Raw genomic sequence first — 55,696 nt, 5'->3', positions numbered from 1 at the left:
TGGCGATCAGCCCTTAAGTCCTCGTCACGGAAGCATTTTGCGATTTGGAAATATTTATCAAAGCCAGAACACATCAAAAGCTGTTTAAATAGCTGTGGACTTTGTGGGAGCGCGTAAAACTGACCTGGATACACGCGGCTTGGCACCAGATAGTCTCTCGCACCTTCTGGAGTTGCGCGTGTTAAAACTGGAGTTTCAAACTCGATAAAGCCCATTTTGTCTAGGCTATTTCTAGCTGCGATCGCCGCGCGAGAACGCATTTTAAAGATATTTTGCAAGCGTTCACTTCTAAGGTCTAAAAAGCGGTATTTTAGCCTGATGTCCTCATTTACGCTCTCATCGCCTATCATAAATGGTAGTGGCTCGCTTGGATTTTCGATGATTAGCTCACTTACTATTACTTCTATCTCGCCAGTTTTTAGCTTTGGATTGGTTAGTCCTTCGCCTCTAGCTCTTACTTTTCCTTTTGCTTTTAAGACATATTCATCTCTTACTTTTGCAGCCACGTCATGTGCTTCTTTGCTATCAGCCGGATCGCAAACTAATTGTATAAGCCCGCTAACGTCTCTTAAATCGATGAAAACGACGCCACCGTGGTCTCTATATGTGTTTGCCCAGCCACAAAGTATTACTTCTTTGCCGATGTCAGCTTTGCTAAGATCGGTGCAATAATGACTTCGCATAAAATGCTCCTTTGCAATGTTTTTTAGGCAATTATAATCGCTTTTTTCTTTTGAAAAGCTTTGTTAAAATAAAATATGTTACAATCATTTACATGAAAAATGAACAAAAATTTAATACTTTTTGCACAAAAAAAGTAGGACTTATTGCTAAAGATTATCCATTATTTAGGCAAGATTTAGAAAAATTAGAAAAAATTTTAAAAAAGTATAACGCAGAAATTTTGCTTGAAAAAAATTGTGCTAAGCGTATAGAAAAAAATGGTTTTGAGCTGATAAAACTAGCCAAAGAGTGCGAATTTTTGATCACTCTTGGCGGAGATGGCACGATCATTTCAACTTGTAGAAAGCTAGCTCATATCTCGCCGCTTGTCCTTGGCATACACGCTGGTAGACTCGGATTTCTAACCGACATAATGATTAATGAGAGTGAGAAATTTTTTAAAGACTTTTTTGATGGTGAATTTGAGATAGAAACGCCTTTTATGCTTGATGTCGCGCTTCATAAAAATGATGGCAAAACTGAGCAAAAGATAGCATTTAACGATGCAGTCATCGTTAGTAAAAATGGCGGTTCGATGACACATATCGAGGCACTTTTAAATGAAAAATATTTTAATTCATATTTTGGAGACGGCGTTATAGTAGCGACACCTGCTGGAACAACGGCATATAACATGAGCGCAAATGGCCCTATTATCTATCCATTGAGCGAAGTTTTTACAGTAACTCCTATCTGCTCGCACTCACTTACACAGCGTCCGGTCGTGCTTACGAAAAATCACACGGTCAAATTTAGAACAAATAGCGACGCCATTTTGGTTATAGACGGACAAGACCGCTTTGATATGAGTAAAATTTCAGCCGTCAGCATGAGCCTAAGTGATAAAAAAGCGAGGCTGATACGTCATATTGGCAGGGATTATTTTCAAATTTTAAAAGAGAAACTTCACTGGGGTTATAATGATTGATCGAATTTTGATTAAGGATTATCTAAATTTTAAAAATGTCGAGCTAAATTTCAAAGAGGGTCTTAGCGTATTTACTGGCGTTAGTGGCGCTGGCAAGTCGGTGCTGATGAGTGCCATAATGGCTGTTTTTGGGCTAAAAGACAGCGAGGCAAGGCTAATTGAGGCTGACGTGGAGCATAAATTTGAGCTTGATGAGTTTGGCATAGAAAACGAAGAGGTCAATATTTTCAAGCTTTTAAAAGATAAGAGCACGAGGTATTTTATAAACCAACAAGCCATCTCAAAGAAAAATTTAGCCCAAGTGGCGCGCGAGCACATCAAATATCTCTCGGCAAAAGAGGCAAACGAGTTTGAAAATGAGAAATTCCTAAATTTGCTTGATAGGCTGGAAATTTCAAAAAATGAGAATTTTAAAGAGATAAAACAAGAATTTGAAGAGGCGTTTTTAGAATTTTCTAAAATTTCAAAAGAGCTAGCCACTATAAAAGAGGAAGAGAAAAAGGTCGAGGAGCTAAAGGAGCTTGCTAGCTTTGAGATCGAGAAGATAAGAAGCGTGGGACCTAAAAAAGGTGAGTTTGAAGAGCTTATGGAGACTAAAAAGAGGCTTAGTAAAAAGGATAAGATAAATGAGGCGTGGGCTAGGGCTGAGCGGATATTTGAGCTAGAGCACAGCGTAAATGAGGCGCTAAGCATCAGTGACCTTGACAATGGTTTTTTTGAAGATGCGATGAACGAGCTAAGGGTCGCAAGAGATAGCCTAAATATGGAAGAACTCGATGATATCGATGTGGAAAGCGTGCTTGATAGGATAGAGGCGCTAAATGCCATCATCAGAAGATATGGCAGCGAAGAGGAGGCGTTAGAAGCGCTTGATAAAAAGGAAAAAGAGCTTGCTAGATATGAAAATTTAAGCTTTGAAAAGAGTGAGCTAGAGAAGAAATTTGAAATTTTAAGCAAAAAGGCAAATGAGCTAGCTAGCATCTTAAGCAAGGCAAGGAGTGTAAATTTAAAAGAACTTGAGAGTATGATAAATTCATATTTAAAAGAGCTTTATATGCCAGATATTACGCTGAGTATTGAGGCTAAAAGGCTTGATATCTTGGGAGTTGATGAAATTTGTTTAAATTTAAATGAGACCTCGCTTAAAAATTTAAGCTCAGGCGAGCTAAACCGCTTAAGGCTAGCCTTCATAGCTGCCTCTAGCGAGATCACAAAAACTGGCGGTGATGTCATCATTTTAGATGAAATAGATGCAAATTTAAGCGGAAAAGAGGCGATGAGCATCGCAAATGTCTTGCTTAAGCTTGCAAATTTTTATCAAATTTTTGCCATTTCACATCAGCCACAGCTTAGCTCAAAGGCAAACTCTCACTTTTTGGTAGAGCGTCACAGAGAAGACTCGGTCGTAAGAGAGCTTGACAAAGAGGAGCGCGTAAATGAGCTTGCGCGTATGATAAGCGGCGAACATATAAGCGAAGAAGCAATAAATTTTGCTAAAGGGCTTTTAAAGTAGCTTAATTTAAATTATTAATTTAAGCTTTGTAAATAAATTTATTTGATAAAATCGTCACTAATTTGATAAAAATTTTTGTAGGAATAATATGGAAAGAATCCTTGTAGTTGATGATAATAAGGCGTTAGCAAAGCTGATTGTTATGCAAATGGAAAAGACTATCGATGACATGACAATTGATGTCGCATACAGTTTTGCTGAGGCTAAGACGTTAATTAGCGAGCATGACAAAGATTATTTTATGACTATTTTGGATTTAAATTTACCAGATGCTCCAAATGGCGAAATTGTTGATTATGCACTTTCCAAAGGACTTTCGGCCATCGTTTTAACAGGTAGCATTGATGATGAAACAAGGCAAAATTTTATAAATAAAGATATTGTGGATTATGTTTATAAAGGAAATATGGACGATATCAACTATATCTTTCAAATGATAAATAGACTGAGCAAAAATAGACAATACAAGGTTTTGGTTGTCGAAGACTCACTCCCTTTTAGAAATATGATAAAAAAGATATTAACTAGCCTTCAGTTTAAGGTTTTGGCCGCAGCTCATGGCGAAGAGGCAATGAATTATTTTGCGGATAATCCTGATATCAATCTTATAATAACTGATTATAGAATGCCGGTAAAAGACGGCCTTGAAGTTTTAAAAGAGGTTAGAAAAGAAAAAGATAAAAATAGTCTTGGCGTAATCGTTATGACATCTCCTAGCGAAAAGACTGACGCATCAATATTTTTAAAAAATGGTGCGAGCGATTTTATAGCAAAACCATTTTCAAAAGAAGAGCTAATATGCCGTGTTAATAACACGATCGAAGCGATGGAAAATATAAACAAGATAGCAAATTTTGCAAATCGCGACTTCTTAACCGGAGTTTATAATAGAAGATTTTTTTATTCTGATGTAGAAGAGTATGTTCAAGTAGCTGAAGAGACTAATGAGCCTTACGCTTTTGCAATGATTGATGTTGATTATTTCAAAAAGATAAATGATAAATATGGCCACGATGGTGGAGATAGGGTACTAAAATCAATTGCAAAAATTTTAAATGACAATACAAAAGGAAGTGATATTGTTGCTAGATTTGGCGGCGAAGAATTTTGCGTTGTCCTTAAAAAGATAAATAAAGAAGAAGCTGTTAAATTTTTTGTAAATTTACGAGCCAAAGTGGCTGAAAATGAAGTAACTATAAAAAAGGAAAAAGTAAAAGTTACTATATCAATAGGTGTATCTTTTGGCAATGGGCATTGCGAGATAGACGATATGCTTGAGGCTTGCGATTCAGCACTTGACACCGCAAAAGAAAATGGTAGAAACAGAGTAGAAATAGCTTTATGATTATAGATACACATTGTCATTTGGATAGTAAAGTTTATGATCCTGATCTTGATAAAATTTTAGATGAAGCTAGAAATTTAGGGCTAAAAGGCTTTATTATCCCGGGAGCTGATATTAATGATTTACCAAAAGCGGCTAAAATAGCGCGTGAAAATTCTGACATTTTCTTTGCCGCTGGAGTTCATCCATATGATAAAGAGAGTTTTAGTATTGAAATTTTAAGAAATTTTGCTAAAGATGAAAAGTGTGTGGCGATTGGTGAATGCGGTCTTGACTACTTTCGCTTACCAAAAGATGAAAATGAAAAGATAAAAGAAAAAGAGGATCAAAAACGTATTTTTTTAGCTCAACTTGATTTGACTGTTGAGTTAAAAAAACCCGTTATTCTTCACATTAGGGAGGCTAATGAGGACTCTTTTAATATCTTAAAAGAGTATGCGCCAAAGCTTGAAGCTGGAGCGATTTTGCACTGTTATAATGCTTCGCCACTTCTTTTAGAGCTTTGTAAATTTGGGAATTTTTACTTTGGCATAGGCGGTGTTTTAACATTTAAAAATGCTAAAAATTTAGTTGAAATTTTGCCAAAAATCCCATTTGATAGGATAGTTATTGAAACTGACGCTCCTTATCTCACGCCAGAGCCAAATCGTGGTAAGAGAAATGAGCCGGCGTTTACGACATTTGTTGCTAAAAAGATAGCTGAAATTTTAAACCTTGAGTTTGAAGTTGTTTGTGAAAAAACTTCAAATAATGCCAAAAGGTTGTTTAAGTGCTTTGCTTAAATTTTGGGCATTGCACTTGTTTAAGATGCTAGCATCTTAAGTTTTGACACGAAAAAGGATAGAAATGAAAGCAATGCTTAAAATATTTTTAATGTTTGCATGTAGTACCTTGCTACTGGCAAATACGCCTGAAAAGAGCTCATACGACACTCAGGTAAAAATTTTAAAAGAGCTGGATATTGACGCTAGCTTTATGAAGACTTCTCACTATGCAAAGATGAGGCAAGGTATCAAACAATCACAACTTGAAACATTTACAGAAGCTCTAAAAAATGGTTATATGTATATACCGATGGTAAAAGAGCAGATCAAAAAATCAGGCGTACCTGAGTCATTCTTTTATCTAGCTATGATAGAATCAGGCTTTTCAAATCATACAGTCTCAAACGCAAAAGCTACTGGCATGTGGCAGTTTATGGAGCAAACGGCTAGACTGCATGGTCTAAAGGTAGGACAGTATGTCGATGAGAGAAAAGATCCAGTAGAGTCTACTATTGCAGCAACAAATTATCTAAAGTCACTTAAAAATCAATTTGGCAAGTGGTATCTAGCAGCTATGGCCTATAACTGCGGTGATGGTGCCTTAAAAAGAGCCATACAAAAAGCTGGTACAGATGACCTTGTAACTCTTCTTGACGCGGAGAAAAAATACCTTCCAGCCGAAACTAGAAATTTTGTTATCAAAATTTTAAGAGCAGCATATACCGCAAAAGACGCGGACTTCTTGATGTCTAAAGATTCATCTTTATTGAACATAAACGGAGGACTAAAGCTTGTAAAAGTAAAAGTACCTGGTGGTACAAATTTAGCTCAAATAGGCGATAGTATCGGCCTTAGTACAAAAAAGATGAAAAACAACAACCCGCATTTAAAATTTGTATTTACTCCACCAACTCTAAAAGATTATTATGTTTATATTCCTGAAAATAAAAAACAGCTTTTTGCAGAAAATTTCAAGCCATTTAATGGTAAAAATAATTTTTATGCCTATGTTGTAAAAAAAGGCGAAACACTACTTTCTATCTCTAAAAAAACAGGTGTTAGTCATAGAGCGATCAAAGACTACAACGAGCTTAGCACAAATGCCGTAAGCTATAATCAAAAACTAATTATTCCATTTTCCGCACAAAATAAATCTCAAAACTATATAGTCCAAACTGGTGATACAATAGCTTCTTTATCTAAAAAATTTAATGTGAGTGAAAAAGATTTAAAAGATGCAAATTCTTTTGCTAGTTCAAATTTAAATGTTGGAGCAAATATTGTCATACCATAAGAGCCTAAAATTTTATATAGGACTAAGTTTTACTCTTCTAGTTACTGGTTGCTCTTGGAGTGGGGCACCATTTACACCAAGTGGCCCAACTAATGTAAAGGGCAACAATTCAGCTTCTATTCAAAAAGCAACAATGAGGCCTTACACGATAAATGGCAAAACATACTACCCAACCGTTGTAAGTGTGGGCGATAAGGCAAGTGGCACAGCAAGCTGGTATGGTCCAAATTTTCATGGTAAAACAACCTCAAACGGCGAAATTTATAATATGTACAACATGACCGCAGCACACAAAACTTTGCCGATGAATACGATCCTTAAGGTAACAAATTTAAGAAATCAAAAAAGCGTCATTGTTCGCGTAAATGATCGTGGACCTTTTGTGGCTGATAGAGTTTTAGACCTTTCAAAGGCGGCTGCAACTAAACTTGATATTATCGGTACAGGCACGGCTCCAGTCAGTATGGAAGTCATAGGCTTTAATGAAGATATTAATGCTGTTGCTAGCATTAACACTCAAGTAAAACCAACAAGCACTGGTATAAAAGTGCCAAATCCAGTCTCTCCGACAGCTCCAACTGGAGGCATTATTATTTCGTCAGAGCAACGGGTCGTAGGTGGAGATTTTATGGTGCAAATTGGCTCATTTAAAAACCTCGAGGGTGCAAACAGATATCAAAGAGAGCATCAAAGCATAGATGGCTATAAGTCGGTAGTTAGGACATTTACTATAGATGGCTCGACCATTTATAGGGTATTTTTACATGGTTTTAGAAGCGAGGACGAGGCTAGGGATTATGCAAGAAGCGGTAAATTCCAAGGTGCATTTATAGTAAGAGGTTAGGGCGTGAGAGAAGAAATTTTAGAACTAACTAGAAATACAAAAGAGACACAAATCTCAATGAAGCTTAAAATTTACGGATCTGGAGTTGCAAAAATAAACACTGGCATAGGCTTTTTTGATCATATGCTTGAAGCTTTTACAAAGCACTCATTGCTTGATCTCGAAATTTCATGCAAGGGCGACACGCATGTGGATTTTCACCACAGCGTTGAGGATGTTGGCATAGTTTTGGGTCAGCTTTTAAAAGAGGCTTTATATCCTTTAAGTGGCGTTGAGAGATTTGGTGAAGCGAGCGTTGTTATGGACGAGGCGGCTGTTTTTTGCGCGCTAGATCTTAGCAATAGAGCCTATCTTGTCTATGAAAATTTTAATGAAAATGCCAAAGTAGGGGAGTTTGACACTGAGCTTGTGGAAGAGTTTTTTAGGGCAGTTACTGTAAATTCTGGTATCACGCTTCATCTAAATCAAATTCGCGGTAAAAACACTCACCACATAATCGAAGCAACATTTAAATCATTTGCCGTAGCACTTCGTAGAGCACTTGCTAAAAACGCAAGGATAGGCACACCAAGCACAAAGGGTGTTTTATGATAGAGATTATATTTTTAGATGTTGATGGCTGCATGACTGATGGCAAGATCATCTATAATGCAAATGGTGAAGAGCTTAAATTTTTTGATGTAAAAGATGGTTACGCGATAGAGAGCTGGCTAAAACTTGGCAAAAAAGTAGCTATCATCACTGGCAGAAAGTCAGCCATCGTTGAGCGAAGGGCTGAAGATCTAAAGATAAATCACGTCTATCAAGGCGTTGGTGATAAATTTGAAGTGGCGAGTGAGATATTAAAATTTGAAGGGCTTGGCTTTAAAAACGCAGCAGCTATCGGCGATGACTACAATGACTATAAAATTTTAAATGCAGTTGCTTGGAGTTTTAAGCCAAAAGATGCGATAAAAGAGCTTGATGTAAAGACAAAACTAAAGCACAAAGGTGGCAATGGCGCGGTTAGAGAAATGATCGAGCTTATTATAAAATCAGAAAATTTATATGACGAGTGGTCTAAGCGTTGGTTGTAAAAATTTTTTACTTCGTCGTGGCAATTTTTAGTGCCGTGATGATATTTTTGGCGGCTCAAGATCCATACCTTGCAAATGTTTTAAAGATCGACACAAAGATATCAAATATGCAGATAAATGACGTGATAGATTATGAGATAAATTCCACGAAAATAAGCGGAGTCTACGAGGCTGATGAGCTAAATAGATACAATGATAAAGATGAATTTTTGAGTTTTAAAGCAAAAATTTTAAGAGGAAATTTAAAACATTTTCTAAGCTCAGACAAAGCAATCTCACAAAATGATGAAATCATCTTTCAAAAGAATGCGAACTATGAAAACAACGATAGTTTGAGATTTATAAGTGACGAAGTGATATATGGAACAAAAACAAAAATAGTAAGATCTGAAGCAAATTTCACGCTCATAAGAAATAATGATAAGGCACTGGGCGAGAGTGGAAGCTATGATCTTGCTAAAAAACAAACGCAGGTAAAAGGGTTAAGGGCATGGGTAGAAGAAAATCAGCGATTTTAGCGGTGATATTGGGTTTTACATTTTTAAATGCAGAGCAAGTCGAGATCACATCAAATGATTTTTTTGCAGATGAGAATAAGCAAACTAGTGAATTTATAGGTAATGTAAATATCAAAAAGGGCTCATTTGATGAGCTTAAGGCAGACAAAGTGGTCGTCTATTTTGACAAAAAACGTCAACCTATAAAATATGTGGCCACTGGCAATGCTAGAGCAAAAATTTTTATAAAAGATAAGCACTACGATGGCAAAGGCAATACTCTTACATACGAGCCAGCAAAACAGGTCTATACTGTTAGTGGAAATGGCTATTTGCATGAGGTAGAAACTGATAAAAATGTTTATGGTGAAAAGATAGTTGTTAACCAAAAAGATGGCACATATAGTGTAAATAGTGATGAGAAAAAGCCTGTTAAGTTTATCTTTCAGGTAGAGGAAAAAGATAAGTGATAAGGCCACTAAGTGCTAAATTTATCACATCAAGTCCAAGCATAAAAGAGGCTCCAAGCTTCGTAACAAGCGAAGTCGTCTTTTTAGGCAGATCAAATGTTGGTAAAAGTAGCCTCATAAATACACTTGTAAATCAAAAAAATTTAGCCAAAAGCTCATCAACTCCCGGCAAAACGCAGCTTATAAATTTCTTTGAGGCCGAGTTTTGTGAGCAAAAAGATGAGCAGGAAGAAAAAGATAAATTTAAGCTCATTTTGGTTGATTTGCCAGGCTTTGGCTATGCAAAAGTGGCAAAGTCAAAGCATGATGAATGGCGTAAAAATTTAGATGAGTTTTTGAAATTTAGAAGCGACATAAGACTTTTTATACATCTAATTGATGCTAGGCATTTTGATTTAGATATAGACGTAAATGTGGATGCTTATCTAAAAAGCTTTTTAAGAGCTGATCAGAAAATTTTAAATTTATATACAAAAAGCGATAAGCTAAATCAAAGCCAAAAGAGTGCGGTAATGAAATTTGATCCAAGCGGTATCTTGGTCTCAACTCTTAATAAAAGCGGTATCGAAAAGGCTAGAGAAGCTATCATAAATAACGCTCTTGGTAGATAAAATGCAAACCATAAGCAGCTTAGATGTTAAAATTTTTAAAGAATTTTGGTGGGCTGTTTTTTTATTCTCATACGAGATCGCAACTACGCAATTTGGCTTTTTGCCACCACTCATTGGTATTTTTTTTACTTATATGATTTTGGAGTATTCAAGAAAACAAAAGCAATACGACGAGTTTAAGCACAATTGGTACTTTGCGATAATTTTTATAATATTTGCTGAGCAAATCCATGGATTTCATCTTTTTTCAACGATTATTGCATTTTTGCTTTTTTATAATTTTATTTTAGACTGGCTCTATACCACGATGAAGTGGCGAAACTGCCTACTTATCATCTTTGTAACAGCTGGATATACTTTAACATTTCTTGTAAATAATCTATTTGCTTACGTTTTAAATGAGCAAAATTTAGCATTTTCGTCTGAATATCTATTTTTTATAGCATTTGAAAGTATCCTTGCTATCGTTCTTTTTAGGGATAAAGTGCTATGAGGATGCGCATCGTCTTTAGTGTGATCGCTCTTTTTTGGATTATACTTTTGGGACGAATTTATCACCTAAGCATCAACTCAAATACCTACTACAACGAGATTGCAGAGCAAAACGCTATAAAGACTATTTATATTCCGCCAGTTAGGGGTATCATTTTTGACGCACATGATAAGCCAATGGCTGTTAATCGTCTTGGTTTTTCGGTATCCATTAGACCTCATTTAAGTGCTAATAAAAAGGTAAAAATTTTAGATGATGAGCTAGCTTACATTGGCTCACTATTTAGTGATCTAAATGTTACAAAGCTTAAAAATGAATACATAAAAAATGACTCGGCTTATAACCAAGATTTTATAAATGTGGTCGAATTTATTGATTATGATAAATTTTTGCCATTTTTTGCATCACTTTCTTTGCGTGAAAATTTAGAGATAAGGCCCGCTTCAAAACGCCACTATCCGTATAACGATCTAGCTTCTCACATCATCGGCTATGTCGGTAGGGCAAATCAAAAAGATATGGATAATGATCCTTTGACAAAGCTTACAAATTATATTGGAAGAAGTGGCGTGGAAAGGTTTTATAATCCGATCTTACAAGGAATTCAAGGGTTTAAAAAGATAAAGGTAAATGCCTTAAATGAAGAGATCGAACAGATAAACTATCAAGCACCACAAAGTCAAAACATCAAGCTTGCAGTTGATCTTGAGCTTCAGCAGTTTGTGGCTGATGTCTTTGGCAAGGATGCAGGAAGTGTCATAGTTATGAGTCTAAAAGACGGTGCTATCATAGCTGCTGGTAGCTTTCCAGAGTATGATCTAAATCCATTTGTGCTTGGAATTTCTCAGCCTGAATGGGAAGAGCTTGTAAAAAACGTCGATCACCCTTTTACAAATAAGCTAATAAACGGCCTTTATCCGCCAGGTTCTGTCGTAAAAATGGGTATGGCGCTTGCGTTTTTGGATAATGGCATGAGTAAATATGATAGCTTTTTTTGCAGTGGCTCGTATGAGCTTGGAGGACGTAAATTCCGCTGCTGGAACTCTCACGGACATGGAAATGTTAATATGAATACGGCAATTAGAGAGAGCTGTGATGATTATTTTTATAAAGGTAGTCAAAAGATAGGGATCGACGCTATTGTGCCGATACTGGAGCGTATGGGATTTGGTAGAAAAACAGAGGTTGATTTGCCAAATGAGTTTGTGGGGACTTTGCCAAGTAGAGAGTGGAAGATGAGGAAGTATGGCAAAGCGTGGTTTCAAGGTGAGACCCTCATTACTTCTATCGGCCAGGGAAATTTCTTGGTCACGCCTATGCAAGTAGCAAAATATACAGCAGGCCTTGCAACTGGGCTAAATGTGACTCCACATTTTTTAAAGAGCATTGATGACAAGGATGTTGATTTTACGCCAACAGATGATGCTTTTACGCCGTTTGAAAAATCACAACTACCAGCTATTAGGCATGCAATGTATGAAGTGGCAAATCACCCAAGAGGTACGGCAAATAGGCATTTTATTGGAAGCCTAGTTAAAGTTGCTGCAAAGACCGGTACTGCCCAGGTCGTTGGAATTTCTCAAACTGAAAAGAAACGTATGAAAGAGGAGGATATGGCGTATTTGCAAAGATCTCATGCATGGATGACTACATATGCGCCTTATGAAGATCCGCAATACGTTATCACAATGGTTATCGAGCATGGTGGCCATGGCGGAAGTGCGGCTGGGCCAAAAATCGCTCAAATTTATAATAAACTCGTTGAAATGGGATATATAAATTTAGAAAAAATCCAAAGCGATCAAAATAAAAAACAAGACAATAAGAAAAAATAAGATCACTAAAAAGCTGTAGTAGCAACCACTTACTGAAAATTTTTACCTTGTGCTTAGTGCGTTTTGGCTAAAATTATCAACTAAGTTTTAATCCTCTTTATTAAATTTTGGCAAGCTTGATCGAGAATTTATGTTTTTGGTGGCTAGCAAGAGTCTAAGTGTTGATGTATCTTTAAATTCGTTAAATGCTCTTGCTTAATAATTTACCACTTTTAGAGGCTCATAAGGAAAATTTTTGATTTTTATATGAGATTTTATCAGTGGTATTTGCCTTTTTAAAGCCATTTAGCCTTAGCCTGCAGCTATCACAAAGTCCGCATGCCTCGTCCTCACTCTCGTAGCAGCTCCAAGTAAGCTCTAGTGGCGAGCCAAGCTCAAGCGACTTTGCTACGATGTCAGCTTTGCTTAAATTTACAAGTGGAGTAATTATCTCGCATGAAAAACTAGGTGATGTACCCAAATTTATAGCCTCGTTTATGCTTTTTATGAAGCTTTCTTTGCAGTCAGGATAGCCTGAACTATCTTCTTCTACGACTCCGATATAGATAGCTTGTGCATTTTCTTTTTCAGCAAGTGCAGCAGCGACCGAGATAAAAATACCATTTCGAAAAGGCACGTAAGTATTTGGCACATCTTTTTCCACTCCGTCTTTTCTTATTTGCAAGCTTTCATCGGTTAAAGAATTTCCGCCTATTTGGGCAATAAAGCTAACATCTAGACTCATCTTTTTTGCAATGCTTAGTCTTTCACAAATTTCGTTAAACGCACGTTTTTCGCGTTTCATCGTTCTTTGGCCATAGTCAAAATGAAGTGCTACAATATCATATCCATCCTTTTTTGCCATTACAGCACAAAGCGTGCTATCCATACCGCCGCTCATTATACAAACTGCTTTTTTCATATTTTGCCTTTTATTTTTGCTAGAATTATACAAAAAGTTACTAAGGAAGGAGCCTAAAATGATACTTTGCGAAGAGAGCTATCCAAAAATTTTAGATGAAATTTGTGAGTATTTGACACTAGGAGAAATCGAGCTAGTTTTTGTTGATAAAGAAGAGATGAGAGAACTAAATAAAACTGAGCGAGGCATTGATAAAACGACAGATGTTTTAAGCTTTCCGCTTGAGCTTGTCATTCACGCCCCACTTGGCTCAATCGTTATAAACAAAGATATGGTAAAAGAGAAAGCTGCAGAGCTAAATCATAGTGAAGAGGCCGAAACCGCACTACTTTTTACACATGGATTGCTTCATATCTTGGGATTTGATCATGAAAAAGATGATGGCGAAATGAGAGAAAAAGAGTGCGAGGTTATCAAGAAATTTGAGCTGCCTAAAAGTCTAATAGTAAGAAGCGAGGATGTTAGGCTGATTGATCTTATAAATAATAAAAACTAAAAGAGTAGATTTTCTTCAGATGTTTTGTGAAGCTCTTCTAAAAGCTCCTCTTTTTGGCATAAAATCAATATGTAGATAAAATTTTTAAGCTTTTTTATCTCGCTTAAATTTTTAAAGTAGATTGCGTTTTGTACTTTTAACAAAGAGCCTTCTGGCAAGCAAATTTTTATCTCATCAGGGCTAAATTTTTTATTTAAAAATATACTTTGGCTTATGAATAAATCTTCATCGCTTTCAGTAATTATGGCTCTAAAGCTATTTCCAAAACTAGTAGGAATAAAATTTTTATCTATAAAAATCGGGTCAAAATGCCCGTGAATCCTACCTTCGTAAGGCTTAAATGAAATTTTATTGCTATCAAGAAATTTTAAAAGCCCATAAAACATCCCAGCAAAAACTCGTGGTATGTTTAAGTTTTGATAGTATGTTTGCTTAAAGACTGTGTTTGTAAAAAAGATCGAGCTCGGATTTATCTCGTGCATAGTTGTATCTGTGTAAATGGTCTCAAAAAGAGGCGATATTCGCTGAAGTGTTCTTGTATCATCGCCAAAAAAGATATCAAAGACCTTTGCGTGAAAAATTTGATTAAAAAGCTCAGTAATATTTTTTGACATGACGTGTGCGTTAGAGCCAAGCTTTGATTTTTCTAAAAAGTCATTTATAAAAGGATTTACGGCGCAAAATTTTAAATCTTTATGAGTAGCCTCAAATCTCATGAGCTTTATCATGGCGGTCTGTAAGCTACTAACTTTTAAAAAGGCGATCTCTTTGTCGATAATTGGCACATTATCTTCGCTAATTATGGCGTATGCGCCTTGTTTAATCGCTGTTTCTATGTCGCTATCGTTCGCGTTTAAGCAAATATACGCAAAGCCACGTCTTACATGCTTTAGCTCGAAAACAAACTCGCTTACGCTAGTTATCGTCGGCGCGTTTAGAGCCTCGGCATTTATTAGGCGTGTTAAATTTTCTATTGTCATTTAGCCAACGATCGCACCATTTTTAACTTTGCCTTGCGTACCAAGAAGCGTTAGCGAGCCATCAGATGCGCTTAGGATCATGCCTTGTGAGACATATTTTTTCATCATCGTTCGCTCTTTTAAATTTGCTAAAACGCAAACTTGCTTGCCCACAAGCGAGCTAGGCTCGTAGTATTTGGCGATGCCAGATAAAATTTGACGTGGCTGCTCCTCGCCAAGATCTATCTTAAATTTAAGCAGCTTCTCACTGCCCTCAACCCTCTCGCACTCGAGCACTTCGCCTACTTTTATCACGATCTTGGCAAAGTCATCGATGTTAATGATACCTTCTTCTTTTTTCTCCTCTTTTGGCTCAGCTTTTGCCTCCACTTTTGCCTCCACTTTTGCCTCTCTTGCCTCGCCCATTAGCTCTTTTTCTATCCTTGGGAAAAGTGGCTCTGTAGCTTTTGCCACAAAATTTGAAATTTCATTTTTTAATACAAGAGTTTCATAAGATGCCGTATCTATGCTAAATCCAAGCGTATCAGCTATCTTGGCGCAAGTTTTTGGCATAGCTGGGCTAAGTAGTATCGCCACTTTTGCAAGTAAATTTGCGCAAAGTGCCACAAGTGCGTTTGCCTCGTCACTTTTGCCAGCTTTTACGAGCGACCATGGCTCATACTTCGCAACGGCTGCGTTTGCAAGCGTTACGACCTTCCAAAGATCCTCTAAGTAGCGGTTTGTCGCTAAATTTTCTAAATTTTTAATAGCCTCATCAAGATAGCCTTTTGCTTCATCAAGCTCGGCTTTGTGAAATTTGATCACGTCTTTTGAGTCGATTTTATAGTCGCTATACTTTGCACTCATGCCAACAATGCGGCTTAGCAAGTTACCAAGACCGTTGCCAAGTTCTGAGTTTATACGCTCGATCAAAGCCTTTTGGCTGTAATCGCCATCTTGTCCAAATGGTACTTCTCTAAGCAAAAAGTATCTGAAATTTTCAAGTCCGTAAGCATTTGCGACCTCTCTTGGGTTTATGACATTGCCCTTGCTTTTGCTCATTTTTTCGCCATTTATAGTCCACCAGCCGTGAGCTGCTACGTGTTTTGGCAGTGGTAAACCAAGGCTCATCAAAAATGCCGGCCAGTAAACTGCGTGAAAGCGTAAAATATCCTTGCCGACGATGTGTGTCGTATGCGGCCAAAAGTCCATTCTAGCGTTATCTCTTGAGTATCCTAGTGTTGTTAAGTAGTTTATGAGCGCGTCAAGCCAGACATACATAACGTGCTTGTCGTCGTTTGCACTCTTTGGTAGCTTTATACCCCAGTCAAAGCTCGTTCTAGTTACTGAAAGATCTTTTAGTCCACCTTTTACAAAGCTTACGACCTCGTTTTTCTTACCTTTTGGGATGACGCAAAGCTCGTCATTTTCGTACCATTTTAAAAGCGCGTCTTCATATTTTGAAAGCTTGAAAAAGTAGCTCTCTTCTTTAACTAAAGATGTAGCTCGGCCGCAGTCCGGACAGTGATTGTCTTCCAGTAGATCTCTTTGATTAAAAAATGTCTCGCAGCTAACGCAGTAAAAGCCTTCATATTCGCCTTTGTAAATATCGCCATTTGCTTGCATCTTTTCAAAGACATTTTGTACGGTTTGCTTGTGCTCTTCGTCGGTCGTTCTTATAAAATGATCATAGCTTATCTCAAACTCATCCCAAAGTGACCTAAATTTAGCGCTAATCTCGTCGGCGTACTCTTTTGGAGTCTTGCCTCTAGCACGAGCTGCTTGCTCGATCTTTTGTCCGTGCTCGTCTGTGCCCGTCATAAAGTAGGTCTCTTTGCCTTGCAAGCGGTTAAATCTAGCAAGTGTATCGGCGATGATGGTCGTATATGCGTGGCCAATGTGTGGCACGTCGTTTACATAGTATATTGGGGTAGTTATATAAGCTTTTTCTTTCATATTTTTCCTTTAATTTTAAAAATCAAATCCACCATCACTGCCAGTATTGCCTTTTGACATCGAGTTGTAGCAGCTATTTACGTACTCTTTTCTTGTCTCGCAGTCAAAAAATACTTCGCAGTTAAAGCAGCTTTTTTGCCCTTTTTGGCTTTGGCACTCTTGCAAAATTTTTGCTTTTTGCTTTAAGGCTAGTTCAAATGCGTCAAGTGACTCGCTTGCTTGTGTTTCTTGCATTATTTTTGCTCGTAAAATTTATGTAAAAGTGAAATTTCATCACGTGAGCCAAAAAAGCATGGCGTTGTTTGGTGAATTTTTTCTATTTTTATATCAAAAAGTGTTTGGTTTTTGCCGTTTGTCGTTGCGCCCTTTGCGTTTTCATATATGAAGGCAAATGGCAACACCTCAAAGACTACTCTTAGCTTGCCATTTGGATGATCGCTCGTTGCTGGGTAGCTAAAAAGACCGCCACCTTTTAGTAAAATTTGATGCAAATCGCTCACCATTGCACCTGAGTATCTTAGTCTGTAGCCCTCGTTAAATAGCTCGTTTATAAAATTTCTATGCGTTTGGCTCCAGCCCTTTTGCGTGGCTCCCGTGGCATTTAGCTTGCCTTTTTCTTTTAGCTCAAGCTCTTTTACAAATTTAAACTCGCCATCTTTGCCAAGTCTATAAAATTTAGGCAAAGCGCCCTTTTTCTCAGCAATTACCAGCTCAAGTCTTGGACCATAGATGCTGTAAGCTGCGGCTATTAAATTTTCTGGTTTTACTTCGTTTTCGTAGATGCCAAAGATCGAGCCAACGGCAAAATTTACATCAACTAGGCTTGAGCCATCAAGTGGATCGTAAGCGATTATAAATTTAGCATTTTTATTTATCTCAAGAGCGTCCTCTTTCTCTTCGCTAATTAGTGCTTTTACGCAGGCAAGCTCTTTAAATTTAGCCGTGATGATCTCGTCGCTTTTGACATCAAGCTTTAGCTGTGTGTCTCCGGTTGCATTTTCGTGAGTTGTGTAGCCAAGGTCGGCGTATTTTATGACCTCGCTTATCTCTTTTGCGATCTCTTTTATGGTGTTAAAAATTTGGTTTAATTCTTGCATTATACAGCCTTTGCATTTTTGATTATCCACGCACAAATAGCGTCTATATCGTCTAAATTTATATTTTTTATCTCGTAAGGAATTTGTTTTTTGTATGTTACGATCGCATCTGAAAAGCTAAGATATTTTTCATCTATTTCATCTTTAAAAACACTTAATCTTGGTAGTGGAAGCGTCTTCAAACCCTCGACTAAGAGCATGTCAAACTCACCTAGCATTTTAATGACATCGCTAATTTCTTGTGGATTTTGTGAAAAATAAGTTGTTCTAGTCGGACTCATCACCACCACATCTGCCCCAGTTTGTGAAAATTTAAAGCTATCCTTGCCTTCAACGTCAAATTTGGCCTTGTCGCCCGGATCATGTTTTACTATCGCAACCTTTAAACCATCGTCTATAAATTTCTTTGCAACTTTTAAAATAAGAGTTGTTTTTCCGCTATTTGAAGGGCCAGAAAAAGCGATAGCAAGTCTTTTCATAAGAACCTTTTTTGTTAAAATTTCTCACGATTATAACTTATGTTGGCTTTAAAATTTATGAGTGAAATTTAAAAATTAAAATGCTAAAATGGCAGAAATTTTAGAAATTTAAGAGTTCTTATGAGCAAATTTATATCGTTTTTTGTATTTATTTTGATGATATTTGGCTGTGCTGGTGAAAAAGTAATTGTACATGAGCCGTTAAAAAATGAGCTTCTAGCTTACACAAGCAAGAGCGAGATTATTGACGGTACCGATAGAACGCTAATTGTAGCAACTTATCTAAATCCTATATATAACTCAAATTTAGATGCAAGCAAAGAGCACTTTTTGGTGGCTATAAATCCAAAAGAGCACGCTAGCGAGCTAAATAATATTAAGGTAAACAACGACTCAAATGGCACAAATGCAAGACTACTTGATGAAAATGACGAGATGCTAAAATTTGCTGGATTTTCTATGCCTTGGGCGCTCTATTATGAAGTGACCGCACCAAGTAAGCAAAGTGATGATCTAGCACTTAGTTTCGAAATTTATCAGTCAAAGCAGGTTTTGTTAAATTTTCGAAAAGTTGCGAAATCTTTATATTGGAACCAGTAAGCGCCATATAGATCACGTAGTTGGCAAGCACCTTTTTGCCGTAGTTTCTAGTTTCTGCGACTGGGACAAGCTCGATCGACAAAAATGGCTCAAATTTTCCCTCTTTAAACATATCATCTCTTGTGATAAGCTTTTTGGTAAAGCCGATACCGCCGTTGTACGCGTATGCGGTAAATAGCGGATGATAGAGAAATTTATCAAGATAGTTTAGGTGGTGATTTGCAAATTTAAATGCAATATCTGTTTTAAAAAGATCGTCTTCATCAAAATTTGGGATCTTTAGCTCTTTTTTGCCGATCGCATTTGCGAGAAATGGCATAAACTGCATCATACCAAGGGCGTATGAAGTAGAAACTACGCTTGGGATAAAGAGACTCTCTTGTCTAGCCAGAGCGTAGATCATTGACTTTCTCTCGTTGCTGATGCCCTCAAGCTCAGGAGAGCTTGGCATTAAGAAGTATTGCTTCTCCCAGCCATGCGCCTTTTGCATGAAGTATGCATAGGCGCCGATGCTTTCGTTTGTATAAAATTTCTTCGCAAATTCGCTTGCTTGCGTGGCATTCATATCTTTTGCAAGGGCTACAGTTTTGTTCCATAAAAACGGATCGCTCACGTCAAAATTTTCGATATTTTGCTTATTAGGCCTTGGCACGATGACTTCAAGTGGTTCGCCACCGATCAAATCTCTTGCGTAAAGCGAGTAGATATTTGCATCCTTGCTGGCACCTAGCTCTTTTAAAAAGCTTTCGTTTTTACTTATCTGGTACTGCCAAAAGGTCGCATTATCTCTTTGCCAAGCTCTTTCAAATGTACTTTTAGCTCTTGCAAAAAGACTAAAAGCGATATCGTCTTGTCCTAGTAAAATGGCATTTAATCCAAGCGTAAAAGCATCATTTTTCTCAGTGATGGCTGGATCGATGCTTAGCAAATTTCTTCTAAAACCTTCATATTTTTTATTAAAAACAATATCGTTTAATAAATTTGTAAAGCCCTTTTGAGAGTATAGCTTGGTCATGAAATTTGCATCAAAGCTTTCGCTAAAAAGTATACTTTTATTTTGCGGGCTAGAGGCGTTAAATAGCTCTAGAAAGCTCTTTGTATCATTTAAATTTGCAAAAGCTTTAGCCGGATTTACTTCATTTAATGCGAGTAAAATTTTTGATTTTTCTGGATTTGTCTTTGCAAGATTAGCTGCCAAAATTTCACGAGTATGATTATCAAGCTTTAAGCTAAAAGTAATAGATGTTAGCAAATTTTGGCAAGATAGATTTGCTTGGGTGATATTTTTTGCATTTACGCCAGGACATTTGCTAGGAGCTGCTTTTGGAGGTAAAATTTTATCGATTGATTTTTGAACAAGGCCTGCTTTTCTAAATACATCACGTGAAAGCTCTGCGATCTGCTCTTTTGTATAACTGCCCTCGTTGATAAGGCGGTTGATGTAGTAGTCTTTTGCTAGGCTTTTTGGCTCTTTTTTTAGCTCTTCGTAGGTGTAAATTTTGCCCAAAAGAGCAACACAGGCAAGAGAGAGAATACTAAAGTGACGCAGCAAAACCAAATAAAAGCCTTATTAAAAATTGATCTAAAAATTGAAGTGCTAAAAGCACAATAAGCGGAGTAAAGTCGATACCACTAAAATTTGTTTTTATGTAGTGCCTAATAAAGCTATAAACTGGCTCAGTTAGCCTATAAAGTAGCTGCACGACCGGCGAGCTAGGATCAGGTCTGACCCAGCTAATCAGAGCTGCTGCGATAATGATCCAAGTATAGACCGTGATAATAAGGTGCAAAATGTTTGCAATCGCTGAAAATAGGGTGGAAAGTATCATTTTTACTCCTAGATTAAAATTTTCGCGAGATCATCTTTGATAAGAGGATAGAGCTCGCTTAGCTCAGGACCGTGAAGGTCGTTTGTAAGCAGCGCACGTAGTGGCATGAAAAAGTTTTTACCTTTTAAATTTGTAACGCTCATAAGCTCTTTTTTAAACTCATCAAATGTTTCGCAAGCTTTTAAATTACGAGCTGCTTTTTTGATGATCTCAAATTCGTTTTTATACTCATCTGGAGCTATTTTTGGTGAGTATATAGCCTCTACTTTTGCTTTTATCTCAGGTACTAGAGAGCTCTCTTGAGTGTAAAATTTAACTAACTCAGCCTTGCTCTCATCTACGCCAAAAATTTCTTTTATGCGCTCTTTTGAAGCAAGCTTGATGTGTTCTCTATTTATCTGCTCAAGTTTTTTCACGTCAAATCTAGCAGGTGAACGTGAAATTTTGGTTATATCAAACCACTTCACCGCCTCTTCGATCGTAAAAATTTCAGTTGGAGCTTTGTTTCCAAGAAGTATCAAATAGTTTGCAATCGCTTCAGGTAAAAATCCCTGCTCAAAGAGCCATTTTACGCTTGATTCGTTCTCGCGTTTGCTCATTTTTTTACCTTCAATATTTAAAAGTATAGGCAAATGCGCGTAGTTCATCTTACCGGTATAGCCAAGGCCCTCGCGTATGAGGTCTTGCTTTGGTGTATTGCTCACGTGGTCCTCGCCGCGTATGACAAAGGTTACGCCCTCAAGCATATCATCGACTGCGCAGGCGAAGTTATAAGTTGGAGTTTTGTCCGCTCTCATGATGACAAAGCTATCAACAGCGTCTGGCTCGAAGCTCAGCTCGCCTTTGATCGCATCTGTAAAGCTCATAGTGCGTGTTGGCTTTTTCATGCGGATGACAAATGGCTTCTCGCAGTTTAAAACTTCAGCATCGCTTAGTCTCTCGCAGGTACCGTCATATCTATATGCCACGCCTTGCTCTTTTGCTTTTTGTTTTTTTGCCTCGAGTTCTTCTTCGGTGCAAAAGCAAGCAAAGGCCTTTTTATCGATAAGAAGCTTTGAAGCTAGCTGCCTGTGGAATTTTAAATTTTCACTTTGGATGTAAATTTGCTCTGGCTTTATGCCAAATTTGCTTAAAATTTCTAAGATATCTTTCTCTTTTCCCTCAATATTTCGTTCTTTGTCAGTATCTTCTATGCGTAAAATAAAGCCACTTTTATCTTGCAAAGAACAAATATAATTAAAAATAGCGGCACGTAAATTTCCTATGTGCATATCTCCTGTTGGAGAGGGTGCAAAACGATACATAAGCTCATTCCTTACGTTAAATTTTGAGTTTGGATTATAACACCAGCTTGATAAATTTAAAGTTATGTAATTTGATTTTTTTAGCCGAAGCAAAGCATTTCTTGAATAAAATCCGAACAAAAATTTAACATTTTTAGGAGAAACAATGAGTTTTATAAGCGAATTTAAAGAATTTGCGATGCGCGGAAATGTCATAGATATGGCAGTTGGTGTTGTTATAGGTGGTGCGTTTGGAAAGATCGTTTCATCACTAGTTGGCGATGTTATCATGCCAGTTGTTGGCGTTTTAACTGGCGGTGTAAATTTCACTGATCTTAAACTTACATTAAAAGAAGCAGTAGATGGCGTACCTGCTGTTACGATAAACTATGGCTCATTTATACAAACAATGGTTGATTTTTTAATAATCGCATTTTGTATTTTCTGCGTTATCAAAGCTTTAAATACACTTAAAAATAAATTACCAAAAGAGGAGCCAGCTCCAGCAGAGCCTGAAACTCCAGCTGACATTGCACTTTTAACTGAGATTAGAGATCTACTTAAAAAATAATTTCATACAATTCAAAGGGAAAATTCCCTTTGAAAATCTATTAAAATTTATCTTATTTTTATATGCTAAAATATTTTTTATTTTAAAAAGGCGAGTGAAAATATGATAGAGAAAATCCCATTTTTTCAAGGCTTAAACGAAGAAGATTTAGCCAAACTTGAAGCCATAAGTGTCGTAAAAAAGTATAAAAAGGGTGAATTTTTATTTATAGAAGGCGAGGAGCCAAAATGGTTAATATTTTTAATAAGCGGCTCTGTTAAGCTTTATAAAACCACGGCAAACGGAAAAGAAATTTTTATTCATCAGTTAGCACCTATGAATTTTGTAGCTGAAGTCGTAAATTTTGAAAATATTGTCTACCCAGCTAGTGCTATTTTTACTATATCTGGCGAGGTATTAAAGATAAATTATGAAAAATTCGCGGCAGAATTTTTAATAAAACCAGAAATTTGTATGAAATTTTTAAAATCAATGTCTGAAAAGATAAGAATCACAACAAATCTACTTCATCAAGAGTTAATTTTAAGCTCAGAAGAAAAAGTGGCTAGGTTTATTTTAGATCATGAAGATTTATTTAACGAGCTAAAACATACGAAAATTTCATCAATACTTAACATGACTCCAGAAACTTTTTCAAGAATTTTAAATAAATTTAAAACCAATGGTTTGGTTAAACTTGACGAGAAGAACCAAATTTTGGAAAAAGATGTAGGTGGACTGCAAGAAATTTATTCTTATTGAAAGTTAATATCAAATAAATATTTTTATTTACTTAAAGAAAAAATTTATATATCTTTTGATAGTATTCACTTAAAATTTTCGTAAAAATTTACGATATATTGATAAATTCAGGAGGAAGTTTTGGCTGAAGTTAAGAAGAGATTTTTTGTTTGGTCATCTGTGATAATAGGCATCGTAATCGGCCTTATCGCTTCTATGGGTATAGCTGATGCACTTCATGCGACTGGTAGTGGCTACATCTGTACCATTTGTCACACGATGGATCCTATGAATGCTGCATATCATGAAGATGTACACGGCGGCAATAACAAGCTTGGCATAAAAGCTGAATGTTCAGCCTGTCACCTAAATCATACAAGTGCCTATACCTATGTACTTACAAAACTTAAAGTATCGATAAACGATGGTTATAAGACATTTTTTACAGATACTGACAAGATCGACTGGCGAAAAAAACGTGAGCATGCATCTCATTTCGTCTATGATAGTGGATGTTTGACTTGTCACTCAAATTTAAAAAATGTTATTCAAGCTGGTAAATCATTCTTGCCACATAGAGATTATTTCGTTCTTGGAAATCCTAATAAAAAATCATGTGTTGACTGCCACGAACACGTTGGTCACAAGAATTTAGGACTACAAATCGATAAATTTGAAGCAATTAAAAAACAAGAAAACAATAAAACCAAGTAAGGAGGAGAGATGTTTAAAAAGTCGCTAATGTTATTAGCCTGTCTAATGTCTTTTGGCTTTGCCGCAAACATGGATGCAAATAAATCTGACGCTTTAAACCTTAATGTTGTAAAAAATATTAAAGTTGCTCACAAAATGTCAGACTTATCAAAAAGCTGTGTTGAGTGCCACGCTAAAGAGACGCCCGGCATAGTTGCCGATTGGAAAAATAGTCGCCACGCTCACGTTGGCGTAAGTTGTATGGATTGCCACTCTGTAAATGCAGATAATCCTATGGCTTCAGTTAAGGTACATCCAAAAGATTCTAACAACCACGTTTCAATGCTAGTTAGCCCAAAAACTTGTGCTAAGTGCCACGAGAATGAGGTTGAAGAATTTACTAAGAGTGGTCACGCAAGAGGCGGTATGCAAATGTATGCTAACCCTGCGATGGTAAAACTAATGTATCACTACGAAGGTATGGACCATCCAGAATACAAAATGGCTCCAGATGCTACTGGTTGTTCTCAGTGCCACGGTACAGTTATTAAACTTGATGCTAATCACAAACCACTTCCAGAGTCATGGCCTAACTATGGTATAGCTAACATTTATCCTGATGGCGGTGTAGGCGGATGTAAATCATGTCACAGTGCACACACATTTAGCATAGCTGAGGCTAGAAAACCAGCTGCTTGTGCGTCTTGTCACCTTGGACCTGATCACCCAGATATTGAGATATTCAACAACTCAATGCACGGACATATCTACAACAGCGAAGCTCATAAATGGAACTTTGATGCTGCTCCTGACACATGGGATGTACCAGATTTTAGAGCTCCAACTTGTGCAGCTTGTCATATGAGCGGTGTTGGTGAAACAACAACAACTCACAACGTTTCAAGAAGACTAAAATGGAACCTATGGGGCATTAGCAGTAAGCTAAGAACAGCTGGTGATGAACAAGCTGTTACTATTTACGAAAAAACTGGTAAACTAAACATTGGTACACCTCTAGCAGGTCACCCAAGTGGCGATCCTGAAAAAGCACGTGCTGAGATGAAACTAGTTTGTAAAGCTTGCCATACACCAACTCACACAGATAACTTCTTTGCTATCGGTGATAAGCAAGTTGCGCTTTATAACGTTTATAACGCTGAAGCAACTAAGATGCTTGAAGAGTTAAAAGCTAAAAACTTACTACTTGAAGACGCTTGGGAGGATGAATTCCAAGATGTTTACTACCATATGTGGCACCATGAAGGTCGTCGTATGAGACAAGGTGCTTTAATGGGTGGTCCTGACTACTCACACTGGCATGGAGTATTCGAAGTTAAAAATGATATTAGAAAACTTCGTGAGATACACAAACAAAGAATGGAAACTGGTAAAGTTAAATAATTCTTTATAAGGTGGGTTTTCTCCCACCTTACTTTCTTAAATAACTATTAGATTTAATCAACTTAAATCATTTTTTATACGTTCAAAACTATACAATTTTTAAGACTAATAACATTAAAAATAAGATATTAATTTTATAGTACAAATTTAAAAATATAAAATATAATTTTTATTTTTTATAAGGAGAGTTCTTGGGACTTTTGAGAATTATTATCGGAGCATTTATATTTAGTTTTCTTATAAATTTTTATTCATATAATCGTTTCATAAAAAAGGTCTCGTTTTTTATACCATATCTTGCAAAAATCAGAATAATTTTATATGTTATTTGTATCTTTGAGTTTATATTTGTTCTTCAGATCAGGTTTTCATTTTTAAGCATTGAGATTTATTTGATCGCTGGTACGCTCATAGGTTTTTCACTATTTTTGTTTGCTGTTAGTCTATTTTACGATATTTTACGTAGCATTTTTTCTAAAAGTAGCTTTAGTCCAACAAGACGAAAATTTATAAAATTTTGCTTTGACATTACATTTGTCATTTTTGTAATTGCTTGTTTTTTAAAAGGTATTTTCAATGCTTTAACGCCACCAAAAATAAGGCAAGTAGATATAAAAATAAAAAATTTACAAAGCAGCTTAAAAATAGCCATGATAACGGACGTGCATATAGGAGAATTTCTGCAGAAAGACTTTATGAAAAAACTCGTCAATGACATAAATTTGGCAAATCCTGACATCGTAGTGATAGTAGGCGACTTAGTTGATGTAAATGCTGCTTTTATAGGAGATTTTTTGGAGCCATTAAAAAGTCTTAAAAGTACTTATGGGACTTTTTATGTCCCTGGCAATCATGAGTATTATCACGGGATAGATGGTATTTTAGAAAAGATCAGTTCTCTTGGCATAGAAATTTTAGGTAATAAAAACAAAAAAATTGCAAGTATAAATCTAGCTGGCGTTTACGATCTGGCTGGCTTTAGGTTTAAAAATTTAGAACCAAATTTAGATGAGGCTTTATCAGGACGTGATGAGGCACTGCCTACCATTTTACTCTCGCATCAGCCAAAATTTATAAAAACTATGCAAAAAGATGTCGATCTAGTTCTTTGCGGTCATACACACGCTGGTCAAATTTTCCCTTTTTCCCTTTTGGTTTTACTTGATCAGGGATTTTTACATGGGCTTTATAAGATTAATGATAAAATGCAAGCTTATGTTAGCAGTGGTGCTGGATTTTGGGGGCCTCCTGTTAGAATTTTTGCTCCAAGTGAGATTGCAATATTAAACTTAAGTAAGGAATAAAATGAATAAAGACAATCTGTTTTCTCAAATTTTTGGAAAGGTTGCAAGGATTAACTTTTACAAACCACTTCAAGAGGCCATAAATTCTTTTTACATAAAGCTGTTTAAGATAGATATGAGCGAGTTTAAGCCAGCGAATGAATATAAAAATTTAAATGAGCTTTTTACTAGAAGGCTCATAAAACCAAGAGATTTTGATGCAGCAGATGAGATGTTTATAAGCCCAGTTGATGGTACTTGTCTTAGTTTTGGCAGCACAAAGGAGCTAAAGGCCTTTAGCATAAAAGGCATGGAGTATAGTGTAAGTGAACTATTGGGGCAGAGTGAGCTTGAGGGCGAATATGACTTTGCAAATATCTATCTTAGCCCAAAAGATTATCATCATTATCATGCGCCTTGCGATATTGCCATTAAAAAAGCCATATACATTCCGGGTAAGCTTTACAGCGTGGCTGCAAAATGGCTTGCAAAAGTAGACAGCCTTTATACAAAGAACGAACGCGTAGCGCTATCTTGTGAGATAAAAAATGGTAAGAAACTTTGGCTTGTTTTTGTAGGTGCGCTAAATGTCGGAAAGATGAAATTTTGTTTTGATGAGCGTATACAGACAAATGCGATGGCAAATTTTACACAATTTTACGAGTATAAAAATTTACATATCAAAAAGGGCGAACGCCTCGGAAATTTCGAGCTTGGCTCAACTATCGTGATACTAAGCGAAAAAGATGTAATCGAATACAATCTCTTTGAAAATAAAGAGCTTAAATTTGCTGAGACCATTGGAATAATAAAATAAATATGCTAGGCATATAAGTAAAATTTTTATACCCTACTTGGCCGGTGTCCTATTTGCTCAGATTTTGGTGGTAAGTTTTATATAGTCTTTAAAAATTATTATAAATTTAAAAGTTTGTAAAAGATGATGAATGTATTATTTTATATATCCAAATTTCTCTCGATTTAGTACTTTATCTTAAGATTTAATTGGCTTACACATAAAACCCATATTTATATCACGGGGCTAATGGTATTTATACATTGTTTGTAGAAAAATTATGTATCAATAAAGATATTAATAAGACATAAGATAACTTAGTATATTTTTCAAAAGAATATAATAAGGAAGTTTTGAACAGCCCAAGGATTAAATATTTTTTGACTATTTAGCCCAAAAGAGGGCTAAAATTAAACATTAAACCTAAAGTGCATAACATCGCCATCTTGTACGACGTAGTCTTTGCCCTCAAGTCTCATCTTGCCAGCCTCTTTAGCTCCGTTTTCGCCGCCATGTGCGATGTAGTCATCATAGCTTATCACTTCAGCTCTGATAAAGCCTCTCTCAAAGTCGTTGTGGATGACGCTTGCTGCTTTTGGCGCTTTCCAGCCATTTGTGATCGTCCAAGCCCTTACTTCAACGACGCCAGCGGTGAAATAGCTTATCAAATTTAGCTTAGCAAAAGACGTTTTGATGATCTTCTCAAGTCCGCTCTCACTCGTGCCAAGAGATGCCAAAAACTCGTGAGCCTCTTCGTCGCTTAGACCTATTAGCTCCTCTTCGACTTTGGCGCAAAGCTTGATCACCTCGTGGTCTGAAGCTTTAGCATACTCTTTTAGCGCTTTTACAAATTTATTATCTTCGCTAAGCCCCTCTTCATCAACGTTTGCGCCATAAACTACCTCTTTTGCGCTTAGAAGCCTTAGCTCTTTGTTGAGTGCCAAAAATGCCTCGCTATCTCTTTGCTCAAAGCTGCTTGCGCTTTTGCCATCGTTTAAGTGAGCAAGAAGCAAATTTGCTACCTCAAGCGCCTCTTTAGCACCTTTTGCATTTGCTTTTGCCTCTCTTGTGAGCTTTTCTATCTTTTTGTTTAACTGCTCGATGTCAGCTAGTATCAGCTCGGTTTGGATGATCTCGATGTCTCTTACCGGATCGACGCTGCCCTCGACGTGAGTAATATTTTCATCTTCAAAGCAGCGAACGATGTGTAAAATAAGCTCGGTCTCCCTAATGTTTGATAAAAATTTATTGCCAAGTCCCTCACCAGAGCTCGCCCCTTTTACAAGGCCAGCGATATCTACGAATTCGATGGTTGAATATTGAATTTTATTAGGATTAACTATCTTTGCAAGCTCATTTAGGCGCTTATCAGGTACTGGTACGATAGCTTTGTTTGGCTCGATCGTACAAAATGGATAGTTTGCGCTCTCGGCATTTTGCGCCTTTGTAAGTGCGTTAAATGTCGTTGATTTACCCACATTTGGTAGGCCTACAATTCCAACTGAAAGTCCCATCAATTCTCCTTGCTAAGTGCTTGTAAAAAGTATAAATTCATCCTAACGCCAGCCCCGCTCGCACCTGCTTGGTTGTATCCCCAAGCCTTTTCGCGGTATGCTGGACCTGCGATATCAAGGTGTAGCCACTTATCTTTATACTCATCTTTGATAAATTTGGCTAGAAACATGCCAGCTGTGATCGCGCCGCCATATCTGCTTGAGGCGCAGTTGCTAACGTCTGCGATCTGGCTTTTGATGAGCTCACTAAGATAAGGGTTAAAATCAAGTATAGTCGCTAGCTCGCCGCTATCTTTTATCTTGTTTTTAAACTCATTTTTTAGGCTCTCGCTGTTGCCCATGATGCCTGTTGTGTATTCGCCAAGTCCCACGACGCAAGCGCCAGTTAGGGTTGCCATGTCGATTAGGATGTCTGGCTTAAAGTCTTGCGCGTAGCTTAGGCAGTCAGCCAGCACCAAACGTCCCTCTGCGTCGGTGTTTCTCACCTCTATGCTAACGCCGCTTCTTGAAATAAGCACGTCGTCTGGCTTATAAGCGTTGCCGCCGATCATATTTTCAGTTGCACCTAAAATGGCGTGAATTTCAAATGGTAAATTTAACTCTGCTGCACCTTTTATGATGCCAAGAGCTGCTGCTGCGCCGCTTTTGTCTGATTTCATAGTAAGCATATAATCAGCCGGCTTCAAGCTAAGTCCGCCGCTATCGTATGTTAGGCCTTTGCCGACAAAGATGATGCGTTTTTTAGACTTTTTAGGCTTGTATGTTAGATGGATGAGCCTTGGTTTATGCACGCTTGCGCGATTTACCGCCAAAAATGCGTTCATATTCTCTTTTGCTAGAAATTTCTCGTCATAGACCTCGCACTTTATGCTGGCGATATTTTTGGCTAAATTTAAAGCGTCTTGCGCCATCTTTTGCGGTGTGTAAATTTCTGGGATTTCATTTACGATATCTTTTGTGAAATTTGTAGCATTTGCTATTATCTCTGCCTCTTTAAAGCCCTCGTTTGCTGCCTTTAGATCGACCTTTTTGCTAGAAAATTCTTCAGTAGAAAAGATGATCTCTTTTAGGGTGTATTTCTCTTTTTTCTCTTTATATTTATTAAATTCATAGCTCCCAAGCAAAAAGCCCTCAGCAAGTGCTTCAAAGCTTAGTTTTTGGCACTCCACTACGTAAGAAGCTAGCTTTATACTCTTAATGTTTAGTGACTTTAGAGCGTTGTAAGCTTTAGCGGCTGCAACTCTAAACTCGTCAAGATCAAGCTTAGAAAGTGGCACGTAAGCCCTTTTTGCCTCACTTAGGATGAGGACGCTATCGCCTTTGTAATTATTAAATTTAATAGCCTCTTTATCGCCTATAAATTTATGTTTTAAGTCCTTATCTACTACGAAAATTAGTTCAATATCAGCTTTTATATCTTTTAATTTCTTATCAACTATTTGAAACTGCATGTCTTCTGTCTCTCCTTTCGTTTAAAATTTTATTTTCGATGCGCTTAAATGTATATATCAAAAGCCCCATAAATATGGCAACCACTGGGATAGCGACGTACCAGTGCTCTTTTGCTTTTTGAAGCAGCACTAATATATGCTCGCCAAGTATCCAAGCAGGTATGGTGGTGATCGCCGCCCAGCACCAAGCGCTGATCAAATTTATAAAGGCATATTTTTTAGCATCATAGCCAGTAAGTCCTATGCAAAGCGGTATGATGACACGAAAGCCATACATATAGCGTTGCAAAAAGATGATCGGCCAGCCGTATTTTTTCAGCATTATGTGCGCTACTGCAAATTTTCTCCGCTGCGTGTGAAGCCTTTTTGCGATGTATTTTTTATTGTAACGGCCAAGGTAGAAGTAGATTTGATCTCCCACAAAGCCTCCAAGTCCAGCCACAAAGATAGCAAGCGCGATGTGCATGTGCGTGGTGTGAGCGAGAATTCCAGCCATTATTAAGGCCATCTCGCCCTCCATGATACACCAGACAAAAAGTATGATGTAGCCGTACTCTTTAAGCAGTTCTATAAAAAACTCTTCCATTCTAAACCTCTAAAACGCTGTAAATTTTAGTAAGCGACTTTAGCTTTTCGCTACCTTTTAGATCGACTAGATCTATGAGAAAGCACGCCTCTACGCAGGTTGCGTTAGTTTGATTGATAAGCTCGACTGAAGCCTTTGCAGTGCCACCAGTCGCGATGAGATCGTCCATCAAAAGCACTCTAGCGCCCGCTTTTTCACCAAAAGCATCGATGTGAATTTGTACCTCATCGACGCCGTATTCTAGGCTATATTTTTGAGAAAGTGTGATAAAAGGCAGTTTTTTTGGCTTGCGAATAGGCACAAAAGGTAGCCTTAGCCTCGCTGCAAGCGCTGCGCCAAAGATGAAGCCACGAGACTCGATGCCAGCGATGTAGTCGATATTTGCACCCTCATATCTCGCCACCAAATGATCTATCAAAAAGTTAAATGCCTCTTTGTTATTTAGTAGCGTCGTGATGTCACGAAAGACTATGCCAGGCTTTGGGAAGTCGTTTATGCAGCGAATAGAGTTTAGTAAAAATTCTCTTCCATTTTGATCTAAAATTTTCATAAATTTCCTTAAATTTGATGTTAAAGTAGCGCTTCGATTTTGCCTTCAAGCTCACGTATGCGTTGTCTTAGCTTGTCGTTTTCTAAACGGTACTGGGAATTTCTTGTGCGAAGCGAGGTCACGTCGTTTTTAGTTTTGTTTAGCTCGTCTGTTAAGATGTCGATGTTACCGAGGCTTCGCTGAAGTTGGATCTGAAATTTTCTTATGACGACCTCGGTGTCTTGGAGGTTATTTTTCATAAAATCTTTTGTCGCACGCTCTTTTTTTAGAAGCGTTTTGAAGTAAAAAACCATAACAGTTAGGTAGATCGCAGCACAAACAAGAGCGGTAAAAACGATCCACTCGCCTATCATTTGGCTTCCTCAAGCTCTATTTTTTTAACTCTTCTTTCGTGCCTGCCGCCTGCAAACTCTGTTTTTAAAAATGTTTCAAGTGCTGCTGTAGCCACGCCAGCTCCGATAACTCTTGCGCCAAAAGCAATTACATTTGCGTCGTTGTGTTCTCTTGCAAGTCTTGCGGTAAATTCGTCGTGACAAAGGGCGCACCTTACGTTTTCATGCCTGTTTGCAGCGATTGAGATGCCGATACCTGTGCCACAAATGAGCACGCCGTAGCAGTCAGGCTCAAGCTTGCTCGCTAGCAAATGCGCATAATCAGGGTAATCAACGCTATTTTTGTCATTCGTGCCAAGGTCAATGACTTCATAACCAAGCTTTTTTATGGCTTCTTTTAGCTCTGCCTTTAGCTCTACTCCAGCGTGATCGCAAGCGATAAAAATTTTATCTATTTTCATGAAAAATCCAATAAATTTTTTGCAGATTATAGTGAAAGTTGCATTAAAATAAAATTTTGCTTGCATGAGAGAAAAGGCTATAATTTGTGAAATTCTTAAAAGGGAAAAATATGAAAAAGACGCTCTTTTTAATGGCTTCAGTGCTAGCCTTTGCAAATGAAAATTTGATAGAGATCTACACCGATCAAACCATCATCACTCAAAAATTTAGCGACGCAAATAGCTCTTTTAGCGCCTTTGTGCCAGAAGGTGTGCAGAGTGAGAGCATCACTATAAATGGCGATTGTGACGCAAATGCTAATCTAAAAAAGATCAGCGAAGAAAATAGTCCGGGTTACATAAAATGGAAGCAGGAAGTTGCAAATTTAAGTAGCAAGATTGAGGCGCTAAATGCAAGAGGCAGGTTTATAGAGCAAGCTTTGATAGGAGAAAACAAAAGTAACGATGTGACAAAAAGAGCTGATGAGTTTTATAAATTTAGCCTAGAAAATATCGAGAAAATTTCAGCTGCTAAAAGTGAGCTTGAAGCGCTTAAAGAAAATGAGCCAAAGAGCGAAATGGCTGGATTTTTGCAGCTTGATATGAAATTTGCTTGCGACCCAAAAGAGGCGACGCTTTCATATATGGATGATGAGGCCCCAAAGACGCTAAATGAAATTTATGCAGACACAAAAAACAAAAATATCTTGATAAAACAAGAAATTTTACTCACCAACCCATTTGCAAGCGAAGTTAAAAATTTAAAGCTCGCCATCTATCCAACCAGATATCAAAAGGCGCTTGCTCCAAGTAAATTTTACCCTTGGTATGAGGAGAGTGAGGCAGAGGCTGATGGTTACGGCGCTTCAAAAAATATGCTAAGAGCTGCGAAAGTCACTGCTGAGGTCGCTGATATGCGTGTGCAAAGAGATGAGAATGAGTTTGCCAAAATTTGGAAGATAGATGGGATAAATTTAGCAAAAGGTGAGAGCAAATATATAACTTATGATACGCAAAAAATGGATGCAAATTTTAGCGTTTTTGCTGATTTTTACGGTTCGCTAAAAGCATATAATGTGGCTAGCTTTAAGCTAAATGATGATCTAACGCCAGCTAAAACGCAGTTTTATGTTAATGGTGTGAGTATTGGCAGTCCAAGCGAGTTTGAGATGAAAGCTAAAGATGAGACTTCTCGGCTCTTTTTAGGACAAAACGAGCTAATCGAGCTTAAAAAAGAGCGCTTAAATAAATTTAAAAAGAGCTCGCTTCTTGGCAAAGACCGCATAAGCGAAGAGGGCTATGAGATAAGTGTCAAAAATAACTCGAGCAAGAGTGTCGATATCGCTTTGATCGATCGCGTGCCAGTCTCTGCTGACGAGTCGGTAAAGGTCGAGGTAAAGGGCTTTGATAAAAAAGATATCAGCAAAGATGGCAAGGTGGAGCTTAAATTTAGCCTTGCACCAAAAGAGGAATTTAAAAAAGAGTACTCTTATAAGATCACAAAGCCAAAGATTTAGAGCAAATTTGCTCTAAATTTAGCCATTTATAAATGCACTTACGATATCTAAAACGTATCTTGTCGGATAAAAGATAGTATCTTTTAACGGCGAAACAAGGATGATAATAAGGATGACAAAGCCATATCTTGAGATGCCCTCAAGCTTTTCAGCCAGTGCATGAAAGCCAAAATTTCTAAGTGCGTACTCGAGTGCGTGAAAGCCATCAAGTGGTGGGATCGGATAGAGGTTAAAGATGGCTAACATCAAATTTAAAAGCGCAAGCGTAAATAAAAACTGAAGTAAAATTTCAAAGGTTTCTATATTTAATAAAGCCTTTAGCACAAAAAGCGACAAGATGCCTAAGATGACGTTGTAGCAGATGCCAGCTAGACTTACGTAGATAGCTGCCTTGTAGCCGCCATTTCGCACGACTGTGTAGGTATTTACAGGCACTGGTTTTGCCCAGCCAAACATCATACCAGTGCTTAGGTAAAGTACCAGTGGCACGATGATAGTGCCAACAAGATCGATGTGTTTTATAGGATTTATGCTAAGTCTGCCAAGACTTTTTGCGGTGTTGTCGCCAAATTTATAAGCGACATAGCCATGAGCGATCTCGTGGCCGACGATGGCGATTATTAGAGAGATGACGATAGTGGCGATTTTAACTATGTCCATGTTATCAATGAAGCCCATCTACTTCGCCTTCTTTTAGAGCTTTGTTAGTGAAAAATTCGTCATTTTCTATCGTATCTACAAAACGCCCGATACGTTCCCAGCGCACATTGTAGTTCTTATCCCAGCTAAAATATATAAACCAAGGCTGACCGACTATGTCCTTATAAGCCACGCTTCCCCAAAAGCGGCTATCATTTGAGTGATCGCGGTTGTCACCTATCATGAAGTATTCATCTTTTGGTACTTTTACGTAAAATGCATTAAGGTTAAAATTTTGATTTTGCGGCAATGAGCTAATGGACACTGGCTTCATAAAAACACTATCTTTGTTTGTATTTAGCATGAAAATCATCTGCTCAAATAAATTTACATTTTCATCGTAGTGGATGCCGCTAAATCTATATGGCTCTTTTATGAAAAGCTTACCATCAAGCTCGGTTATATCGCTACATGAGTAGCCAAATTTGCTCTCTTTACCATTTAAATTTTCACGGCAGTTTGCCTTTATAAAATCATCTCCCTCTTTTGGACGCAAATATAAGGCTTTTTCGGTAAATACTATCTCATCTTCGCTTGTGGCAAAGCAGCGTTTTACAAAGTGGGTCTTTTCATCTTTTGGATAACGAAAGACGACTATATCGCCTCTTGCCGGACCATCGCCAGTTATGAGGTGACCATTGTCATTTAGCTCGGGTAAAATTTTTACCTCAAGCCATGGAATTCTTGGTGTTGGTATACCATAAACAAATTTTTTTGCAAATAAAAAATCACCAACTAAAAGCGTATTTTTCATCGAACCAGACGGGATAACAAAGGCTTGAGCTATGAAAAATATAACAAAAAGCACGATGATGACAGTGCCTGTCCAGCTTGAGCAAAAGTCATAAAATTTAGTAAAAAATTTTTTCATTATTACGCTCTTTTATGGCTAGCTATCTTAGCTTGGGCTGCAAGGATTGTGTTGTTTAAAAGCATCGCAATCGTCATCGGACCCACACCTCCTGGAACTGGCGTGATGTATGAGCATTTTGGTGCGACTTCATCAAAATCCACATCGCCCACAAGTCTACCATCATCAAGTCTGTTTATACCCACATCAACGACTACTGCGCCATCTTTTACCATGTCAGCCTTTAAGAAAAATGGCTTACCAATGGCTGCGACGATGAGGTCGGCATTTTTACAAATTTCTTTTAAATTTTTAGTCTTGCTGTGCGTTACGGTAACCGTTGCAGAGGCGTTTAGGAGTAAATTTGCCATAGGTTTGCCAACGATATTACTTCTGCCTATAACAACCGCGTTTAGTCCAGCCACATCAATGCCATACTCTTTTAAAATTTCCATCACGCCAAGCGGTGTGCAAGGCACGAAGCCTTCAAGGCCGCTAACAAGCTTGCCAACATTTACAGCGTGAAAGCCATCTACGTCTTTTGCTGGATCGATCGTTGCTAAAACGGTGTTTGTATCTATATGTTTTGGAAGTGGCAACTGCACTAAAATTCCATGGATACTATCGTCTAAATTTAGCACATTTATAAGTGCTAGAAGCTCTGCTTGGGTTGTATTTTCACTTAGGCGGTGAGCTACGCTTTTTATGCCGTATTCGTTGCAGGCTTTTTCTTTGGCTCTAACGTATGTTTGAGATGCTTTATCTTCGCCTACCAAGATAACAGCTAGGGTTGGCTCTACGCCAAATTTTTTTAGTTCTTCAGCTCTTACTTTTACGCTTTCTTTGACCTTTAAAGATACGGCTTTGCCGTCTAAAATTTTCATATTGGATCCTTATTTAAAAGCTTTTTTAATCACAAGGGTGGTATCATACCTAAAATTAAATTAAAATTTTTAAAGAGAGGTTTATGCGGTCTGTTTTTTTGTTTTTGCTTTTTTGTGTAGCGATTTTTAGTGCTGATTTTATCACAAAGACCGAATACGCCAAGATGCTCTACCTAAATCCACGCGGCATAGGATGCGACAAGTGTCACGGCACAAAAGGTGAGGGCAGTCTAATCTCCAAATACAAACACTTTGACAAAAAGGCAAACAAAACGGTTGATGATGAGCTTAGAGCGCCAAAGATAAATGATATAGAATTTGAAAGCTTTAAAGCAGCTCTAACTAAGCCAAAAGGCGTCATGCCAAGCTATTTTTTGACAGACGAGGAGACTACGATTCTTTATGAATATATTACGAATAAGATAAATACTCCTTCAAAAGCAGCAAAAGCGCAAAATTTAAGCAAGCCAGTTGCTGCTGATACGACGCAAAAACAGCCAGAGCAATCTGCCAAAGCCGCCCCTGCTACAAAACCAGCAGAACCAGCTAAAACTACCACAGCTAAGCCAGCTGAGTCAGCAAAAACCGCTACTACGCAAGCACCAAAGTCGCCAGTAAAACCAGTAACAAATCAAAAAGATAATCAAAAGACAAATTTAAAAACACAAAATCAAAAGGATAAAAAATGACAAATAAAGAGGCATTTAGCGAAGCCAAAAAATATATCCCAGGCGGCGTAAATTCGCCAGTACGTGCATTTGGTAGTGTTGGTGGTGAGCCTGTAATGATAGATCACGCCAAGGGAGCTTATCTATACGACGTCGAGGGTAAAAAATACCTTGACTTCATCCAAAGCTGGGGTCCGCTCATCTTTGGTCACTGCGACAAAGATATCGAAGAAGCGATCATCTCTGCTGTAAAACAAGGCGTATCTTACGGCGCGCCGTCACCAAAAGAGACAGCTCTAGCAAAGCTAATATGTGACGAGTTTAAGCAAATAGATAAAATTCGCTTCGTTAGCTCTGGCACAGAGGCAACTATGAGTGCTATCAGAGTGGCTAGAGGATATGCTAAAAAAGATGGACTAATAAAATTTGAAGGCTGCTATCACGGACACAGCGACGCACTTCTTATCAAAGCAGGAAGTGGCGCTACGACATACGGCAACGCTTCAAGTAGCGGAGTGCCACAAGACGTTGTGAAAAACACCTATCTGGCAGTTTATAACGATATCGAGAGTGTAAAAGCCATCTTTGAAAACAATAAAGACAAAATAGGCGTCGTCATAATCGAGCCAATTGCAGGAAATATGGGGCTTGTGCCAGCTGATAAGAAATTTTTAGAGGAGCTTAGAGCGCTTTGCGATAAATTTGGCGCTGTGCTTATCCTTGATGAGGTTATGAGCGGTTTTAGAGCTTCTCGCCTTGGCTCATATCCATTTCATGAGGTGGACGCTGATCTCATCACATTTGGCAAGGTTATAGGCGGAGGCATGAACGTCGCTGCATTTGGTGGCAAGGCCGAGATAATGGACTGCTTAAGTCCTGATGGCGCTGTCTATCAAGCAGGCACTTTAAGTGGCAACCCAGTAGCGATGAGTGCTGGCATAGCGGCGATTTCAAAGATAAATAGTGATCCAAATTTATACGCTAGGCTTGAAAAGCTTGCCCTAAAACTAATGGCTGGCTTTAAAGAGGCTGCAAAGAGTGCTGGTATCACCATCCAAACTGATGTTCGTGGCTCGATGTTTGGCTACTTTTTTACAGACCATGCCGTAAAAAACTACGACGATGCGTTAAAGAGCGATACAAAACTTTTTGCTAAATTTCACCAAGCTATGCTTAAGCGTGGAATTTATCTAGCACCTAGCCAGTTTGAAACTGGATTTGTCTGCGATGCGATGAGTGAAGCGGATATCGATCTAGCGGTAAATGCAGCCAAAGAGGCGTTTTTGGAGATAAAAGCCTAATGGCAAAATTTAAGATAAAAGATATCGTAGCGGGTGCTGAGCAACTAAGTCTTGGCGTTTCAATCGTAGTTGCGATCTTGCTTGGCACTGGACTAGGGTATTTTGTAAAAAGGGCTACAAATTTCACGCCAGCTCTTTGGATAGGCTTTGCTATTGGCATCGCAGCTGCTATTTTAAACGTCTATAAAGCTTACAAAGCGCAGATAAAAAGCCTAGATGAGCTAAAAGATGAAAGCAGATACAAAGGCTACACAAAAGACAATGATGAGGACGATTAGTAGGCTTTTTATTTGCTATTTTGCGCTTTGGCTGGCTCTTAGCGCGTTTGGCAAATTTATATCAAATCAATTTTTTATAAGCTCGCAAATTTCATTTTTTGCCTCGCTTGTCATCCTAACGGCTAGTTTTTTTGCATATAAAAACCGCATAAATTCAAGGCTAGAGAGTGCTAGAGATGAAATTTTAGCCAAGATAGAAGAAGATGATGAAGATGACGAAAATTTGGCACAAAATGAGGCAAAAGAATTTAGCCTAAAGGATGAGAAAGCAAGGCTAAAAAAGCAGAAATTTTCGTTTAAAGATAAAAGTTTCGCAGCAGCCTTTATGCCTTACCGCTTGGTGGCTTATGCGATACTTTTTTTTGGATTTATTTTTTTAAAAAATGAAAATTTACTAAATGTGTCTGGTTTTTTAGTTGGGCTTGCTCCGATGCCTATTGGTGCATTTGTTTTTGGGCTTATGGAGAATAAATTTAATACTGCAAAGGACACTGATGGCAAGTAGCTTTAGGATCATCCGCTCGATGGGACCGCTATTTTTGGGCATGAGTTTACTTTTTATCGGAAATGGCCTAGTCATCGCATCTTGCAGCGCACTTCTTAAGCAAAATGGAGTGGGCGAGCTAGAGATCGGATTAATCAATACAGGCTTTTTTGTGGGTGCGTTAATTAGTACCATTACAGCTCACAGAGTCATCTCAATTACTGGCCACATAAGAGCCTTTGCCATCTTTTCAGCCATTTTTGCAGTCTCAGCTATGCTTCATGCGGTAAATCAAAATTTAGCATTCTGGGCGATATTGCGTGCATTTTTGGGATATTGCTATTACGCACTTTTAATGGTTATAGAAAGCTGGCTAAATGCAAAAATTCCAAACAAAATAAGATCTCGTGTGATTGCCTTTTATGAAGGCGTTTTTTACACGAGTTTTGGACTTGGCATTTTGATATTAGCGCTTAACCTTAATACCTTTGAAATTTTCATCATAAGTGCAGCTTTTATCATGCTCTCAAGCATTCCATTAAATTTGATCCGTATAAATCAGCCTCAAATCCCAGAGCGTCAGCCCATAAATATCCCAAAAATTTTTGGCATAGTCCCACTCGCTCTTGTTGGCGCACTCATTGCAGGCTTAGCAATAAATGGCTTTTTTTCGATGGCAAGCCTTTTTGTTTTGCTTCAAGGATACGGCACAAAAGAGGCGTCATTTTTTATGACGGTTGCGATGATCGGAGGCTTTTTAGCTCAAGTTTTTATCGGAAGTTTTTCTGATAAATACGGAAGAAGACCAGCCTTAATTTTATGTAGTAGCGTGGCTTTGGTGAGTGCGGTTTTGTTTTTACTAAATGGCAAAAATTTGACGGTTGAATATCTGCTTTCATTCTTTTTTGGGGCTGGAATTTTTTGCACCTACGGACTTTCTTTAGCTAGGGCAAATGATGAGATCACAGATAAAACTAAAAGCGTGCAAGTCGCACGTGCCTTGCTATTTAGCTACTCTTTGGCTTCGCTTTTTTCGCCGCTTCTTATGAGCTATGCGATGAAAATTTTTGGAGCATTTGGCTTTATCTATGTTTATTTGGTGCTTTTTGCTGGACTTATTTTATTTGCGCTAACGCAAAAGACAATACCACAGCACATGAGAAAAGAGTACAACGACAGGCTCGTTGCAAGGACGGCTGGCATAGCTACTATTGAGCAAAATGGAAATTTTGCCGATAGAGAAGATAAAAAGTAAAAAATGAACGTAGGAAATTCTTTGAATATATCAAATACTTCGGTTCAAACCGGACAAAATACTACTCAAAATGTGCCAGTTCGTAAAAATGAAGGCTCGCTTTTTAAAAATCAGCCAAGCGTACAAACGCCTAGTGAGCAGAGCATTTCAGAGACACTTGATAATGTTGGAAAACTCGTTGCAAGAGTGCTTGATGATCTAAAAAGTGCTTCAAGTCTTAGCAAGGCTGAACAAATTTTATCTCAGGCAAAAGATACGAAAATCGCTCCAAATTTAGCCAGTGAGCTATCAGACCTTGCAAAAAGCTTAGAGGCTGAAGCAACGCAAAATGAAAGCCCTGAGATAAAGAGCCTTGCACTAAAACTAAAAGAATTTCTAAAACCAATAGCCGATCTAAAAGCTGGCTCACTAAATGATCAGATCAAAAACTCAGGCGTAATGCTTGAAGCAAATTTAAAAGATGCACTTAGTCCAGAAAAGCTTCCAAGCTCGGTTCAGAAGCTACTAAGCGATATAAAAAATCTCTCAAGCGGGAATTTGCTAAATCAAATTTTAACCCTAAATGATGAAAAATTAGACAATCAAAACTCTTTTTCAAAGCTTGCTTCTATACTTGAAAAAGCGAGTAGTGACGCAAAAAATATCCTTGATAACTCAAGCATAAAAACCCTTTTAAAAGATGTTGATAAGCTTGATAGTGTGGTTAAATTTTTAGATAAAAATTTTTCAAAAGATCAAAATGGCGAGCTAGTAAAAAATCAAATAGGCAAAATGCAAAATTTCATCTCAAATTTAAGCGAGAAAGTCGCAAGCCTAGCAAATGAAAAGCTAAATCAAAATTTTGGTTTTAGCCAAAATCACAAAGAGCTAAAAACTATCCTTGATAGCATAAAAAACGATCTAAAAACGCTAAATAATATAGGCGATGAAGTAGGGCTTGTAAAAGCGTTTAATGAGATGAGCGATGTTTCAAAGGATGGCAGCTTGCAAGATAAGCTTCAAAGTGCGGCGAGACGTCTTGCTCATAGCCTAAGTCTTGCTGATGCTAAGGCAAGTTTGGCTAAAAATGAGCTAAGTGAGAGTAAGGCACTTTTAAAACAACTAAATCTCGCCACAAACGATATAAATAACATTACGACTAAAAATAGTGGCGAAATTTCAAAGGTGCTAAGCCAAGATATAAAAAGTACGCTTTTAAATATCAGTGAAAAGAGTCAAAACCCGCAAAGCGTAAATGCTGCAAATAAGATGATTTCACAGATCGAGATGCATCAAATGATATCAAGCCTTCAAGGCGGGATCCAAACTTATATGCCTTATATTTGGGACGGTGTTGAGGGTGGAAATATCGCATTTAAGCAAGGCAAAAAGGATAAATTTTACGCTCAGATCGATCTAAATTTTAAGAAATTTGGACAGATAAATGTGATGGTTGGACTTATTGATAAAAGGTATATTGATCTTTCGGTAGCTACGCAAACAAATGAGTTTAAGGAGCTAATCCTTTCAAACTCTAGCGAATTAAAACAAGCAATATCAAAGCTTGGACTCATAGTTTCAAACTTTAATATCAAAACTTTGTCAAAAGTAAAGCTAAATGATAGATTTAAAAAATTTGGTGGCCTTGATGTGGGCTTTGATAAGAAAATTTAATGCAAGTAAATAAGAAAAAAGCAGTAGCTCTTGGCTACAACAGATCTAAAGACAATGCTCCAAGAGTGCTGGCTAGTGGCGCTGGAGAGATAGCAAATAGAATAATTGATCTTGCAAAAGAGCATGATATACCGATCAAAGAGGATCCTGATCTTATTGAAATTTTAAGCAAGGTTGAAGTTGATCAAGAAATTCCGCCAAATTTATATAAAGCTGTTGCTGAAATTTTTAGCTTTTTATATAAGATCACAAAGAAATGATCTATAAATTTGCTTAAAAATTAGTAATGCATATAAAGAGTGGCAAGGATATTGACGATATACAAAAAGTGGTGTAAGCTAAATATTAAATTAAAATTTTAAAGGCTATTTGTGGCACAAAAATTAATATTAATAGGGGCGTCTACTGGCGGGCCTGGGCATTTAAAAAAGTTACTAAAAAACGTAAAACTAAATGGAGCTATCATCGTGATAGCCCAGCACATGAATAAAATGTTTATAAACTCTTTTGCCATGCAAATCGGAAAAGAGTGTGGCTTGGATGTTGAAATTTTAAATGAGAGGAAAATTTTAAAAGAAAATACCGTATATGTCTGTGAACAAAATGTGGTGGTGTCACCAAATTTACCAATTAGTGCAAAGCCAAATACAGAAGAAAAGACTATATATACGCCAAATGTTGATGTGCTGTTTAAATCTGGAGTTGGAATTTGTAAAAGCGCAAATGTCCTAGCTATCTTGCTAACTGGCATCGGAGATGATGGTGCATCTGGGCTTGATAAGCTTTATAAGGCTGGAGCAAAATGTATAGCTGAAAATGAAGAGAGCGCGATAGTTTATGGTATGCCAAAACGTGCAAAAGAGCTAAATCAAAGCTTAAAATCATTAAATCTAACTATGATAAAAAAAGAGCTGGAGGATTTTTTAAATGCTACTAACTAATGACGCAAAAGATACAAAAACAATGCAAACAAATACTTCACAAGATATGGATAGTTTTAATGAATTTATGAACGTTATCAAAACCCTTTGCGGAGTTGATCTGGAGCCAAAAAGAGATATTACGTTGCAACGAATTACCATTTTTATTAGAGATCGCCAGATAAAAAGTATTAAAGATCTTGTTTCGATGATAAGATATAACTCAAGCTTGCGACAAGACATTTTAAATCTAGTAACTGTAAATGAGACTTATTTTTATAGAGAGTTGCCTCAACTTAAAGATGTGATATATTACGCAAAGGAGCTTGGAGGAGCTAGAATTTTGTGTGCTCCTTGCTCTACTGGAGATGAGTCATATTCGCTTGCAATGCTTGCTTATGAGATGGGATTTAAACAGCATGAAATTTCAATCGTAGGTATAGACATAAACTCAGAAGCCATAGCAAGCTGTCAAAATGGTATTTTTAGTGAGAGGAGCTTGCATAGGTTAAGCGATTTTCAAAAAGAGAGATTTTTTACAAAAGTCGATGATAAATTTAAGATAAAAAAAGAAATTTTACCAAGGTGTGAGTTTAAAATTTTAAATGTTTTTGATGACGCTATCTTTAATCTAGGAAAATTTGATATCGTGCTTTCAAGAAATATGATGATCTATTTTGATGATGATTTTAGATTAAAATGTGTTGAGAGACTTCATAAATTGCTTAAGCCAGATGGTAGGCTTTATGCTGGGCACGCTGATCTTGTGCCTTACACTCCAGCTTATGAAAAGCGCTTTTCAAATGGAACTACCTACTATCTAAAAAAATAAAAATTTGCCAAGTCGCCTTTTAGCTTAGGCGACTTAATTTAAAAAACAATCACCTTATTTTGTAGCTTTTTAATACGATGTGATAGTAAAAAGCCCCTACAAAAAAGAGGCTTCCCATAAAACTCGCAATCATCTCAACGCTAAGTCCAATATCATAAAGCAGACCAATGATAAATGAAATGAGAGCGCTAAAGCCAAGAAAAACCATATCGTTATATGCAATCACTCGGCCATAAAATTCTTTTTTGCAGTTTTGCTGAAGCATCGTATAGGTGTAGCTCCAAAGACTTGATGTGCAAAATCCAGCGAAGATAATGCCAATAAGCGATAGATAAAAATTCCAAAGCGATAAAGCCCAAATAATGATACCAAGGCCTTGACCGATATATACGAAAATAAGCGTATTTTTATTTATAAATTTACTAAGTATGGCTGGAGCAAACATAAGCGAAATGGATCTTGAGGTATTTAATAGTCCTATAATTAGCGATGTCGATAGTAAATTTGCATATTTGTAATCAGCCAAAAGTGCGATCAATGCGTCATAAGCGGTAATGCCAACAAAGGCGTGCAAGAATATAAGATGCACGATAAGCCTGTTTTCTTTTAAATACACAAGGCCATTTTTTAGCATTTTTAGTGGTTTTTCTATAAATTCTGGCTTTAGACCTTGTAAATTTAAAAAATATAAAAATCCAAAGCTAAAAATGTATAGTATGCCATCAAGCAAAAATGCGCTTTTAATACCAAAAAAGTGTATGTAAACTCCAGCAAGCCCCATGCCAGCAGTGTATGAGACCGCCCAGATGATAGAGTGGATCTCGTTTGCGAGCTTGAGATTTTCTTTGCTTAAAATTTTTGGCAGTACGCTCATCTCTACTTGAAAATACATTCCTCCAGTGCCATTTCTAACAAAAATGATGAGTAAAAGTAGCCATAAAAAATCAAGTGAGTCTATAAAAAGAAGCATGAAAACGCTTATCGTCTCAACTGCCATCATGATGACAAGCATCGGTTTTGGGCTAAATTTATCGACCAAAATTCCACTAAATGGAGCTATGACAACACCTGGGATAAATGCCATCGCTGCACTTAGTGTGATCGCCCAAACAGGAGCGTCAAGCTTGATAAGAAGGGTAAAAATACCTGTGTGTGAAAACCATACGCCAAAATAGCATATAAGCTGAATGATGCTTAAAAGGCGAAAATTTCTCTCTTCTTTTAAAAGTTTAAGATATTCTTTCAACTTATTGATTCCACATTAGCGTTATTTGCTCTATCTTTGTTTCATCTGGTATATCGTTTAGGCTTGTTATCTCTTTGGTAAGTGGATTTTTTAGTGTGATTAACATATCGTGGCTATCTATTTTTAGATAGATATTGTTTGCGTCGCTTTGAAATTTAGAAATAACAAGAGAATTTTTTATATCTTTGAAATTTGATTTAAGGCTGATATTTTCTGGAGTTTTAAACTCGTTTGAGTAAATTTCAATGCTTGTGATAATGCCATTTAGCAAGGTATATTCAAAAATTCTTTCATTTTTGTTTGTTACGATGTAGCTGTTTTCTTTTTTTGTGTCATCTCGTTTTATGTTTTTTGAGCCATAAATTTTTATCACATCTCTATTTGCTGATTCGTTTGTCAGCTCTGCAAAAAAGCCTTTACCAAAGAGATTTTTTTGATCTTTATCTTTTTTATATCGTCCGCTTATGTGAGCATTTTTACAAATTTTGTCATTTGCTACTAGAAAAATTGCATTATTTATCCTGTGTATGCTTAGAGCAATGCCTTTTTCATCTAAAAGGTAAAAAATTCCTTTGTCGTAAAGTAGCTCAGAGCTAAACTCGCAAAGTAGCGAGCCATTTTTTAATGATGAATAAAAACTTATTTTTGCGCCATTTTTACTTGGCACGATTACGATATCTAAAAAGTTATCTTTGTTTTTAAATTTATAAAATTTAGCAAAAAAACTATCTTTGTAAGCTTTATTTACCGGTTCAAAATTATAAATTTGAGCTAGCACGCCAACTCGCTTATTTTTCTTGTCATCAAGCTGAAGAAGTGAGTTTTTATTTGGCGCAAAGTAGCTAAGATTGCCATTTTCATCTTTTAAAATGATAGCACTATCATCAACATCAAATGTGCCATTTTTTTCAACTAAGCTTACTTCTTTATCCATAGTAAGCATTGTTTTTGTATAGGTTTTGTCTTTATTTAACGTAATGATAGTTTTTATGCCTTCGCAGTTTGGGCAAGGCAAAATAGTGTGAAAACTACTATAAATTGAGTTTGGAAGTATTAGCTTTTCTGGCTTTTTTGGTGTATTTACTTGAACTAGCGGCTTGTCTTCTTTTACTGTATTTTGTGTGTTTTGTTTTGGCTCTAAATTTTCATTTTTTGCGCAGCCAAGGATGAAAAATGAGATAAGTATGGCAAAAAGATATTTCATTTGCAACTCCTTAAAAATTGCAAAATTATATCATTTTGCCTTTAAAATTTATTTTACGCGTTTAAAGATGTATTTATCTTTTAGCTCGCCAGTGACCTCTTTTTGATCCATATCTAGCATTTTTAGGTTCTCGCCTTCTATTTTATAAAAGCTCTTTTCTTTATACTCATCAATCGTTGTTATCACACCATTTTCAATTGAGTATTTGCCTTTGCTAACGGCTTTGTAGTTGTCTTTTGACTTATAGTCCATAACGCTTTCAAATGTGCCATCTTTTTTTAATGTTAAGCGTGAATCAACACCCATGCAACTAGCGCAAGGTAAAAATGCTTTATAAGTGCCCTCGATACTACTAATTGGAGCTTCGCAGCTACTTTTTACTTCACATTTGCCTTGTGGGACGTTTGCATTTTGGCTAGATGAGGCACAACCTGCCAAAAGTAGAGCCGCACTTAGTGCAAATATAAAATTTTTCATGCTAATCCTTTTTGAAAATAAAATTTAAAATGTATTATAATACTTAAGAAAATAACAAATTATAAATTAAAGGAGTAAAAATGCAAATCGAAGCATTTGGCGTTTTAGTCGTAGTTCTGGTTATCTTTGCGTTCTTGTTTTTAAAGGCTGGTATCAAGATCGTCTCACAAGCTGATAATCTACTCATCGAGCGACTTGGTAAATTTCACAAAGTACTTGACGGTGGATTTCACATAATCATACCATTTGTCGATCAAATAAGAGCGATAATCACCGTAAAAGAGCAGCTTGTAGACATTACAAAACAGCAAGTCATCACAAAAGATAACGTAAACATAAGCGTCGATGGTATCGTCTTTTTAAAGGTTTTTGATGCAAAAATGGCGGTTTATAATGTCGATAACTACAAGCGTGCCATTGCAAATTTAGCCATGACTACACTTCGTGGCGAGATAGGCGCGATGAATCTTGATGATACGCTAAGCTCACGCGACCGCTTAAATGCCGCACTTCAAGTTGCTCTTGGCGACGCTGCTGGCAACTGGGGCGTAAAGATCATGCGCGTAGAAATTTCTGAAATTTCTGTCCCACTTGGCATCGAAGAGGCGATGAATATGCAGATGAAAGCCGAGCGTGAAAAACGTGCGATCGAGCTAAAAGCCTTGGCTGAAAAAGAGGCACTAATACGCAATGCCGAAGCACTAAAACAAGAAAAAGTGCTTCAAGCAGAGGCGATCGAGCGTATGGCTGATGCGAAAAAATACGAACAAATCGCTATCGCAACGGCTCAAAAAGAGGCTATGGATATGATAAATGATAGTATGAGCAAAAACGCAAATGCAGCAGAATTTTTGCTCGCGCGCGATAGAGTCGGGGCATTTAGCGAGCTAGCTAAAAATAACTCAAAAGATAAAATTTTAGTTCCTTACGAGGCGACTGAGCTTATTGGTTCACTTAGCGTTTTGAAAAATTTCCTAGCTAAGGATAAGGCGTGATCAGCCCTTTTATAATGATAGCAATCGGTGTGGTTTTGTGCATCACCGAGTTTATCTTTTTCTCGTTTTATTTGCTATTTTTTGGCATAGCTTTTATCGTAGTTGGAGCTATAAATTTTGGTTTTAGTTTTGCTTGGAGCTATCAAATTTTAATTACGGCAGCGATTGCGATCGTGCTTCTTGCGCTTTTAAAAGCACCGCTAAAGAGCAAATTTATGTCTAGAAAAGAGAGTTTTAACGAGGAATTTTTAGACGAAGCCGGAGTTGGCGAGATCAGAGAAAATATGGTCTATTTCAAAGGTACACTTTGGAAATATGACGGAAATTTAGCTAACGGAGAGAAGGTGACGGTTCTTGGCACCAAAGGTGACAAGGTGATATTAAAATAAAAGTGCCATTTGGCACTTTTACTATTTTGCGTGAGCTGGGCAGCCTTGCATATCGCCGTGCATTGAGCCTTGCATCATGCAACCTTGATGGTGGCAACCTTGTTTTTGCATATCACTTTTTATCTCTTTGTGATGAGGGCAACCGCAACCTTCATGGCTTGCTGGTTTTGGCTCATTTTTAGCACAACCAACTAAAAATAGCCCGCAAATAACGGCAAATACTATCTTTTTCATAACTTGCTCCTTTAAAGAATTTCTCATATTTTAGCCTTTAAAAATTAATTTTTCATAACGCCTGATTTATCATATTTAAAAGCATTTTTGGCTAAACTCTCGCCCAAAAATAAGCAAAATAAAAGGTTAAATTTGAAAAGACTTAGTGTAAATGAAGCCATCGATCTTATAGAAAATGCACCGCTTCACGAGCTTGGCAAGATGGCGCTAGCTAGAAAAAAAGAGCTTCATCCAGAGGGCATTACTACCTTCATCGTAGATCGCAACATCAACTATACAAACGTCTGCTGGGTGGATTGTAAATTTTGCGCATTTTATCGCCACGCAAAAGAAGAAGACGCTTATGTGCTAAGCTTTGAGGAGATCGGCAAGAAGATCGAGGAGCTTATCGCCATTGGTGGCACGCAAATTTTATTTCAAGGTGGTGTTCATCCAAAGCTAAAGATCGAGTGGTACGAGGAGCTTGTTGGCTACATCAGCAAGCACTATCCAAGCATCACGATACATGGTTTTTCAGCCGTTGAGATCGACTACATCTCAAGAATTTCAAAAATTTCTACTAAAGAGGTCTTAAGACGCCTAAACGAAAAGGGCTTATATTCGATGCCAGGGGCTGGAGCGGAGATTTTAAGCGACAGGGTGCGTGACATCATCGCCCCTAAAAAATGCGACACCGCAGACTGGCTTCGCATACACAAAGAGGCGCACGAGCTTGGCATAAAAACGACTGCTACGATGATGTTTGGTACGGTTGAGAGCACTCGTGAGATCGTAGAGCACTGGGAGCACATCAGAAATTTACAAGATGAAACGGCTGGATTTAGGGCATTTATACTTTGGAGTTTTCAAGGGTTAAATACAAAGCTCATGCAAGAATTCCCTGAGATCAAAAAGCAAAGCTCAAACGTCTATCTAAGGCTTCTTGCGGTCTCAAGGCTCTTTTTGGATAACTTTAAAAATATCCAAAGCAGCTGGGTCACGCAGGGCAGCTATGTAGGCCAGCTAGCGCTTCTTTTTGGCGCAAACGACCTTGGTAGCACAATGATGGAAGAAAACGTCGTAAAGGCAGCAGGGGCTAGCTTTAGGATGAATCAAGAGCAGATGATCGAGCTTATAAAAGATGTCGGAGAAATTCCAGCTAAGCGCAACACAAACTACGATATTTTGGAGAAATTTTAGATGAAAATTTTAGATATCAATGTAAAAAATGTAAAAATCCCAGTCGTTTTTGAAAGCTCAAAAGCGATGCCAGTAGTGAGCCTTAGACTTGTTTTCAAAGCAGCTGGTAGCTCGCAAAATGGCAAGCTAGCAGGCCTTGCAAGACTAAGTGCAAATTTACTAAACGAAGGCGATATGAAGCTAGGCTCGGCTAAATTTGCCAAAGAGCTTGAAGTGCGGGCGATTAGCCTAAACGCAAGTTGTGGCTTTGAGACATTTTGCATAGATCTAAACTGCCTAAAAGAGCACTTTGCCTTTGCGTGCGGCAAGCTAAAAGAGCTTATAAGCGCTCCAAATTTGACAGAAGAAATTCTAAATAGGTGCAAAACCGTCACACTTGGCGAGATAGCAGCAAATGAAAACGACTTTGATTACGTAGCAAGACAGGGGCTTTTTGAGCTTTTGTACCCAAAAAGCGTGCTTTCAGAGCCTAGTATCGGCACTAAAAAGAGCATAAAAGCGATCATGCTTGAAGATGTGAGAAAGTTTTTAAACGAGCATTTAGACCTTTCAAATTTGCTTTGCGTGCTAGGTGGCGACATCGACGAGAAGCAGACAAAAGAGCTTGCTAGCGTTTTAGAGATCCTAAAACCTGGCAAGGTGCGAAAGCTAGAGCGCTTTAGTCCAAGTGATAAGTGCGAAAACAGCGAGATCATCAGGCAAAGCGAGCAGGCCTACATCTACTTTGGTGCGCCATTTGACGTGAGACCTGAAGAAAAATACAAGGCCGCAGTGGCGACATTTATCCTAGGCGAGGGTGGCTTTGGCTCAAGGCTCATGGAGGAGATACGCGTGAAAAGAGGGCTTGCATACAGCGCCTACGCTAGAAATTTGCTAAATTTCTCTTACAGCCAGCTCTACGGCTACATGCAGACAAAAAATGAGAAAAAAGATGAGGCTATCGCCGTTATAAAAGAGGAAATTTTAAAATTTAGTAAAAAAGGTGTTAGCAAGGCCGAGCTTGAGCAGGCTAAGAAATTTTTACTTGGTTCGTTGCCGCTTAGACTTGAGACGCTATTTAAGCGCCTTGACATCGCGCAAGGCGAGTTTTACGAGCATGGCGAGCTTGGGGTATTTTTAAAAGATCTGGATAAAATTTCAGCCCTTTCGCTAAGCGAGCTAAATAGCTTTATAAAAGCCCACGCAGAGATCAATCAGCTAAGTTTTTGCGTCCTAAAAAATGAAATTTGAAGCAAGTGACAGAGCAAAACTTCTAAAAATAGGCGTGCTTAGCCTGCTTGACCTTGCTCTTGTGCTACCAAAGGGCTTTGAGGATACGACGATCGCTAAGAGCCCAAGAGAGGGGCAGGTCTGCATAAATATAAAGATCACCTCACTCGCCTCGCGCCCTGGCATGCTAACGGCACTTGCCTTTTGCGAGCAGTGGCAAAGTAGCGTAAAGATCGTCATTTTTAACGCAAAATCTTGGCACTACGGCGCTTTTAAGGTGGGCAAAGAGATGGCGATATATGGGCTTTGCTCCTACGCCTTTGGCTCGTGGCAGATCGTAAATCCAAAAATCACCACAAAAATAGGTCAGATCGTGCCTAAATTTAAGACCGAACTAAAAGATGAGGAGCTAAAAAAACTCATATTAAAATATCTAAATTTACAAAATTTAATGGCCGAAGGTTTAAACGAAAAAGAGGCTAAATTTCTAGCCGATCTGCAAAGGCTAGATGAGCAAAGCGTGCAAATTTTATACCGCCTAAAAAACGAAGGCGAGGGCTTAGAAATCTTAAAATTTGTAGAAATTTTTAACTACATAAAAAAGCTAAGTGCTAAAAAAACCTACTTTAAAAGCCCTAAAATCAAGCTTTTTGACATAAGCTCTTGGCTTAAGAGCTTGCCATTTACGCCGACAAACGACCAGATAAACGCCATAAATGACATCAGAGACGACCTTAGCGCCGTGCAGGCAAAAAGGCGCGTCATAATGGGTGACGTGGGAAGTGGCAAGACGCTTGTGATCCTAGCAGCTGCGCTTAGCGTCTATCCGCAAAGTGCCATTTTGATGGCGCCAACAAGCATCTTAAGCGAGCAAATTTATAATGAAGCAAAGAGGCTGCTGCCCGCTTTTATGAATGTGATGCTGGTGCGAAGCGGGGAGAAAAAGATAGACTTTAGCGGGGCAAATTTGATCGTTGGCACGCATGCGCTGCTCTTTCACGAGCTGCCAAACTCGCCACTTGTTATGGTCGATGAGCAGCACCGCTTTGGCTCAAACCAGCGCAAAAAGATAGAGGAGCTTGCCTCAAACGAGGATGAGCGAGCAAATTTCGTGCAGTTTTCAGCTACGCCAATACCAAGGACACTAAGCTTAATCCAGTCTGAGATCGTAAATTTTAGCTTTTTAAAGCAGATGCCGTTTAAGAAAAATATAATGAGCCAAATTTTAGGCGCTAGCGAGTTTGGCTTTTTGCTAGCTCACATCAAAAAGCAGGTAGAAAACGGCTTTCAAGTAGCCATCATCTATCCGCTAGTTGAGAGCAGCGAGAGCTCAAACTACCAAAGTCTAAGCGAGGCACAGGGCTTTTGGCTAAAGAATTTCAAAAATGTCTTCGTCACGCACGGCAAGGACAAAGAGAAAGAGGAAATTTTAAGGCGGTTTAGAGAAGAGGGCGAAATTTTGCTCTCAACCACCGTTGTAGAGGTTGGTATTTCGCTGCCAAGGCTAAATACTATCGTAATCGTGGGCGCTGAGCGGCTGGGGCTTGCCACGCTTCATCAGCTGCGAGGCAGAGTGGGGCGAAATGGCGGCGATGGGTACTGCTTTTTATTTACCAAACTAAAAGAGGCGCCAGCTAGACTAAAAGAATTTTGCGCGACAAATGACGGCTTTAAGGTGGCGGAGCTTGATCTGAAAAACCGCCAAAGCGGCGATATACTAAATGGCTTTTTTCAGCATGGAGCGACCTTTAACTTCTACGACTACGAGGATGATATCACACAGGCTGCAAAGGCTAGAGTGGCGACACTTGCTAAAAATAACGCCTAGTTGCTTTTAACTTAACTTAAAATTTTTGATTTTGTTGGCTTTAAAATTTAGCGGAGTAAATTTTAATAAAATTATTTTTCTACTCTGCGTTCTTTGCATACATTTTCACATGGTATGCCGTCATGATCGCGATCAAACCCACTGCGCCCGCATTTTCTTAGATAGTGATATGCTTCTTCGCAACTTTTCATCTCTTTGCAGTAGCGTTTAGAACAATCAAATTTATCAGCCGCGTTTGCCATCAATGCAAAAAATAAAATCAAAACTATTTTTTTCATTTTTACTCCAAAGGCAGTATTAAATAAGAAAAATAACACAAAAAAGCGCTCTCAAAAGAATTTCTCTTTTGAGAGTATAAATTTAAAGAGGATATGTTAAGCAACACTCTCTTTTTACTTCGTCGATGTAGCTTACGTTTAAGCTTAGTCCGTAAAGCTTGCTTAAATTTTCGCTTCTGATGATCTCATTAACCGTGCCAAACTCAACATTTCCATCACCTTTTACAAGTGCGACATATCCGCCAAGAAGCACGGCAAAGTCAGGGTTGTGAGTAGTTAGCACGACCGAGTAGCCAAGCTCTTTTAGCCATTTTACGGTGCGTAAAAATTTATACTGGTTGCCGTAATCAAGCGCGCTCGTTGGCTCGTCAAAAATGATCATCTTTGGCTGCGCAGCCATCGCACGAGCGATCATACACATCTGCTTTTGACCGCCACTCATTTGAGTGATAAATTTCTCTTCAAGGTGCTCAATCTCAAGCTTTTTGGTGTAAATTTTAGCGATCTCTTCATCCTCTTTGCTAGGCCTTGCAAAGATACCAAGGTGCGCCGCGCGTCCCATCGTGATGAACTCAAGCCCAGTGTATTCATACTCGGTAACCTCGCTTTGAGCCACGTACGCCATGATCTTAGCGCGCTCTTTGTTACTTAGACTATCTACGTTTTTGCCATCAAGAAAGATCTCTCCTGAAACTGGCTTTAGCGAGCCGCTTATTAGCCCAAGAGTGGTTGATTTGCCAGCTCCATTTCGACCAAGAATGGTTAAAATATCACCTGCGCCTATCTTTAAATTTACATTTTCTAGTTTGCCAGCCCCATTTGGGTAGCTAAAGTTTAAATTTCTGACTTCAAGCATCATGCAACCTTTTTATTTCGCCACAAGACCCAGACGAAAAATACCGTACCGATAAAGCCAGTAAGCACGCCAAGAGGCACTTCGCTCACGCTTATGCTACGAGCTAATGTATCTACAAATAGTAAAAACATCGCACCCATAAATATACTTGCAGGCATGCTTCTTATGTTATTTGCACCAACTAGCATGCGAGCTAAGTGAGGCATTAAAAGTCCCACCCAGGCTACTATACCGCTTATACAGACGCTACAAGCTGTAAGAAGTGTGGCGCAGATGATGATAATAGAGCGCTCGAATGAGACATTTACGCCAAGTCTAGCCGCACTCTCGTCGCCAAGAGAGAGCAAATTTATACGCCAGCTCATAGCGATTAGCAAAATAGCGCAGATGATCATCACTGGGGCGATGTATTTTAAATTTTCACTATCAAGCTTTGCTAGGCTTCCAAGCTGCCAATAAACAATATCAGGTAGCTTCGTCTCAGGGTCTGCGACATATTTTAAAAAGCCGATCACTGAGCCCATGAGGCCGCTCACGATGATGCCAGAAAGAACTAGCATAAGTGTGCTTGAGCGCCCCATCATCTTAGGTATGGCTAGCGTGATAGCAACGGCTGCTAGGCCAAATCCAAATGCAAAAATTTGTATCCAAAATAGCGATAGATCAAAGATGATAGCAGTTGCTGCTCCCACGCAAGCACCAGCTGAGACGCCAAGTAGATCAGGGCTTACTAGCTGGTTTTTAAAGACGCCTTGATAAGCTGCACCACTCACGCTAAGAGCAGCTCCGACAAGTATAGCTGCGATGATGCGCGGGATGCGTAAATTTTCTATCACGTTTGTGATGTTGCTAGCTGCGCCATCTCCTAGACCAATGCTATGAGCTAACACGCTAAATACATCGCCAAATGATATGTAAAATCTGCCAACGCAAAGTGCGACAAAGGCGCAAAGAAGCGTTAGCAGAGCTAAAAAAATGGTAACTAATGAAAAATTTGTGTTTTTCATATATTATTTTTTGCTACCGTCTGGATTTAGACCTTTTAAGATATAGTCGTACTCTGTATCGCTAAGATCGTGACTTAAGAACTCTTTGTAAAACTCTTTTGTCTTGGCTTTTACATCTACATCTTTAAACAGATCTGGTTGGATAGTCTTTGCTGCCCATAAAATTTGAAGAGCACTCTCTGCACCGTATCTATCCCAACCAAAAACACCTTTTGGGTTGCCATAAACTTTGCCGTTTTTAACAGCATTTGAGCCCGAATATGCAGGGTTTTCTTTTATACTTTTGATCTGTGCGTCTGTATCAGCGCCACCAACAATGATGATATCAGGGTTTGCGTTGATGAGCTCTTCAGCTGTTAGCTCGATCATAGAGCCCTCTTTTGAGACTGCGTTTTTGCCACCAGCTAAATTTATCCAAGTATTTATGATAGTTTTTGTGCCATCAACCTTTAATAAATTTGCTCCGCCAAGCAAGTGAAGCACTTTTGGACGTTTAGCATCAGGGATGTTTTTTGTTCTATCAGTTACAAATTTAGTGTTATCTTGGATATTTTTTGTAAGTTTATCAGCCATAGATCTAGCCTTGTCAGTGCCGATCACTTCAGCTGTTGCGTAGATACTTTTTTCCATATCTGGATAGTCTCTAAAGATCAAATTTACAGCGCTAAAGCCGTTTTTGCTAAGCTCGTCTTGATAGTTTTTGCTTGAGACTACGACAACATCAGGGGCAAGCTTAACAAGCTCTTCGATCTGAAGATCTTTGCCATCAAGCGCGGCTGGTAAATCCTTAAGTCTTGGATAGACGAGGGCGAACCACTTGTTTTTCTTGATCTGATCGGTTGTGGCTACAACTTTATCCATACCGCCAAGCGCTAGGATGATCTCGTTGTTTGCGTGCCAAAGAGCAGCGATCTTCTCAACCTTCTCAGGCACGCCTACTTTGACGCCTTGCATATCTGTTATGCTTCTAGCAGACTCAGCTGCGTTTAGGCTAAGAGCCATAAAAAGTGAAGCGACAAGGCTAAATTTAGCCATTTTTTGCAAAAAATTTCTTTGCATATTTTTTTCCTTTATTTTAAAAATATAAAGTTGTATATTAATAATTTTTAGGTTAATTCTATGT

63 protein-coding genes (1 of these 63 only partly in view) are annotated in these 55,696 nt (G+C 38.0%); 36 read left to right on the top strand and 27 right to left on the bottom strand.

The features are described 5' to 3' along the window. Positions 1-683 carry the 5' portion of an aspartate--tRNA ligase gene (gene aspS, locus F3G66_RS05995; protein WP_148798168.1) on the bottom strand. The gene continues 1,075 nt to the left of window position 1, outside the view, so the window shows 683 of its 1,758 coding nt (coding positions 1-683); the start codon lies at positions 681-683; its stop codon lies beyond the left edge, outside the window. A gap of 92 nt (positions 684-775) precedes the next feature. On the opposite strand from aspS, the gene F3G66_RS05990 reads away from it, so the two are divergent. From F3G66_RS05990 to mrdA, 13 genes are all read left to right on the top strand, one after another. Next, entirely contained in the window at positions 776-1,651 is an 876-nt protein-coding gene (locus F3G66_RS05990; protein ID WP_149707459.1) for an NAD(+) kinase, read from the top strand. Next, positions 1,644-3,164: an AAA family ATPase gene (locus F3G66_RS05985; protein WP_188115835.1), complete on the top strand. Its 1,521-nt coding sequence runs from the start codon at positions 1,644-1,646 to the stop codon at positions 3,162-3,164. Before F3G66_RS05990 ends, F3G66_RS05985 begins: the two co-directional genes overlap by 8 nt. Before the next feature lie 88 nt (positions 3,165-3,252). Further along, complete coding sequence (locus tag F3G66_RS05980) at positions 3,253-4,509, top strand: GGDEF domain-containing response regulator (RefSeq protein ID WP_149707458.1); 1,257 nt, start codon at positions 3,253-3,255, stop codon at positions 4,507-4,509. Further along, complete coding sequence (locus tag F3G66_RS05975; RefSeq protein WP_149707457.1) at positions 4,506-5,291, top strand: TatD family hydrolase; 786 nt, start codon at positions 4,506-4,508, stop codon at positions 5,289-5,291. Before F3G66_RS05980 ends, F3G66_RS05975 begins: the two co-directional genes overlap by 4 nt. A 64-nt stretch (positions 5,292-5,355) precedes the next feature. Then, positions 5,356-6,567 (top strand): lytic transglycosylase domain-containing protein, encoded by a 1,212-nt coding sequence (locus F3G66_RS05970; protein ID WP_084040887.1) that lies wholly within the window; start codon positions 5,356-5,358, stop codon positions 6,565-6,567. Continuing rightward, positions 6,554-7,411: a septal ring lytic transglycosylase RlpA family protein gene (locus F3G66_RS05965; protein WP_149707456.1), complete on the top strand. Its 858-nt coding sequence runs from the start codon at positions 6,554-6,556 to the stop codon at positions 7,409-7,411. Before F3G66_RS05970 ends, F3G66_RS05965 begins: the two co-directional genes overlap by 14 nt. 15 nt (positions 7,412-7,426) lie before the next feature. Then, positions 7,427-8,002 carry an imidazoleglycerol-phosphate dehydratase HisB gene (gene hisB / locus F3G66_RS05960; RefSeq protein WP_188115842.1) on the top strand — a complete coding sequence of 192 codons (576 nt, stop codon included), beginning with the start codon at positions 7,427-7,429 and terminating at the stop codon, positions 8,000-8,002. Next, on the top strand, positions 7,999-8,487 hold the full coding sequence (locus F3G66_RS05955) for a KdsC family phosphatase (RefSeq protein WP_149707454.1): 489 nt from the start codon (positions 7,999-8,001) through the stop codon (positions 8,485-8,487). The genes hisB and F3G66_RS05955 overlap by 4 nt, the downstream gene beginning before the upstream one ends. Further along, positions 8,478-9,005, top strand: a complete 528-nt coding sequence (locus F3G66_RS05950) for an LPS export ABC transporter periplasmic protein LptC (RefSeq protein WP_149707453.1) — start codon at positions 8,478-8,480, stop codon at positions 9,003-9,005. The genes F3G66_RS05955 and F3G66_RS05950 overlap by 10 nt, the downstream gene beginning before the upstream one ends. Then, positions 8,978-9,454 carry a lipopolysaccharide transport periplasmic protein LptA gene (gene lptA / locus F3G66_RS05945; RefSeq protein WP_021090473.1) on the top strand — a complete coding sequence of 159 codons (477 nt, stop codon included), beginning with the start codon at positions 8,978-8,980 and terminating at the stop codon, positions 9,452-9,454. The genes F3G66_RS05950 and lptA overlap by 28 nt, the downstream gene beginning before the upstream one ends. Then, positions 9,451-10,065: a ribosome biogenesis GTP-binding protein YihA/YsxC gene (gene yihA, locus F3G66_RS05940; protein ID WP_149707452.1), complete on the top strand. Its 615-nt coding sequence runs from the start codon at positions 9,451-9,453 to the stop codon at positions 10,063-10,065. The genes lptA and yihA overlap by 4 nt, the downstream gene beginning before the upstream one ends. A 1-nt stretch (position 10,066) precedes the next feature. Next, positions 10,067-10,558 carry a hypothetical protein gene (locus F3G66_RS05935; RefSeq protein ID WP_149707451.1) on the top strand — a complete coding sequence of 164 codons (492 nt, stop codon included), beginning with the start codon at positions 10,067-10,069 and terminating at the stop codon, positions 10,556-10,558. Next, complete coding sequence (gene mrdA, locus F3G66_RS05930; RefSeq protein ID WP_021090644.1) at positions 10,555-12,393, top strand: penicillin-binding protein 2; 1,839 nt, start codon at positions 10,555-10,557, stop codon at positions 12,391-12,393. The genes F3G66_RS05935 and mrdA overlap by 4 nt, the downstream gene beginning before the upstream one ends. 220 nt (positions 12,394-12,613) lie before the next feature. Here the strand turns inward: mrdA and queC are convergent, their stop codons facing one another. After that, positions 12,614-13,327 (bottom strand): 7-cyano-7-deazaguanine synthase QueC, encoded by a 714-nt coding sequence (queC, locus tag F3G66_RS05925; protein WP_262481514.1) that lies wholly within the window; start codon positions 13,325-13,327, stop codon positions 12,614-12,616. A 25-nt stretch (positions 13,328-13,352) separates the two neighbouring features. Here queC and ybeY point away from each other — a divergent pair, with 25 nt between their 5' ends. Further along, the gene (gene ybeY, locus F3G66_RS05920) at positions 13,353-13,790 is read left to right on the top strand and encodes an rRNA maturation RNase YbeY (protein WP_103577114.1); all 438 of its coding nucleotides are present in this window, start codon (positions 13,353-13,355) and stop codon (positions 13,788-13,790) included. Here the strand turns inward: ybeY and F3G66_RS05915 are convergent. The 5 genes from F3G66_RS05915 to mobB are packed head-to-tail and all read right to left on the bottom strand — an operon-like array spanning position 13,787 to position 18,281. After that, positions 13,787-14,770 (bottom strand): ferrochelatase, encoded by a 984-nt coding sequence (locus F3G66_RS05915; protein WP_103579555.1) that lies wholly within the window; start codon positions 14,768-14,770, stop codon positions 13,787-13,789. The two genes, ybeY and F3G66_RS05915, sit on opposite strands and share 4 nt — an antisense overlap. Continuing rightward, complete coding sequence (gene metG, locus F3G66_RS05910) at positions 14,771-16,705, bottom strand: methionine--tRNA ligase (RefSeq protein ID WP_149707449.1); 1,935 nt, start codon at positions 16,703-16,705, stop codon at positions 14,771-14,773. Positions 16,706-16,720: 15 nt separating this feature from the next. After that, positions 16,721-16,939 carry a hypothetical protein gene (locus tag F3G66_RS05905; protein ID WP_021090564.1) on the bottom strand — a complete coding sequence of 73 codons (219 nt, stop codon included), beginning with the start codon at positions 16,937-16,939 and terminating at the stop codon, positions 16,721-16,723. Next, a complete protein-coding gene (locus F3G66_RS05900; RefSeq protein WP_262481510.1) occupies positions 16,939-17,802 on the bottom strand; it encodes a class 1 fructose-bisphosphatase in 864 nt (287 codons plus the stop codon). The genes F3G66_RS05905 and F3G66_RS05900 overlap by 1 nt, the downstream gene beginning before the upstream one ends. Next, a complete protein-coding gene (mobB, locus tag F3G66_RS05895) occupies positions 17,802-18,281 on the bottom strand; it encodes a molybdopterin-guanine dinucleotide biosynthesis protein B (protein WP_149707447.1) in 480 nt (159 codons plus the stop codon). Before mobB ends, F3G66_RS05900 begins: the two co-directional genes overlap by 1 nt. Before the next feature lie 120 nt (positions 18,282-18,401). Between mobB and F3G66_RS05890 the strand changes: the two genes are divergently transcribed. Further along, positions 18,402-18,881 (top strand): hypothetical protein, encoded by a 480-nt coding sequence (locus F3G66_RS05890; RefSeq protein WP_149707446.1) that lies wholly within the window; start codon positions 18,402-18,404, stop codon positions 18,879-18,881. Here F3G66_RS05890 and F3G66_RS05885 read toward each other — a convergent pair. Genes F3G66_RS05885 through gltX form a run of 3 tightly spaced genes read right to left on the bottom strand, consistent with a single transcriptional unit; the run spans position 18,802 to position 22,014 of the window. Beyond that, positions 18,802-20,439 (bottom strand): lytic transglycosylase domain-containing protein, encoded by a 1,638-nt coding sequence (locus tag F3G66_RS05885; RefSeq protein WP_149707445.1) that lies wholly within the window; start codon positions 20,437-20,439, stop codon positions 18,802-18,804. The genes F3G66_RS05890 and F3G66_RS05885 overlap by 80 nt on opposite strands. After that, entirely contained in the window at positions 20,417-20,710 is a 294-nt protein-coding gene (locus tag F3G66_RS05880) for a YggT family protein (RefSeq protein ID WP_087578531.1), read from the bottom strand. The genes F3G66_RS05885 and F3G66_RS05880 overlap by 23 nt, the downstream gene beginning before the upstream one ends. 8 nt (positions 20,711-20,718) lie before the next feature. Continuing rightward, complete coding sequence (gltX, locus tag F3G66_RS05875; protein WP_149707444.1) at positions 20,719-22,014, bottom strand: glutamate--tRNA ligase; 1,296 nt, start codon at positions 22,012-22,014, stop codon at positions 20,719-20,721. A gap of 145 nt (positions 22,015-22,159) precedes the next feature. On the opposite strand from gltX, the gene mscL reads away from it, so the two are divergent. The 6 genes from mscL (at position 22,160) to F3G66_RS05845 (ending at position 27,478) form a co-directional block, all read left to right on the top strand. Continuing rightward, positions 22,160-22,564 carry a large-conductance mechanosensitive channel protein MscL gene (gene mscL / locus F3G66_RS05870; RefSeq protein WP_084040854.1) on the top strand — a complete coding sequence of 135 codons (405 nt, stop codon included), beginning with the start codon at positions 22,160-22,162 and terminating at the stop codon, positions 22,562-22,564. Positions 22,565-22,666: 102 nt separating this feature from the next. Further along, on the top strand, positions 22,667-23,305 hold the full coding sequence (locus F3G66_RS05865) for a Crp/Fnr family transcriptional regulator (RefSeq protein ID WP_084108542.1): 639 nt from the start codon (positions 22,667-22,669) through the stop codon (positions 23,303-23,305). 120 nt (positions 23,306-23,425) lie between these two features. Further along, on the top strand, positions 23,426-23,998 hold the full coding sequence (locus F3G66_RS05860) for a cytochrome c3 family protein (RefSeq protein ID WP_107690896.1): 573 nt from the start codon (positions 23,426-23,428) through the stop codon (positions 23,996-23,998). A gap of 9 nt (positions 23,999-24,007) precedes the next feature. Next, the gene (locus F3G66_RS05855) at positions 24,008-25,378 is read left to right on the top strand and encodes a multiheme c-type cytochrome (RefSeq protein WP_149707443.1); all 1,371 of its coding nucleotides are present in this window, start codon (positions 24,008-24,010) and stop codon (positions 25,376-25,378) included. A gap of 191 nt (positions 25,379-25,569) precedes the next feature. Further along, positions 25,570-26,682 carry a metallophosphoesterase gene (locus tag F3G66_RS05850; protein ID WP_149707442.1) on the top strand — a complete coding sequence of 371 codons (1,113 nt, stop codon included), beginning with the start codon at positions 25,570-25,572 and terminating at the stop codon, positions 26,680-26,682. A 1-nt stretch (position 26,683) separates the two neighbouring features. Further along, complete coding sequence (locus tag F3G66_RS05845) at positions 26,684-27,478, top strand: phosphatidylserine decarboxylase (RefSeq protein ID WP_149707441.1); 795 nt, start codon at positions 26,684-26,686, stop codon at positions 27,476-27,478. Between the two features lie 389 nt (positions 27,479-27,867). Here F3G66_RS05845 and ychF read toward each other — a convergent pair whose 3' ends face one another. From ychF to rpiB, 6 genes are read right to left on the bottom strand one after another with little or no spacing between them, the layout of a single operon-like run. Further along, complete coding sequence (gene ychF, locus F3G66_RS05840; protein ID WP_149707440.1) at positions 27,868-28,971, bottom strand: redox-regulated ATPase YchF; 1,104 nt, start codon at positions 28,969-28,971, stop codon at positions 27,868-27,870. Continuing rightward, entirely contained in the window at positions 28,971-30,422 is a 1,452-nt protein-coding gene (locus F3G66_RS05835) for a leucyl aminopeptidase (RefSeq protein ID WP_149707439.1), read from the bottom strand. Before F3G66_RS05835 ends, ychF begins: the two co-directional genes overlap by 1 nt. After that, positions 30,403-31,008, bottom strand: a complete 606-nt coding sequence (locus F3G66_RS05830) for a DedA family protein (RefSeq protein WP_021083652.1) — start codon at positions 31,006-31,008, stop codon at positions 30,403-30,405. Before F3G66_RS05830 ends, F3G66_RS05835 begins: the two co-directional genes overlap by 20 nt. 1 nt (position 31,009) lies before the next feature. Then, complete coding sequence (gene apt / locus F3G66_RS05825; protein WP_107708931.1) at positions 31,010-31,558, bottom strand: adenine phosphoribosyltransferase; 549 nt, start codon at positions 31,556-31,558, stop codon at positions 31,010-31,012. Positions 31,559-31,578: 20 nt separating this feature from the next. Next, on the bottom strand, positions 31,579-31,911 hold the full coding sequence (locus F3G66_RS05820; protein WP_002939538.1) for a hypothetical protein: 333 nt from the start codon (positions 31,909-31,911) through the stop codon (positions 31,579-31,581). After that, the gene (rpiB, locus tag F3G66_RS05815) at positions 31,908-32,351 is read right to left on the bottom strand and encodes a ribose 5-phosphate isomerase B (RefSeq protein ID WP_149707438.1); all 444 of its coding nucleotides are present in this window, start codon (positions 32,349-32,351) and stop codon (positions 31,908-31,910) included. Before rpiB ends, F3G66_RS05820 begins: the two co-directional genes overlap by 4 nt. A gap of 110 nt (positions 32,352-32,461) precedes the next feature. Between rpiB and F3G66_RS05810 the strand changes: the two genes are divergently transcribed. Further along, positions 32,462-33,847 carry a DUF4139 domain-containing protein gene (locus tag F3G66_RS05810; RefSeq protein WP_149707437.1) on the top strand — a complete coding sequence of 462 codons (1,386 nt, stop codon included), beginning with the start codon at positions 32,462-32,464 and terminating at the stop codon, positions 33,845-33,847. Between the two features lie 18 nt (positions 33,848-33,865). Here F3G66_RS05810 and F3G66_RS05805 read toward each other — a convergent pair whose 3' ends face one another. The 3 genes from F3G66_RS05805 to folD are packed head-to-tail and all read right to left on the bottom strand — an operon-like array spanning position 33,866 to position 36,280. Then, positions 33,866-34,525: a site-2 protease family protein gene (locus F3G66_RS05805; protein WP_223154221.1), complete on the bottom strand. Its 660-nt coding sequence runs from the start codon at positions 34,523-34,525 to the stop codon at positions 33,866-33,868. After that, positions 34,512-35,417 carry a signal peptidase I gene (gene lepB, locus F3G66_RS05800; RefSeq protein ID WP_149707436.1) on the bottom strand — a complete coding sequence of 302 codons (906 nt, stop codon included), beginning with the start codon at positions 35,415-35,417 and terminating at the stop codon, positions 34,512-34,514. Before lepB ends, F3G66_RS05805 begins: the two co-directional genes overlap by 14 nt. 2 nt (positions 35,418-35,419) lie before the next feature. Beyond that, on the bottom strand, positions 35,420-36,280 hold the full coding sequence (gene folD, locus F3G66_RS05795; RefSeq protein ID WP_149707435.1) for a bifunctional methylenetetrahydrofolate dehydrogenase/methenyltetrahydrofolate cyclohydrolase FolD: 861 nt from the start codon (positions 36,278-36,280) through the stop codon (positions 35,420-35,422). Positions 36,281-36,363: 83 nt separating this feature from the next. Here folD and F3G66_RS09820 point away from each other — a divergent pair, with 83 nt between their 5' ends. The 9 genes from F3G66_RS09820 (at position 36,364) to F3G66_RS05750 (ending at position 43,671) form a co-directional block, all read left to right on the top strand. Beyond that, a complete protein-coding gene (locus F3G66_RS09820) occupies positions 36,364-36,969 on the top strand; it encodes a c-type cytochrome (protein WP_149707434.1) in 606 nt (201 codons plus the stop codon). Then, positions 36,966-38,249 carry a glutamate-1-semialdehyde 2,1-aminomutase gene (gene hemL, locus F3G66_RS05785; RefSeq protein WP_149707433.1) on the top strand — a complete coding sequence of 428 codons (1,284 nt, stop codon included), beginning with the start codon at positions 36,966-36,968 and terminating at the stop codon, positions 38,247-38,249. The genes F3G66_RS09820 and hemL overlap by 4 nt, the downstream gene beginning before the upstream one ends. Further along, on the top strand, positions 38,249-38,527 hold the full coding sequence (locus tag F3G66_RS05780) for an AtpZ/AtpI family protein (protein ID WP_149707432.1): 279 nt from the start codon (positions 38,249-38,251) through the stop codon (positions 38,525-38,527). The genes hemL and F3G66_RS05780 overlap by 1 nt, the downstream gene beginning before the upstream one ends. Then, on the top strand, positions 38,478-39,032 hold the full coding sequence (locus F3G66_RS05775; RefSeq protein ID WP_223154220.1) for a hypothetical protein: 555 nt from the start codon (positions 38,478-38,480) through the stop codon (positions 39,030-39,032). Before F3G66_RS05780 ends, F3G66_RS05775 begins: the two co-directional genes overlap by 50 nt. Next, on the top strand, positions 39,022-40,266 hold the full coding sequence (locus F3G66_RS05770; protein ID WP_149707430.1) for an MFS transporter: 1,245 nt from the start codon (positions 39,022-39,024) through the stop codon (positions 40,264-40,266). The genes F3G66_RS05775 and F3G66_RS05770 overlap by 11 nt, the downstream gene beginning before the upstream one ends. A gap of 21 nt (positions 40,267-40,287) precedes the next feature. Beyond that, the gene (fliK, locus tag F3G66_RS05765) at positions 40,288-41,919 is read left to right on the top strand and encodes a flagellar hook-length control protein FliK (protein ID WP_188115834.1); all 1,632 of its coding nucleotides are present in this window, start codon (positions 40,288-40,290) and stop codon (positions 41,917-41,919) included. Further along, positions 41,919-42,179, top strand: coding sequence for a FlhB-like flagellar biosynthesis protein (locus tag F3G66_RS05760; RefSeq protein ID WP_021090972.1), 261 nt, complete (start codon positions 41,919-41,921; stop codon positions 42,177-42,179). The genes fliK and F3G66_RS05760 overlap by 1 nt, the downstream gene beginning before the upstream one ends. Positions 42,180-42,290: 111 nt before the next feature. Beyond that, positions 42,291-42,860, top strand: a complete 570-nt coding sequence (locus F3G66_RS05755; RefSeq protein ID WP_103576374.1) for a CheB methylesterase domain-containing protein — start codon at positions 42,291-42,293, stop codon at positions 42,858-42,860. Then, positions 42,847-43,671, top strand: a complete 825-nt coding sequence (locus tag F3G66_RS05750) for a CheR family methyltransferase (RefSeq protein ID WP_149707428.1) — start codon at positions 42,847-42,849, stop codon at positions 43,669-43,671. Before F3G66_RS05755 ends, F3G66_RS05750 begins: the two co-directional genes overlap by 14 nt. Positions 43,672-43,720: 49 nt before the next feature. Here the strand turns inward: F3G66_RS05750 and F3G66_RS05745 are convergent, their stop codons facing one another. From F3G66_RS05745 to F3G66_RS05735, 3 genes are read right to left on the bottom strand one after another with little or no spacing between them, the layout of a single operon-like run. Beyond that, positions 43,721-44,917, bottom strand: a complete 1,197-nt coding sequence (locus F3G66_RS05745; protein ID WP_149707427.1) for an MFS transporter — start codon at positions 44,915-44,917, stop codon at positions 43,721-43,723. A 1-nt stretch (position 44,918) separates the two neighbouring features. After that, the gene (locus F3G66_RS05740; protein WP_149707426.1) at positions 44,919-46,121 is read right to left on the bottom strand and encodes a copper resistance protein NlpE; all 1,203 of its coding nucleotides are present in this window, start codon (positions 46,119-46,121) and stop codon (positions 44,919-44,921) included. 48 nt (positions 46,122-46,169) lie between these two features. Beyond that, positions 46,170-46,598, bottom strand: a complete 429-nt coding sequence (locus F3G66_RS05735; RefSeq protein WP_087584760.1) for a copper resistance protein NlpE — start codon at positions 46,596-46,598, stop codon at positions 46,170-46,172. Positions 46,599-46,678: 80 nt separating this feature from the next. Here F3G66_RS05735 and F3G66_RS05730 point away from each other — a divergent pair, with 80 nt between their 5' ends. Together F3G66_RS05730 and F3G66_RS05725 are read left to right on the top strand one after the other, a co-directional pair. Continuing rightward, positions 46,679-47,593, top strand: coding sequence for an SPFH domain-containing protein (locus F3G66_RS05730; RefSeq protein WP_103641565.1), 915 nt, complete (start codon positions 46,679-46,681; stop codon positions 47,591-47,593). Further along, complete coding sequence (locus F3G66_RS05725) at positions 47,590-47,982, top strand: NfeD family protein (protein ID WP_107708900.1); 393 nt, start codon at positions 47,590-47,592, stop codon at positions 47,980-47,982. Before F3G66_RS05730 ends, F3G66_RS05725 begins: the two co-directional genes overlap by 4 nt. 21 nt (positions 47,983-48,003) lie before the next feature. Here the strand turns inward: F3G66_RS05725 and F3G66_RS05720 are convergent, their stop codons facing one another. Then, the gene (locus F3G66_RS05720; protein WP_107952988.1) at positions 48,004-48,216 is read right to left on the bottom strand and encodes a hypothetical protein; all 213 of its coding nucleotides are present in this window, start codon (positions 48,214-48,216) and stop codon (positions 48,004-48,006) included. Positions 48,217-48,348: 132 nt separating this feature from the next. Here F3G66_RS05720 and F3G66_RS05715 point away from each other — a divergent pair, with 132 nt between their 5' ends. The 3 genes from F3G66_RS05715 to recG are packed head-to-tail and all read left to right on the top strand — an operon-like array spanning position 48,349 to position 52,432. After that, the gene (locus F3G66_RS05715; RefSeq protein ID WP_149707425.1) at positions 48,349-49,395 is read left to right on the top strand and encodes a dehypoxanthine futalosine cyclase; all 1,047 of its coding nucleotides are present in this window, start codon (positions 48,349-48,351) and stop codon (positions 49,393-49,395) included. After that, complete coding sequence (locus tag F3G66_RS05710) at positions 49,396-50,625, top strand: M16 family metallopeptidase (protein WP_149707424.1); 1,230 nt, start codon at positions 49,396-49,398, stop codon at positions 50,623-50,625. It begins immediately after the preceding gene. Continuing rightward, positions 50,615-52,432 carry an ATP-dependent DNA helicase RecG gene (recG, locus tag F3G66_RS05705; protein ID WP_107952994.1) on the top strand — a complete coding sequence of 606 codons (1,818 nt, stop codon included), beginning with the start codon at positions 50,615-50,617 and terminating at the stop codon, positions 52,430-52,432. The genes F3G66_RS05710 and recG overlap by 11 nt, the downstream gene beginning before the upstream one ends. Positions 52,433-52,503: 71 nt before the next feature. Here recG and F3G66_RS05700 read toward each other — a convergent pair whose 3' ends face one another. From F3G66_RS05700 to F3G66_RS05685, 4 genes are all read right to left on the bottom strand, one after another. Continuing rightward, positions 52,504-52,710 (bottom strand): excalibur calcium-binding domain-containing protein, encoded by a 207-nt coding sequence (locus F3G66_RS05700; RefSeq protein ID WP_107952996.1) that lies wholly within the window; start codon positions 52,708-52,710, stop codon positions 52,504-52,506. A gap of 82 nt (positions 52,711-52,792) precedes the next feature. Then, entirely contained in the window at positions 52,793-53,566 is a 774-nt protein-coding gene (locus F3G66_RS05695; RefSeq protein ID WP_107952998.1) for an ABC transporter ATP-binding protein, read from the bottom strand. Beyond that, positions 53,566-54,573 (bottom strand): FecCD family ABC transporter permease, encoded by a 1,008-nt coding sequence (locus tag F3G66_RS05690; protein WP_149707423.1) that lies wholly within the window; start codon positions 54,571-54,573, stop codon positions 53,566-53,568. Before F3G66_RS05690 ends, F3G66_RS05695 begins: the two co-directional genes overlap by 1 nt. Positions 54,574-54,576: 3 nt before the next feature. Beyond that, positions 54,577-55,632: an ABC transporter substrate-binding protein gene (locus F3G66_RS05685; RefSeq protein ID WP_149707422.1), complete on the bottom strand. Its 1,056-nt coding sequence runs from the start codon at positions 55,630-55,632 to the stop codon at positions 54,577-54,579. Positions 55,633-55,696: the final 64 nt, after the last annotated feature.

Source organism: Campylobacter concisus, assembly GCF_902460665.1.
Taxonomy (GTDB): Bacteria; Campylobacterota; Campylobacteria; order Campylobacterales; family Campylobacteraceae; genus Campylobacter_A; species Campylobacter_A concisus_AL.
The sequence above is the reverse complement of the archived record's forward strand: the minus strand, read 5'-3'. Positions and strand labels throughout refer to the sequence as shown.

What these genes read in the sequence shown, in the direction of transcription:
- F3G66_RS05730 (WP_103641565.1), top strand. Translation starts at nt 46,679, where the DNA reads ATGCAAATCGAAGCATTTGGCGTTTTAGTCGTAGTTCTGGTTATCTTT.
- F3G66_RS05835 (WP_149707439.1), bottom strand. Translation starts at nt 30,422, where the DNA reads ATGCAGTTTCAAATAGTTGATAAGAAATTAAAAGATATAAAAGCTGAT.
- F3G66_RS05845 (WP_149707441.1), top strand. Translation starts at nt 26,684, where the DNA reads ATGAATAAAGACAATCTGTTTTCTCAAATTTTTGGAAAGGTTGCAAGG.
- F3G66_RS05695 (WP_107952998.1), bottom strand. Translation starts at nt 53,566, where the DNA reads ATGCTTGAAGTCAGAAATTTAAACTTTAGCTACCCAAATGGGGCTGGC.
- rpiB (WP_149707438.1), bottom strand. Translation starts at nt 32,351, where the DNA reads ATGAAAATAGATAAAATTTTTATCGCTTGCGATCACGCTGGAGTAGAG.
- F3G66_RS05955 (WP_149707454.1), top strand. Translation starts at nt 7,999, where the DNA reads ATGATAGAGATTATATTTTTAGATGTTGATGGCTGCATGACTGATGGC.
- F3G66_RS05855 (WP_149707443.1), top strand. Translation starts at nt 24,008, where the DNA reads ATGTTTAAAAAGTCGCTAATGTTATTAGCCTGTCTAATGTCTTTTGGC.
- F3G66_RS05690 (WP_149707423.1), bottom strand. Translation starts at nt 54,573, where the DNA reads ATGAAAAACACAAATTTTTCATTAGTTACCATTTTTTTAGCTCTGCTA.
- F3G66_RS09820 (WP_149707434.1), top strand. Translation starts at nt 36,364, where the DNA reads ATGCGGTCTGTTTTTTTGTTTTTGCTTTTTTGTGTAGCGATTTTTAGT.
- F3G66_RS05720 (WP_107952988.1), bottom strand. Translation starts at nt 48,216, where the DNA reads ATGAAAAAGATAGTATTTGCCGTTATTTGCGGGCTATTTTTAGTTGGT.
- recG (WP_107952994.1), top strand. Translation starts at nt 50,615, where the DNA reads ATGAAATTTGAAGCAAGTGACAGAGCAAAACTTCTAAAAATAGGCGTG.
- F3G66_RS05985 (WP_188115835.1), top strand. Translation starts at nt 1,644, where the DNA reads ATGATTGATCGAATTTTGATTAAGGATTATCTAAATTTTAAAAATGTC.
- mscL (WP_084040854.1), top strand. Translation starts at nt 22,160, where the DNA reads ATGAGTTTTATAAGCGAATTTAAAGAATTTGCGATGCGCGGAAATGTC.
- lptA (WP_021090473.1), top strand. Translation starts at nt 8,978, where the DNA reads ATGGGTAGAAGAAAATCAGCGATTTTAGCGGTGATATTGGGTTTTACA.
- F3G66_RS05760 (WP_021090972.1), top strand. Translation starts at nt 41,919, where the DNA reads ATGCAAGTAAATAAGAAAAAAGCAGTAGCTCTTGGCTACAACAGATCT.
- F3G66_RS05935 (WP_149707451.1), top strand. Translation starts at nt 10,067, where the DNA reads ATGCAAACCATAAGCAGCTTAGATGTTAAAATTTTTAAAGAATTTTGG.
- ychF (WP_149707440.1), bottom strand. Translation starts at nt 28,971, where the DNA reads ATGGGACTTTCAGTTGGAATTGTAGGCCTACCAAATGTGGGTAAATCA.
- F3G66_RS05900 (WP_262481510.1), bottom strand. Translation starts at nt 17,802, where the DNA reads ATGCAAGAATTAAACCAAATTTTTAACACCATAAAAGAGATCGCAAAA.
- F3G66_RS05775 (WP_223154220.1), top strand. Translation starts at nt 38,478, where the DNA reads ATGAAAGCAGATACAAAGGCTACACAAAAGACAATGATGAGGACGATT.
- metG (WP_149707449.1), bottom strand. Translation starts at nt 16,705, where the DNA reads ATGAAAGAAAAAGCTTATATAACTACCCCAATATACTATGTAAACGAC.
- F3G66_RS05915 (WP_103579555.1), bottom strand. Translation starts at nt 14,770, where the DNA reads ATGACAATAGAAAATTTAACACGCCTAATAAATGCCGAGGCTCTAAAC.
- F3G66_RS05810 (WP_149707437.1), top strand. Translation starts at nt 32,462, where the DNA reads ATGAAAAAGACGCTCTTTTTAATGGCTTCAGTGCTAGCCTTTGCAAAT.
- F3G66_RS05805 (WP_223154221.1), bottom strand. Translation starts at nt 34,525, where the DNA reads ATGGGCTTCATTGATAACATGGACATAGTTAAAATCGCCACTATCGTC.
- F3G66_RS05890 (WP_149707446.1), top strand. Translation starts at nt 18,402, where the DNA reads ATGAGCAAATTTATATCGTTTTTTGTATTTATTTTGATGATATTTGGC.
- apt (WP_107708931.1), bottom strand. Translation starts at nt 31,558, where the DNA reads ATGAAAATTTTAGATCAAAATGGAAGAGAATTTTTACTAAACTCTATT.
- mobB (WP_149707447.1), bottom strand. Translation starts at nt 18,281, where the DNA reads ATGAAAAGACTTGCTATCGCTTTTTCTGGCCCTTCAAATAGCGGAAAA.
- F3G66_RS05750 (WP_149707428.1), top strand. Translation starts at nt 42,847, where the DNA reads ATGCTACTAACTAATGACGCAAAAGATACAAAAACAATGCAAACAAAT.
- F3G66_RS05780 (WP_149707432.1), top strand. Translation starts at nt 38,249, where the DNA reads ATGGCAAAATTTAAGATAAAAGATATCGTAGCGGGTGCTGAGCAACTA.
- F3G66_RS05735 (WP_087584760.1), bottom strand. Translation starts at nt 46,598, where the DNA reads ATGAAAAATTTTATATTTGCACTAAGTGCGGCTCTACTTTTGGCAGGT.
- F3G66_RS05685 (WP_149707422.1), bottom strand. Translation starts at nt 55,632, where the DNA reads ATGCAAAGAAATTTTTTGCAAAAAATGGCTAAATTTAGCCTTGTCGCT.
- F3G66_RS05865 (WP_084108542.1), top strand. Translation starts at nt 22,667, where the DNA reads ATGATAGAGAAAATCCCATTTTTTCAAGGCTTAAACGAAGAAGATTTA.
- F3G66_RS05820 (WP_002939538.1), bottom strand. Translation starts at nt 31,911, where the DNA reads ATGATAGGCGAGTGGATCGTTTTTACCGCTCTTGTTTGTGCTGCGATC.
- F3G66_RS05710 (WP_149707424.1), top strand. Translation starts at nt 49,396, where the DNA reads ATGAAAATTTTAGATATCAATGTAAAAAATGTAAAAATCCCAGTCGTT.
- hemL (WP_149707433.1), top strand. Translation starts at nt 36,966, where the DNA reads ATGACAAATAAAGAGGCATTTAGCGAAGCCAAAAAATATATCCCAGGC.
- F3G66_RS05740 (WP_149707426.1), bottom strand. Translation starts at nt 46,121, where the DNA reads ATGAAATATCTTTTTGCCATACTTATCTCATTTTTCATCCTTGGCTGC.
- F3G66_RS05970 (WP_084040887.1), top strand. Translation starts at nt 5,356, where the DNA reads ATGAAAGCAATGCTTAAAATATTTTTAATGTTTGCATGTAGTACCTTG.
- F3G66_RS05990 (WP_149707459.1), top strand. Translation starts at nt 776, where the DNA reads ATGAAAAATGAACAAAAATTTAATACTTTTTGCACAAAAAAAGTAGGA.
- F3G66_RS05830 (WP_021083652.1), bottom strand. Translation starts at nt 31,008, where the DNA reads ATGGAAGAGTTTTTTATAGAACTGCTTAAAGAGTACGGCTACATCATA.
- mrdA (WP_021090644.1), top strand. Translation starts at nt 10,555, where the DNA reads ATGAGGATGCGCATCGTCTTTAGTGTGATCGCTCTTTTTTGGATTATA.
- F3G66_RS05905 (WP_021090564.1), bottom strand. Translation starts at nt 16,939, where the DNA reads ATGCAAGAAACACAAGCAAGCGAGTCACTTGACGCATTTGAACTAGCC.
- gltX (WP_149707444.1), bottom strand. Translation starts at nt 22,014, where the DNA reads ATGTATCGTTTTGCACCCTCTCCAACAGGAGATATGCACATAGGAAAT.
- ybeY (WP_103577114.1), top strand. Translation starts at nt 13,353, where the DNA reads ATGATACTTTGCGAAGAGAGCTATCCAAAAATTTTAGATGAAATTTGT.
- F3G66_RS05880 (WP_087578531.1), bottom strand. Translation starts at nt 20,710, where the DNA reads ATGATACTTTCCACCCTATTTTCAGCGATTGCAAACATTTTGCACCTT.
- F3G66_RS05700 (WP_107952996.1), bottom strand. Translation starts at nt 52,710, where the DNA reads ATGAAAAAAATAGTTTTGATTTTATTTTTTGCATTGATGGCAAACGCG.
- F3G66_RS05770 (WP_149707430.1), top strand. Translation starts at nt 39,022, where the DNA reads ATGGCAAGTAGCTTTAGGATCATCCGCTCGATGGGACCGCTATTTTTG.
- F3G66_RS05975 (WP_149707457.1), top strand. Translation starts at nt 4,506, where the DNA reads ATGATTATAGATACACATTGTCATTTGGATAGTAAAGTTTATGATCCT.
- lepB (WP_149707436.1), bottom strand. Translation starts at nt 35,417, where the DNA reads ATGAAAAAATTTTTTACTAAATTTTATGACTTTTGCTCAAGCTGGACA.
- folD (WP_149707435.1), bottom strand. Translation starts at nt 36,280, where the DNA reads ATGAAAATTTTAGACGGCAAAGCCGTATCTTTAAAGGTCAAAGAAAGC.
- F3G66_RS05980 (WP_149707458.1), top strand. Translation starts at nt 3,253, where the DNA reads ATGGAAAGAATCCTTGTAGTTGATGATAATAAGGCGTTAGCAAAGCTG.